59 protein-coding genes are annotated in these 56812 nt (G+C 47.0%); 37 read left to right on the top strand and 22 right to left on the bottom strand.

What is annotated here, in order from left to right:
• Positions 1-49: 49 nt before the first annotated feature.
• The 22 genes from VCHENC03_RS00190 (at position 50) to glmU (ending at position 19425) form a co-directional block, all read left to right on the top strand.
• Positions 50-721: an amino acid ABC transporter permease gene (locus VCHENC03_RS00190; protein ID WP_005440833.1), complete on the top strand. Its 672-nt coding sequence runs from the start codon at positions 50-52 to the stop codon at positions 719-721.
• Entirely contained in the window at positions 718-1455 is a 738-nt protein-coding gene (locus VCHENC03_RS00195; protein ID WP_005440831.1) for an amino acid ABC transporter ATP-binding protein, read from the top strand. Before VCHENC03_RS00190 ends, VCHENC03_RS00195 begins: the two co-directional genes overlap by 4 nt.
• 242 nt (positions 1456-1697) lie before the next feature.
• The gene (gene rpmH, locus VCHENC03_RS00200; RefSeq protein WP_005378825.1) at positions 1698-1832 is read left to right on the top strand and encodes a 50S ribosomal protein L34; all 135 of its coding nucleotides are present in this window, start codon (positions 1698-1700) and stop codon (positions 1830-1832) included.
• A 46-nt stretch (positions 1833-1878) separates the two neighbouring features.
• The gene (rnpA, locus tag VCHENC03_RS00205; protein WP_009699098.1) at positions 1879-2202 is read left to right on the top strand and encodes a ribonuclease P protein component; all 324 of its coding nucleotides are present in this window, start codon (positions 1879-1881) and stop codon (positions 2200-2202) included.
• Positions 2169-2426: a membrane protein insertion efficiency factor YidD gene (yidD, locus tag VCHENC03_RS27165; RefSeq protein ID WP_078608021.1), complete on the top strand. Its 258-nt coding sequence runs from the start codon at positions 2169-2171 to the stop codon at positions 2424-2426. The genes rnpA and yidD overlap by 34 nt, the downstream gene beginning before the upstream one ends.
• A gap of 2 nt (positions 2427-2428) precedes the next feature.
• Positions 2429-4051, top strand: coding sequence for a membrane protein insertase YidC (gene yidC / locus VCHENC03_RS00210; RefSeq protein WP_009708036.1), 1623 nt, complete (start codon positions 2429-2431; stop codon positions 4049-4051).
• 133 nt (positions 4052-4184) lie between these two features.
• A complete protein-coding gene (gene mnmE, locus VCHENC03_RS00215) occupies positions 4185-5546 on the top strand; it encodes a tRNA uridine-5-carboxymethylaminomethyl(34) synthesis GTPase MnmE (protein ID WP_005440826.1) in 1362 nt (453 codons plus the stop codon).
• A 103-nt stretch (positions 5547-5649) separates the two neighbouring features.
• Positions 5650-6090: an FMN-binding protein MioC gene (mioC, locus tag VCHENC03_RS00220; protein WP_005440825.1), complete on the top strand. Its 441-nt coding sequence runs from the start codon at positions 5650-5652 to the stop codon at positions 6088-6090.
• Between the two features lie 469 nt (positions 6091-6559).
• Complete coding sequence (gene mnmG / locus VCHENC03_RS00225; protein WP_005440822.1) at positions 6560-8455, top strand: tRNA uridine-5-carboxymethylaminomethyl(34) synthesis enzyme MnmG; 1896 nt, start codon at positions 6560-6562, stop codon at positions 8453-8455.
• The gene (rsmG, locus tag VCHENC03_RS00230; protein ID WP_005440819.1) at positions 8455-9090 is read left to right on the top strand and encodes a 16S rRNA (guanine(527)-N(7))-methyltransferase RsmG; all 636 of its coding nucleotides are present in this window, start codon (positions 8455-8457) and stop codon (positions 9088-9090) included. Before mnmG ends, rsmG begins: the two co-directional genes overlap by 1 nt.
• Positions 9091-9100: 10 nt before the next feature.
• Positions 9101-9874, top strand: coding sequence for a ParA family protein (locus VCHENC03_RS00235; protein ID WP_005440815.1), 774 nt, complete (start codon positions 9101-9103; stop codon positions 9872-9874).
• Positions 9875-9899: 25 nt separating this feature from the next.
• Positions 9900-10781, top strand: coding sequence for a ParB/RepB/Spo0J family partition protein (locus VCHENC03_RS00240; RefSeq protein WP_005440814.1), 882 nt, complete (start codon positions 9900-9902; stop codon positions 10779-10781).
• A gap of 189 nt (positions 10782-10970) precedes the next feature.
• Positions 10971-11360, top strand: coding sequence for a F0F1 ATP synthase subunit I (locus VCHENC03_RS00245; RefSeq protein WP_005440813.1), 390 nt, complete (start codon positions 10971-10973; stop codon positions 11358-11360).
• A gap of 8 nt (positions 11361-11368) precedes the next feature.
• Positions 11369-12181 (top strand): F0F1 ATP synthase subunit A, encoded by an 813-nt coding sequence (gene atpB / locus VCHENC03_RS00250; protein WP_009708035.1) that lies wholly within the window; start codon positions 11369-11371, stop codon positions 12179-12181.
• A gap of 55 nt (positions 12182-12236) precedes the next feature.
• Complete coding sequence (atpE, locus tag VCHENC03_RS00255) at positions 12237-12494, top strand: F0F1 ATP synthase subunit C (protein ID WP_005372317.1); 258 nt, start codon at positions 12237-12239, stop codon at positions 12492-12494.
• 56 nt (positions 12495-12550) lie between these two features.
• Entirely contained in the window at positions 12551-13021 is a 471-nt protein-coding gene (gene atpF, locus VCHENC03_RS00260; protein WP_005451032.1) for a F0F1 ATP synthase subunit B, read from the top strand.
• A gap of 14 nt (positions 13022-13035) precedes the next feature.
• Positions 13036-13569, top strand: coding sequence for a F0F1 ATP synthase subunit delta (gene atpH, locus VCHENC03_RS00265; RefSeq protein ID WP_005440809.1), 534 nt, complete (start codon positions 13036-13038; stop codon positions 13567-13569).
• A gap of 13 nt (positions 13570-13582) precedes the next feature.
• A complete protein-coding gene (atpA, locus tag VCHENC03_RS00270) occupies positions 13583-15124 on the top strand; it encodes a F0F1 ATP synthase subunit alpha (RefSeq protein WP_009708033.1) in 1542 nt (513 codons plus the stop codon).
• 44 nt (positions 15125-15168) lie between these two features.
• Positions 15169-16035, top strand: a complete 867-nt coding sequence (gene atpG / locus VCHENC03_RS00275; protein WP_005440806.1) for a F0F1 ATP synthase subunit gamma — start codon at positions 15169-15171, stop codon at positions 16033-16035.
• Between the two features lie 35 nt (positions 16036-16070).
• Entirely contained in the window at positions 16071-17474 is a 1404-nt protein-coding gene (atpD, locus tag VCHENC03_RS00280) for a F0F1 ATP synthase subunit beta (RefSeq protein WP_005451025.1), read from the top strand.
• A gap of 18 nt (positions 17475-17492) precedes the next feature.
• Positions 17493-17915, top strand: coding sequence for a F0F1 ATP synthase subunit epsilon (locus VCHENC03_RS00285; RefSeq protein WP_005429758.1), 423 nt, complete (start codon positions 17493-17495; stop codon positions 17913-17915).
• 148 nt (positions 17916-18063) lie between these two features.
• Complete coding sequence (gene glmU, locus VCHENC03_RS00290) at positions 18064-19425, top strand: bifunctional UDP-N-acetylglucosamine diphosphorylase/glucosamine-1-phosphate N-acetyltransferase GlmU (protein ID WP_009708032.1); 1362 nt, start codon at positions 18064-18066, stop codon at positions 19423-19425.
• Positions 19426-19512: 87 nt separating this feature from the next.
• Here glmU and VCHENC03_RS00295 read toward each other — a convergent pair whose 3' ends face one another.
• Positions 19513-20253, bottom strand: coding sequence for an amino acid ABC transporter permease (locus tag VCHENC03_RS00295; protein ID WP_032803171.1), 741 nt, complete (start codon positions 20251-20253; stop codon positions 19513-19515).
• Between the two features lie 122 nt (positions 20254-20375).
• Between VCHENC03_RS00295 and VCHENC03_RS00300 the strand changes: the two genes are divergently transcribed.
• The gene (locus VCHENC03_RS00300) at positions 20376-21152 is read left to right on the top strand and encodes a transporter substrate-binding domain-containing protein (protein WP_009708030.1); all 777 of its coding nucleotides are present in this window, start codon (positions 20376-20378) and stop codon (positions 21150-21152) included.
• A gap of 77 nt (positions 21153-21229) precedes the next feature.
• Here VCHENC03_RS00300 and punC read toward each other — a convergent pair whose 3' ends face one another.
• Positions 21230-22435 (bottom strand): purine nucleoside transporter PunC, encoded by a 1206-nt coding sequence (punC, locus tag VCHENC03_RS00305; RefSeq protein ID WP_020195192.1) that lies wholly within the window; start codon positions 22433-22435, stop codon positions 21230-21232.
• A 153-nt stretch (positions 22436-22588) separates the two neighbouring features.
• Between punC and punR the strand changes: the two genes are divergently transcribed.
• Positions 22589-23494, top strand: coding sequence for a DNA-binding transcriptional activator PunR (punR, locus tag VCHENC03_RS00310; RefSeq protein ID WP_009708028.1), 906 nt, complete (start codon positions 22589-22591; stop codon positions 23492-23494).
• 88 nt (positions 23495-23582) lie between these two features.
• Positions 23583-25262, top strand: coding sequence for a sensor domain-containing diguanylate cyclase (locus VCHENC03_RS00315; RefSeq protein ID WP_009708027.1), 1680 nt, complete (start codon positions 23583-23585; stop codon positions 25260-25262).
• A 48-nt stretch (positions 25263-25310) separates the two neighbouring features.
• On the opposite strand, the gene ilvA is transcribed toward VCHENC03_RS00315, so the two are convergent.
• The 5 genes from ilvA to ilvG are packed head-to-tail and all read right to left on the bottom strand — an operon-like array spanning position 25311 to position 31611.
• On the bottom strand, positions 25311-26858 hold the full coding sequence (gene ilvA, locus VCHENC03_RS00320; RefSeq protein ID WP_009708026.1) for a threonine ammonia-lyase, biosynthetic: 1548 nt from the start codon (positions 26856-26858) through the stop codon (positions 25311-25313).
• A 4-nt stretch (positions 26859-26862) separates the two neighbouring features.
• Entirely contained in the window at positions 26863-28704 is a 1842-nt protein-coding gene (gene ilvD / locus VCHENC03_RS00325) for a dihydroxy-acid dehydratase (RefSeq protein WP_009708025.1), read from the bottom strand.
• Positions 28705-28717: 13 nt separating this feature from the next.
• Entirely contained in the window at positions 28718-29656 is a 939-nt protein-coding gene (gene ilvE, locus VCHENC03_RS00330) for a branched-chain-amino-acid transaminase (protein WP_009708024.1), read from the bottom strand.
• Positions 29657-29668: 12 nt separating this feature from the next.
• On the bottom strand, positions 29669-29953 hold the full coding sequence (gene ilvM / locus VCHENC03_RS00335) for an acetolactate synthase 2 small subunit (protein WP_005440786.1): 285 nt from the start codon (positions 29951-29953) through the stop codon (positions 29669-29671).
• Positions 29954-29964: 11 nt separating this feature from the next.
• A complete protein-coding gene (gene ilvG, locus VCHENC03_RS00340; RefSeq protein WP_005440785.1) occupies positions 29965-31611 on the bottom strand; it encodes an acetolactate synthase 2 catalytic subunit in 1647 nt (548 codons plus the stop codon).
• A 462-nt stretch (positions 31612-32073) separates the two neighbouring features.
• Here ilvG and VCHENC03_RS00345 point away from each other — a divergent pair, with 462 nt between their 5' ends.
• A complete protein-coding gene (locus VCHENC03_RS00345) occupies positions 32074-33597 on the top strand; it encodes a YifB family Mg chelatase-like AAA ATPase (RefSeq protein ID WP_009708023.1) in 1524 nt (507 codons plus the stop codon).
• Positions 33598-33646: 49 nt separating this feature from the next.
• Here the strand turns inward: VCHENC03_RS00345 and VCHENC03_RS00350 are convergent, their stop codons facing one another.
• The gene (locus VCHENC03_RS00350) at positions 33647-34603 is read right to left on the bottom strand and encodes a DUF2860 domain-containing protein (protein ID WP_009708022.1); all 957 of its coding nucleotides are present in this window, start codon (positions 34601-34603) and stop codon (positions 33647-33649) included.
• A 164-nt stretch (positions 34604-34767) separates the two neighbouring features.
• Here VCHENC03_RS00350 and VCHENC03_RS0126355 point away from each other — a divergent pair, with 164 nt between their 5' ends.
• On the top strand, positions 34768-35646 hold the full coding sequence (locus VCHENC03_RS0126355; protein WP_005440777.1) for an acyltransferase: 879 nt from the start codon (positions 34768-34770) through the stop codon (positions 35644-35646).
• 41 nt (positions 35647-35687) lie between these two features.
• On the opposite strand, the gene VCHENC03_RS00355 is transcribed toward VCHENC03_RS0126355, so the two are convergent.
• From VCHENC03_RS00355 to VCHENC03_RS27645, 5 genes are all read right to left on the bottom strand, one after another.
• Positions 35688-36290 carry a thiol:disulfide interchange protein DsbA/DsbL gene (locus tag VCHENC03_RS00355; protein WP_005440776.1) on the bottom strand — a complete coding sequence of 201 codons (603 nt, stop codon included), beginning with the start codon at positions 36288-36290 and terminating at the stop codon, positions 35688-35690.
• A 34-nt stretch (positions 36291-36324) separates the two neighbouring features.
• Complete coding sequence (locus VCHENC03_RS00360) at positions 36325-37311, bottom strand: serine/threonine protein kinase (protein WP_009708019.1); 987 nt, start codon at positions 37309-37311, stop codon at positions 36325-36327.
• 48 nt (positions 37312-37359) lie between these two features.
• Positions 37360-38781, bottom strand: coding sequence for a cytochrome c oxidase accessory protein CcoG (gene ccoG, locus VCHENC03_RS00365; protein ID WP_009708018.1), 1422 nt, complete (start codon positions 38779-38781; stop codon positions 37360-37362).
• A 312-nt stretch (positions 38782-39093) separates the two neighbouring features.
• Positions 39094-39360: a YihD family protein gene (locus VCHENC03_RS00370; protein ID WP_005429763.1), complete on the bottom strand. Its 267-nt coding sequence runs from the start codon at positions 39358-39360 to the stop codon at positions 39094-39096.
• Between the two features lie 122 nt (positions 39361-39482).
• Positions 39483-39650 (bottom strand): hypothetical protein, encoded by a 168-nt coding sequence (locus tag VCHENC03_RS27645; RefSeq protein WP_020196731.1) that lies wholly within the window; start codon positions 39648-39650, stop codon positions 39483-39485.
• A gap of 296 nt (positions 39651-39946) precedes the next feature.
• On the opposite strand from VCHENC03_RS27645, the gene VCHENC03_RS00375 reads away from it, so the two are divergent.
• The gene (locus VCHENC03_RS00375; RefSeq protein WP_009708016.1) at positions 39947-40753 is read left to right on the top strand and encodes a sporulation protein; all 807 of its coding nucleotides are present in this window, start codon (positions 39947-39949) and stop codon (positions 40751-40753) included.
• A gap of 72 nt (positions 40754-40825) precedes the next feature.
• On the top strand, positions 40826-41479 hold the full coding sequence (gene trhA, locus VCHENC03_RS00380) for a PAQR family membrane homeostasis protein TrhA (protein WP_032803170.1): 654 nt from the start codon (positions 40826-40828) through the stop codon (positions 41477-41479).
• Between the two features lie 38 nt (positions 41480-41517).
• Here trhA and VCHENC03_RS00385 read toward each other — a convergent pair whose 3' ends face one another.
• From VCHENC03_RS00385 to def, 6 genes are all read right to left on the bottom strand, one after another.
• Positions 41518-42156 carry a DUF3157 family protein gene (locus tag VCHENC03_RS00385; protein WP_009708014.1) on the bottom strand — a complete coding sequence of 213 codons (639 nt, stop codon included), beginning with the start codon at positions 42154-42156 and terminating at the stop codon, positions 41518-41520.
• 25 nt (positions 42157-42181) lie between these two features.
• Positions 42182-43627 (bottom strand): TrkH family potassium uptake protein, encoded by a 1446-nt coding sequence (locus VCHENC03_RS00390; RefSeq protein ID WP_005440768.1) that lies wholly within the window; start codon positions 43625-43627, stop codon positions 42182-42184.
• A 9-nt stretch (positions 43628-43636) separates the two neighbouring features.
• Positions 43637-45013, bottom strand: coding sequence for a Trk system potassium transporter TrkA (trkA, locus tag VCHENC03_RS00395; RefSeq protein WP_005440765.1), 1377 nt, complete (start codon positions 45011-45013; stop codon positions 43637-43639).
• Between the two features lie 64 nt (positions 45014-45077).
• Positions 45078-46361, bottom strand: coding sequence for a 16S rRNA (cytosine(967)-C(5))-methyltransferase RsmB (gene rsmB / locus VCHENC03_RS00400; protein ID WP_009708012.1), 1284 nt, complete (start codon positions 46359-46361; stop codon positions 45078-45080).
• Positions 46362-46443: 82 nt separating this feature from the next.
• A complete protein-coding gene (gene fmt / locus VCHENC03_RS00405; protein ID WP_009708011.1) occupies positions 46444-47391 on the bottom strand; it encodes a methionyl-tRNA formyltransferase in 948 nt (315 codons plus the stop codon).
• 33 nt (positions 47392-47424) lie between these two features.
• A complete protein-coding gene (gene def, locus VCHENC03_RS00410; protein WP_009708010.1) occupies positions 47425-47943 on the bottom strand; it encodes a peptide deformylase in 519 nt (172 codons plus the stop codon).
• A 138-nt stretch (positions 47944-48081) separates the two neighbouring features.
• Between def and VCHENC03_RS00415 the strand changes: the two genes are divergently transcribed.
• Genes VCHENC03_RS00415 through VCHENC03_RS00430 form a run of 4 tightly spaced genes read left to right on the top strand, consistent with a single transcriptional unit; the run spans position 48082 to position 51343 of the window.
• Positions 48082-49176, top strand: coding sequence for a LysM peptidoglycan-binding domain-containing protein (locus VCHENC03_RS00415; RefSeq protein WP_009708009.1), 1095 nt, complete (start codon positions 48082-48084; stop codon positions 49174-49176).
• On the top strand, positions 49160-50269 hold the full coding sequence (gene dprA, locus VCHENC03_RS00420) for a DNA-processing protein DprA (protein ID WP_009708008.1): 1110 nt from the start codon (positions 49160-49162) through the stop codon (positions 50267-50269). The genes VCHENC03_RS00415 and dprA overlap by 17 nt, the downstream gene beginning before the upstream one ends.
• 2 nt (positions 50270-50271) lie before the next feature.
• Positions 50272-50751, top strand: a complete 480-nt coding sequence (locus VCHENC03_RS00425; protein ID WP_032803169.1) for a DUF494 family protein — start codon at positions 50272-50274, stop codon at positions 50749-50751.
• A 22-nt stretch (positions 50752-50773) separates the two neighbouring features.
• Entirely contained in the window at positions 50774-51343 is a 570-nt protein-coding gene (locus VCHENC03_RS00430) for a DNA topoisomerase family protein (RefSeq protein ID WP_009708006.1), read from the top strand.
• A 64-nt stretch (positions 51344-51407) separates the two neighbouring features.
• Here VCHENC03_RS00430 and VCHENC03_RS00435 read toward each other — a convergent pair whose 3' ends face one another.
• Together VCHENC03_RS00435 and purE are read right to left on the bottom strand one after the other, a co-directional pair.
• A complete protein-coding gene (locus VCHENC03_RS00435) occupies positions 51408-52541 on the bottom strand; it encodes a 5-(carboxyamino)imidazole ribonucleotide synthase (protein WP_009708005.1) in 1134 nt (377 codons plus the stop codon).
• Between the two features lie 4 nt (positions 52542-52545).
• Entirely contained in the window at positions 52546-53031 is a 486-nt protein-coding gene (gene purE / locus VCHENC03_RS00440; protein WP_005429815.1) for a 5-(carboxyamino)imidazole ribonucleotide mutase, read from the bottom strand.
• A gap of 200 nt (positions 53032-53231) precedes the next feature.
• Here purE and VCHENC03_RS00445 point away from each other — a divergent pair, with 200 nt between their 5' ends.
• The 4 genes from VCHENC03_RS00445 (at position 53232) to VCHENC03_RS00460 (ending at position 55941) form a co-directional block, all read left to right on the top strand.
• Positions 53232-53789: an L-threonylcarbamoyladenylate synthase gene (locus VCHENC03_RS00445; RefSeq protein ID WP_009708004.1), complete on the top strand. Its 558-nt coding sequence runs from the start codon at positions 53232-53234 to the stop codon at positions 53787-53789.
• Positions 53790-53823: 34 nt separating this feature from the next.
• Positions 53824-54741 (top strand): oxygen-dependent coproporphyrinogen oxidase, encoded by a 918-nt coding sequence (gene hemF / locus VCHENC03_RS00450; protein ID WP_009708003.1) that lies wholly within the window; start codon positions 53824-53826, stop codon positions 54739-54741.
• A gap of 99 nt (positions 54742-54840) precedes the next feature.
• On the top strand, positions 54841-55674 hold the full coding sequence (aroE, locus tag VCHENC03_RS00455) for a shikimate dehydrogenase (RefSeq protein ID WP_009708002.1): 834 nt from the start codon (positions 54841-54843) through the stop codon (positions 55672-55674).
• Between the two features lie 3 nt (positions 55675-55677).
• Complete coding sequence (locus tag VCHENC03_RS00460; RefSeq protein WP_009708001.1) at positions 55678-55941, top strand: DUF1488 domain-containing protein; 264 nt, start codon at positions 55678-55680, stop codon at positions 55939-55941.
• A gap of 14 nt (positions 55942-55955) precedes the next feature.
• Here VCHENC03_RS00460 and VCHENC03_RS00465 read toward each other — a convergent pair whose 3' ends face one another.
• Positions 55956-56507 (bottom strand): gamma carbonic anhydrase family protein, encoded by a 552-nt coding sequence (locus VCHENC03_RS00465; protein WP_009708000.1) that lies wholly within the window; start codon positions 56505-56507, stop codon positions 55956-55958.
• Positions 56508-56812: the final 305 nt, after the last annotated feature.

The following is a 56812-nucleotide window of genomic DNA, read 5'->3' as shown; positions in this document are numbered from 1 at the left end:
ACAAGGTGGAACTTCGTATTCCACCTTTTCTTTTCTCAAGGTAAGTCGTATGGGATTTGATTTTAATTACATGTTGGAACTGTTGCCAATACTGCTCAAGTATCTTGGCACAACCATGGAAATGGCCACATGGGGATTGGTCTTTTCACTGATTCTAGCCGTTATTTTAGCGAACATTCGCGTATTTAAGCTGCCAGTTCTCGACCAATTGAGCCAACTTTACATCAGCTTCTTCCGTGGTACTCCGCTTTTGGTACAACTGTTTTTGCTCTACTACGGCTTACCGCAAATCTTCCCATTCATGGTGGGCATTGATGCCTTTTCTGCGGCAGTGATTGGCTTAACGCTCCACTTTGCCGCTTATATGGCAGAGAGTATTCGCGCCGCCATCATTGGTATCGATCGCAGTCAGATGGAAGCGAGCTTGTCAGTGGGGATGACGACACCTCAAGCAATGCGTCGGGTGATTTTGCCACAAGCAACGCGCGTCGCACTGCCTTCTCTTATGAACTATTTCATCGATATGATTAAGTCCACTTCCCTCGCCTTCACGCTGGGTGTGGCTGAAATCATGGCTAAAGCGCAGATGGAAGCCTCTTCTAGCTTCCGCTTCTTCGAAGCTTTCCTTGCCGTCGCTCTTATCTACTGGGGTGTGGTGGTGATTCTGACTCGAGTACAAATTTGGGCAGAAGCGAAATTGAATAAGGCGTACGTACGATGATCAAATTAGAAAATATCCACAAACGCTTTGGCGAAACAGAAGTCCTCAAAGGTATTGATCTCGATATCAAGCAAGGTGAGATCATCGTTATTATTGGCTCAAGTGGTACGGGTAAATCGACACTTCTACGTACTGTTAACTTCTTAGAGCAAGCGGATGAAGGTCGCATTACCATCGATGACATCTCCGTCGATACACAAAAACATACCAAAGCCGAAGTATTGGCTCTACGCCGCCGAACTGGGTTTGTTTTTCAAAACTATGCCCTATTTGCTCATATGAACGCGCGTCAGAACATCGCAGAAGGCTTGATCACGGTACGCGGCTGGAAAAAAGAAGACGCTCTCAAGCGTGCTCAAGAAATTCTGGATGACATCGGCCTTGGCGATAAAGGAGAAAGTTATCCAGCGGCTCTGTCTGGTGGCCAGCAACAACGTGTGGGTATCGGCCGAGCAATGGCGCTACAACCGGAACTGTTGCTTTTTGATGAGCCAACATCTGCGTTGGATCCAGAATGGGTTGGAGAAGTTCTCTCATTAATGAAGAAGTTAGCTAATCAACATCAAACAATGTTAGTGGTCACGCACGAGATGCAATTTGCCAAAGAAGTGGCGGATAGAGTGATCTTTATGGCCGAAGGCAACATCGTTGAACAAGGTTCTCCACAAGATATATTCGATAATCCACAAGATCCTCGTTTGAAAAAATTCCTTAACCAAGTTGGAATAGAGTAAAGATCAAGCATCAAGATCAATCGATCCTTGAGATTTTACTCACACTACGTATAATCGCCCGGCCGGAATTTCGTACTCATGAGTCATTGACACATTATGTGAGTGTGATTACAATTCCGCCTCTTTGTTGAGAGGCGTCGGTTGTTCTTCTTTAATAAAGAGCTTCTTTATATAAAGAAAGCAAAATGCCCACGCCGGGTTTAACAAGAACCTAAAACTACTGATCAGTAAAGGTAATTATCATGAAACGCACTTTTCAACCTACAGTTCTAAAGCGCAAGCGTACTCACGGCTTCCGTGCTCGCATGGCAACTAAGAACGGTCGTAAAGTTATCAACGCACGTCGTGCAAAAGGCCGTGCGCGCCTATCAAAATAATCGCTAGTTTATTTTGAACACGTACGCGTTTAATCGGGAGTTACGCTTGTTAACTCCCGAGCATTATCAAAACGTCTTCCAGCAAGCTCATCGAGCTGGCTCGCCTCATTTCACCATCATTGCACGCAATAACAAACTTTCTCATCCTCGATTAGGTTTAGCTGTTCCGAAAAAGCAAATCAAAACTGCTGTTGGTCGTAACCGCTTTAAGCGTTTGGCTCGTGAAAGCTTTCGTAACAATCAACATCAACTTCCAAATAAAGATTTTGTTGTGATTGCAAAGAAAAGCGCGCAAGATTTAAGCAATGAGGAATTATTTAAGTTGTTTGATAAGCTATGGCATCGCCTGTCTCGCCCTTCACGTGGATAGCCATTGGGCTCATTAATCTATATCGCTGGTTTATCAGCCCTCTGATTGGTCCTCGTTGCCGGTTCACTCCAACTTGTTCCACTTACGCGCTAGAAGCTTTGAGAGCTCACGGTTTTGTAAAAGGATGTTGGTTATCAGGCAAACGTCTATTAAAATGCCACCCTTTGAATGAAGGGGGGTATGACCCCGTTCCACCAGTCCAAAAACAAGACAGAGATAACTAACGATGGATTCTCAACGTAATATCCTGCTTATCGCTCTGGCACTGGTTTCTTTCTTGCTGTTTCAACAATGGCAAGTAGCAAAGAATCCAGCACCTCAAGCGGTTGAACAGGCTCAATCAAGCAGTACTCTACCTGCACCATCTTTTGCTGATGACTTGGATCCAGTTCCTGGCCAACAGCAAGCTTCTGCAAAAACTATCACAGTAACGACTGATGTTTTAACTCTGTCGATCGACACCGTTGGTGGCGATGTGGTACATGCCGACCTGAACAAATACGCTGCTGAACTTGATTCATCAGACCCATTCGTTCTGCTAAAAGACACCAAAGGCCACCAGTTCATCGCACAAAGCGGTCTAGTGGGTCCTCAAGGTATCGATCTTAGCAGCACTAACCGTCCTCACTACAACGTGAGCGCAGACAGCTTTACTCTAGCTGACGGTCAAGACGAACTACGCGTTCCAATGACATTCACTGCAAACGGTATCGAATACATCAAAACTTACGTATTCAAACGTGGCAGCTACGCGCTGAACGTGGAATACGATGTTGTGAACAACTCTGGTAACAACGCAACATTTGGTATGTACGCTCACTTGCGTCAAAACCTAATGGACGCTGGTGGTAGCATCACAATGCCGACTTATCGTGGCGGTGCTTACTCAACAGAAGACGTTCGTTACAAGAAATACAGCTTTGAAGATATGCAGGATCGTAACCTGTCTATCAACCTAGCAGATGGCCAAGGTTGGGCAGCAATGATCCAACACTACTTCGCTGCAGCTTGGATCCCACGCAACGAACCAGGTACTAACCTGTACACTCGCGTGATTGGTAACCTAGGTGACATCGGCGTACGTATGCCAAACAAAACTATCGCAACGGGTGACCAAGCGAAGTTTGAAGCAACACTATGGGTTGGTCCTAAGCTACAAAAAGAAATGGCTGCAGTAGCACCAAACCTAGACCTAGTAGTGGACTACGGCTGGCTATGGTTCATCGCTAAACCACTTCACTCATTGCTTGCTTTCATCCAAAGCTTTGTGGGTAACTGGGGTGTAGCAATCATCTGTTTGACCTTCATCGTTCGTGGTGCAATGTACCCACTAACGAAAGCGCAATACACGTCTATGGCGAAAATGCGCATGCTACAGCCTAAGCTGCAAGCAATGCGTGAGCGCATCGGTGATGACCGTCAGCGCATGAGCCAAGAAATGATGGAACTGTACAAGAAAGAGAAAGTGAACCCACTGGGTGGCTGTCTACCTCTTATCCTACAGATGCCTATCTTCATCGCGCTTTACTGGGCACTAATGGAATCGGTTGAGCTACGTCACTCTCCATTCTTCGGTTGGATTCATGACCTTTCAGCGCAGGACCCTTACTACATCCTGCCTCTACTGATGGGTGCGTCAATGTTCCTAATCCAGAAGATGAGCCCAACAACAGTAACGGATCCAATGCAACAGAAGATCATGACCTTTATGCCGGTTATGTTTACCTTCTTCTTCTTGTTCTTCCCATCAGGTCTGGTTCTATACTGGTTGGTGTCGAACATCGTTACGCTTATCCAGCAAACGTTGATTTACAAAGCGCTGGAGAAAAAAGGCTTACACACTAAGTAACCTTGACAGAAAAGCATAAGAAAGGCGGCCAAAAGGTCGCCTTTTTGTTTTTGGCTGATTACAATTCAGCTAATTAATTGGTTCTGGCTCCCTAGGGGTGTAAACCCTATAGCCCAGCTCAAAAGGCAAGATTATGACTACAGATACGATTGTCGCTCAGGCTACCGCACCCGGTCGTGGCGGTGTCGGCATTATTCGTGTTTCTGGCCCTAAGGCCAATCAAGTGGCGCTAGAAGTCACAGGCAAGACGCTAAAGCCTCGCTACGCAGAGTATCTGCCATTTCAAGCGGAAGATGGCACCGTGCTAGACCAAGGCATTGCCCTGTACTTCCCTAACCCACATTCGTTTACAGGCGAAGATGTACTTGAACTGCAAGGCCACGGTGGCCCTGTGGTAATGGATATGCTGATTAAGCGTATCTTGGGTATCGACGGTGTACGTGCCGCTCGACCTGGTGAGTTCTCAGAACGCGCCTTCCTAAACGACAAGATGGACCTAACTCAAGCAGAAGCAATTGCCGACCTGATTGATGCCAGCTCAGAAGAAGCAGCAAAATCAGCACTGCAATCACTGCAAGGCCAGTTCTCACAACGCATCCAAACGCTGGTGGAATCTCTGATCCACTTACGTATCTACGTGGAAGCGGCCATTGACTTTCCAGAAGAAGAAATCGACTTTTTGGCCGATGGGAAAGTGTCTGGTGACCTACAAACGATCATCGATAACCTCGATGCGGTACGTAAAGAAGCCAACCAAGGCGCGATCATGCGTGAAGGCATGAAAGTCGTGATTGCAGGCCGTCCTAATGCAGGTAAATCAAGCCTATTGAACGCTCTATCTGGCAAAGAGTCTGCTATCGTAACGGATATCGCCGGTACCACGCGTGACGTATTGCGTGAACACATCCATATCGATGGGATGCCTTTACACATCATCGATACCGCTGGTCTGCGTGATGCTTCTGATGAAGTAGAGAAAATCGGTATCGAGCGTGCATGGGATGAAATCGCCCAAGCAGACCGTGTTCTGTTTATGGTTGATGGCACCACAACTGACGCAACGGATCCAAAAGACATTTGGCCAGACTTCGTTGATCGCTTGCCAAACAGTATTGGCATGACGGTGATCCGCAACAAAGCGGATCAAACGGGCGAAGATATGGGGATCTGCCATGTAAATGATCCGACACTGATTCGCCTTTCTGCAAAAACAGGTGCAGGTGTGGATGCTTTGCGTACGCACTTAAAAGAGTGCATGGGCTTCTCAGGCAATACCGAAGGCGGCTTTATGGCTCGTCGTCGTCACCTAGATGCGCTAGAACGTGCTGCTCAGCATCTTCAAATCGGCCAAGAACAGCTTGAAGGCTATATGGCGGGGGAAATCTTGGCAGAAGAGCTGCGTATTACTCAGCAGCACTTGAATGAGATTACTGGTGAGTTCAGCTCAGATGACCTCCTCGGCAGAATCTTCTCCTCATTCTGTATCGGTAAATAATCAAAACGCGCGGTGTTAAGCATAAGTTTAACGCCGCGTTTCTTTTTGTACTGACGCACTGTGGTTACCCAAGGCGTGAGTATGGCTCAATAAAGGAAGACACATGATCCACATTATTACAGGCAGTACGTTAGGTGGCGCAGAATACGTAGGTGATCACCTGAGTGATCTGCTCAATGAAAACGGTTTAGAAACGACGATCCACAACCAACCAGAGTTGTCATCGATCGAGAACCAAGGCACTTGGCTAGTGATCACTTCAACTCATGGCGCGGGCGAATACCCAGATAATATCCAACCTTTTATTGCTGCGTTACAAAACACACCACCTAAGATGGCCGATGTGAAGTTCGCAGTGATTGCGATTGGAGATTCAAGCTACGATACATTCTGCGCTGCAGGCCAGCATGCTTATGACCTGTTAGAAGACATTGGTGCAACGCCTATCACAGACTGCTTGAAGATTGATGTACTCAGCCATGATGTACCTGAAGACGCCGCAGAGGTGTGGTTGAAGGAGAATCTGGCACGCTTTACCGCTTAGTACCTCTCTTACAGAGTCGCATCGCGACTCTGTTTCTCCTCTTTGTGAATAACTTCCTACAAAACTTTTTGTTCAACCGCTCAAAAAACACCCAAACTCACTGTGGATAAGTAAGGTAAGATCCGGTGACTTTCCTTTAGTTATCCCAAGAACAACTTTGATCCGTTTTACCCCCTGTGCATAACCCCGCATTTTGATCTCAGGAAATCCTCGATCTGATCAAGTCATGATCACAAGATATGATCCAAAGAAGATCCATGATCTTGTTGATCATTTTCTAGTTATCCACAGAAACGGTCGATCCTAATAATAGATCCAATAAAAGATCATATATATAGATCTTATATATATAGTCTTAGGGACTAAAATTTGAAAAGCGAGAAAACGATTCTCTCTCACAGAGAAAAAAGGTAAAATACCGCTCTTTTTTATCTGTCCATTAAATCCTTTGAATACCTGAGGTCAGTTCATGCTTTATCACGAAAACTTTGACGTCATTGTTGTCGGTGGCGGACACGCAGGAACGGAAGCCGCGCTCGCATCTGCACGCACAGGACAAAAAACACTCCTTCTTACCCATAACATCGATACATTAGGCCAGATGTCATGTAATCCGGCGATTGGTGGTATCGGTAAAGGTCACTTAGTAAAAGAAGTGGATGCTATGGGCGGTCTGATGGCAGAAGCCATTGACCATGCGGGTATTCAATTCCGAACGCTAAATGCCTCTAAAGGTCCAGCAGTTCGTGCAACTCGCGCGCAGGCTGACCGTGCATTGTACAAAGCGTACGTACGCAACGCGCTAGAAAACGCACCAAACCTAACTCTGTTCCAACAATCGGTTGATGATCTGATTGTGGACCAAGATCGTGTGGTTGGCGTTGTGACTCAAATGGGTCTGAAATTCCATGCAAAAGCTGTGGTTTTAACCGTAGGTACATTCCTTGGCGGTAAGATCCACATTGGTATGGAAAGCTCTTCAGGTGGTCGCGCTGGGGATCCACCATCGATCGCATTGGCGGATCGATTACGTGAACTTCCATTCCGTGTGGATCGTCTGAAAACGGGTACACCACCACGTATCGATGCTCGCAGTGTCGATTTCTCTGTGTTAGAAGCACAGCACGGTGACAACCCAACACCAGTATTCTCATTCATGGGTAAACGTGAGCATCAGCCGCGTCAAATCCCATGTTTTATTACTCACACCAATGAGCAAACTCATGATGTGATCCGCAATAACCTTGATCGCAGCCCAATGTACGCAGGCGTGATCGAAGGTATTGGTCCGCGCTACTGCCCGTCTATCGAAGACAAAGTGATGCGTTTTGCGGATAAAAACAGTCACCAAATCTTCATTGAGCCAGAAGGCCTAACCACGCACGAGTTATACCCGAATGGTATTTCCACCAGCTTGCCGTTTGACGTGCAAGTACAAATCGTTCGTTCAATGAAAGGTTTTGAAAACGCACACATCGTTCGCCCAGGTTACGCGATTGAGTACGATTTCTTCGACCCACGTGATTTGAAGCAAACTTACGAGACCAAGTTCATCAGCGGTCTGTTCTTCGCGGGTCAAATCAACGGTACAACTGGCTACGAAGAAGCGGCAGCACAAGGTTTGATGGCAGGCTTGAACGCAAGTTTGCACAGTCAAGGCAAAGAAGGCTGGAGCCCACGCCGTGACCAAGCTTACATGGGTGTATTGATTGACGACTTGTCGACCATGGGTACCAAAGAACCGTATCGCATGTTCACATCTCGTGCGGAATACCGTCTGTTACTTCGTGAAGATAACGCCGATCTACGTTTGACGGAAAAAGCGCGTGAACTTGGTTTGATTGATGATGTGCGTTGGGCACGCTTCAATGAAAAAATCGAGAACATGGAAACCGAGCGTCAACGTCTGAAATCGACATGGATGAACCCAAATTCTGCAGGTATCGATGAGCTGAACAAGCTATTGAAAACACCAATGGCACGTGAAGCAAGCGGTGAAGATCTTCTTCGTCGTCCAGAGATCTCATACTCACAATTGACGCAATTGGATGCTTTTGCTCCTGCTCTAGAAGATCAACAAGCGTCAGAGCAAGTTGAGATTCAAGTCAAGTACGATGGTTACATCAAGCGTCAGCAAGAAGAGATCGAAAAATCACTGCGCCATGAGCACACTAAGCTACCAGCGGACTTGGATTACAAAGACGTGAAAGGTCTATCCAACGAAGTAGTCGCTAAGTTGACAGAAGCGAAACCAGAAAGCATTGGTATTGCATCACGTATTTCTGGTATCACGCCGGCTGCGATTTCGATTTTGCTTGTTCACCTGAAGAAGCATGGCTTGCTGAAAAAAGGTGAGGAAGAGTAATGAGCGCTTTACGCACAAGATTGGATGCTCTGATCGCCCAAACTGATTTGGAAGTGTCTGAAAAACAACGCGAGCAGTTAGTCGGTTACGTCGAACTGCTCGACAAGTGGAACAAAGCATACAACCTGACGTCGGTTCGTGACCCACTTGAGATGCTAGTGAAACATATCCTTGATAGCATCGTCGTTAGCACTCACTTACCAGGTGAGCGTTTTATCGATGTTGGCACAGGACCAGGTTTGCCAGGTATTCCATTGGCAATCATGAATCCAGAGAAGACCTTCTTCTTGCTCGATAGCCTTGGCAAACGCATCCGCTTTATCAAGCAAGTTGTGCACACGCTAGGACTGAAAAATGTGACGGCAATTCAAAGTCGCGTCGAAGAATTCCAGCCAGAAGAAAAATTTGATGGCGTTTTGAGTCGAGCTTTTGCTTCAATGACGGACATGGTGGAATGGTGTCATCATCTGCCTAAACAAGATTCTGGGGTGTTCTTGGCTTTGAAAGGTCTTCACCCTAAAGATGAAATAGATCTGCTTCCTGAATGGTGTAGTGTGACGGAGATCATATCTTTAGCTGTTCCTGAGTTGGAAGGTGATCGTCATCTAGTAATCTTATCGCGCAAGGAAAATTAGCGAGGTAATCGTGGGTAAAATTGTAGCAATCGCCAACCAGAAAGGTGGGGTCGGCAAAACAACAACGTGCATTAACTTAGCAGCTTCGATGGCGGCAACAAAGCGCAAGGTTTTGGTGATCGATCTCGACCCTCAAGGCAATGCTACGATGGCCAGTGGCGTCGACAAGTACATGGTTGATGCGACGGCGTATGATCTTCTGGTTGAAGATACCCCGTTTGATCAAGTGGTTTGTACTGAAACCACAGGGAAATACGATCTGATTGCAGCGAACGGCGACGTCACCGCTGCAGAAATCAAATTGATGGAAGTATTCGCGCGCGAGGTGCGTCTGAAAAACGCCCTTGCGTCAGTTCGCGATAACTATGATTTCATCTTTATTGATTGTCCTCCTTCTCTAAACCTTCTTACAATCAATGCTATGGCCGCAGCCGACTCTGTGCTGGTGCCGATGCAATGTGAATACTTTGCGTTAGAAGGTTTAACTGCTCTTATGGATACAATCAGCAAGTTAGCGGCCGTGGTCAATGAAAACCTCAAAATCGAAGGTTTACTGCGTACCATGTACGATCCACGTAACCGCCTGTCTAATGAAGTATCCGATCAACTTAAAAAACACTTTGGTAGTAAAGTTTACCGTACTGTGATCCCACGTAATGTGCGTTTGGCCGAAGCGCCGAGCCACGGTAAACCTGCAATGTACTATGACAAGTACTCCGCAGGCGCCAAAGCGTATCTTGCTCTAGCGGGCGAAATGCTCCGCCGCGAAGAAATCCCAGTTTAACTCTCTAACCTAAGGAATTCCTCCTATGTCTAAGCGTGGTCTAGGAAAAGGACTGGATGCGTTGTTGTCGACCAGTTCGTTGGCTCGTGAAAAACAGCACATTGCATCGCACAGCCAAGCATTGTCGGCAGACGGTGAACTGACTGATTTAGCGATTGGTCAATTGCAGCCTGGTGTTTACCAACCGCGTAAAGATATGGCGCCAGAAGCGCTAGAAGAACTCGCAGCTTCAATTCAATCGCAAGGCATCATTCAGCCGATCGTGGTTCGCCAAGTGGCGAGTGGTCAGTTTGAAATTATCGCTGGTGAACGCCGTTGGCGCGCAGCAAAGCAAGCCGGTCTAAAACGAGTACCTTGTTTGGTGAAAAAGGTCGAAGACCGCGCTGCAATTGCGATGGCGCTTATCGAGAACATTCAACGTGAAGATTTGAATGTGATTGAAGAAGCTCAAGCGCTTGAGCGTCTACAGGATGAATTCACGCTAACGCATCAGCAAGTGGCCGATGTGATTGGCAAATCAAGAACCACTGTTAGTAACCTATTACGTCTAAATCAGTTAGAAATTGATGTAAAAGGTCTGGTTGCAGACAAAAAATTAGAAATGGGTCATGCTCGAGCTCTGTTAGCCTTGGAAGGCGAGCAGCAGGTTGAAGTGGCTCAACAAGTGGCTAAGAAGCAAATGACCGTTCGCCAAACCGAACAGTTAGTAAAAAAGTGCTTAGCCCCACAAAATGAGCAAAAAGCTCAACAAGAAGATACCGAAGCGGAGCAAATGTCGCATAAATTGAGTCAACTGCTTGATGCTAAGGTTTCTTTGGTCCGTTCTGCAAACGGCAAAGCGAAAGTGACGATAAGTCTTGATGAGCCTCACAAATTGGATCAACTGATTGCCAAGCTAGAGGCCTAAATGAGATAATTGATTTAGGTCAATTAATTAAAATAATCGAATTTTGTGTGAAAGTTGTCGGATTGTAAACAAAACTGTAAGTTTTTGATGCAATATAATTGCATTCAATTGTTCGCACCGTATAATTTTCGCCAATTTCCCTGCACAGAGAGTTTAGTGCAAAGTGGATATTACTAGAGGTACGAATACATGGTAGCTGCGTTAGCTAGACCAGGACGAGAGCTCGCAAAGCAATTGTTAATGATCCAGTCTGGCGCGGTTATTTTTGTGGCTGCAGGAATGGCGATAGCCGTGAATCCTGAATGGGGAATTTCAGCGCTGGTAGGTGGAGGCATCTTTGTTGTTGCCAATGCTGTCTTTGCGCTATGTGCTTTTATGTTTAGTGGGGCTCGCGCTGCCAAGCGTATCGCGGCGTCTTTCTATACAGGCGAAGTTCTGAAAATCCTCATCACGGTTGTGTTGTTCTACGTAGCCTACATGTATATGCAGGTGGAACTTGTTCCCCTCAAACTAACCTATTTGCTGGTACTAGGTATTAATATCTGTGCACCAGTGCTATTCATTAACAACAAAAAATAGGATGAGTTATGGCTGCGCCAGGTGAAGCGCTAACATCGTCCGGTTACATTGCCCACCACTTATCAAACCTTTCTTTAGCTAAGTTAGGCTTGGTAGCGGATGAAGCAAGTTTCTGGAACGTACATATCGATAGCCTGTTTTTTTCTTGGTTTACTGGTTTAATCTTCCTCGGAATTTTTTACAAAGTAGCGAAGAGAACAACAGCGGGTGTACCGGGTAAGCTTCAGTGTGCTGTAGAAATGATCGTTGAATTTGTCGCGGAAAACGTCAAAGACACGTTCCATGGACGCAACCCACTGATCGCGCCTTTAGCACTGACTATCTTTTGTTGGGTATTTTTGATGAACGTGATGGACTTAGTCCCGATCGACTTCTTACCTTACCCAGCAGAGCATTGGCTAGGTATCCCTTATCTTAAGGTTGTACCGTCTGCTGATGTGAATATCACCATGGCTATGGCTCTAGGCGTTTTCGCATTGATGATTTACTACAGCATCAAAGTGAAAGGTCTAGGTGGATTCGCAAAAGAACTTGCACTACATCCATTCAATCACCCACTAATGATTCCGTTTAACCTACTGATCGAAGTGGTATCGCTACTAGCGAAGCCTCTTTCTCTTGGTATGCGTCTATTCGGTAACATGTTCGCGGGTGAGGTTGTATTCATTCTTTGTGCGGCAATGCTACCATGGTACTTACAATGGATGGGTTCACTACCGTGGGCAATCTTCCATATCTTGGTTATTACGATTCAAGCCTTCGTATTCATGATGTTGACAATTGTTTACCTGTCAATGGCACACGAAGACGCTGATCATTAATTTTTTAAGCTTTTTATTTGGGCACTAAGCCAACAACTATAAATTGGAGATAGTAATGGAAACTTTACTGAGCTTTTCTGCAATCGCCGTAGGTATTATCGTCGGTCTTGCTTCTCTTGGTACAGCGATTGGTTTCGCACTACTAGGTGGTAAATTCCTAGAAGGTGCAGCACGTCAACCAGAAATGGCTCCTATGCTACAAGTTAAGATGTTCATCATCGCAGGTCTACTTGATGCGGTTCCAATGATCGGTATCGTAATCGCGCTACTATTCACTTTCGCAAACCCATTTGTGGGTCAACTAGCAGGCTAATTAACAACTCTGTTAATTGTATTTTTGTAGTTGATTCTTAAAAGGGAGTAGCTGTTGTGAATATAAACGCAACTCTGCTAGGTCAAGCAATCTCGTTCGCACTATTTGTGTGGTTCTGCATGAAGTATGTATGGCCACCGTTGATGCAAGCGATCGAAGAACGTCAGAAGAAAATTGCTGACGGTCTTCAAGCAGCAGAACGTGCTGCAAAAGACTTGGATCTAGCACAAGCCAACGCTTCTGATCAGATGAAAGAAGCGAAGCGCACAGCAACTGAGATCATCGACCAAGCGAACAAGCGTAAGTCTCAAATTATTGATGAAGCTCGCGAGGAAGCTCAGGCAGAACGCCAGAAAATCCTAGCGCAAGCGGAAGCAGAACTTGAAGCTGAACGTAATCGTGCACGTGATGAGCTGCGCAAACAAGTTGCTACTCTGGCTGTAGCTGGTGCCGAGAAAATCCTTGAGCGTACTATCGATAAAGACGCTCAGAAAGATATTCTCGACAACATTACTGCAAAACTTTAAGTCTGGGGGCGCATATGTCTGATATGACTACAATCGCACGCCCCTATGCTAAAGCAGCTTTTGACTTTGCTGTAGACAAAGACCAATTGGACCAATGGGGCCAAATGTTGTCTTTCGCTACTGAAGTTGCCAAAAACGAACAAATGAATGAACTTCTAACGGGTTCTGTTTCTGCTGACAAATTGGCGGAGATTTTTGTTGCAGTTTGCGGTGAACAAGTTGATGCACACGGTCAAAACCTGATTAAGGTTATGGCTGAGAATGGTCGTCTAACGGCCCTTCCAGATGTTTGTGAGCAATTCTTCTTATTGAAGAAAGAACATGAGAAAGAAATCGATGTTGAAGTCATTTCAGCAAGCGAACTTTCTGATGAACAGCTAGCAAACATTGGCAGCAAACTTGAAGTGCGTCTTGAACGTAAAGTGAAGCTGAATTGCAGCGTAGATGAGACCCTACTTGGTGGGGTTATTATTCGAGCCGGAGACCTAGTCATCGATGACTCAGCGCGAGGTCGTTTGAACCGCCTGAGCGATGCATTGCAGTCTTAATGGGGATTGGAGCATGCAACTTAATTCCACGGAAATTAGCGATCTAATCAAACAGCGTATCGAATCTTTCGACGTTGTTAGTGAAGCTCGCAACGAGGGTACTATCGTATCGGTAAGCGATGGTATCATCCGCATCCACGGCCTAGCGGACGTGATGCAAGGTGAAATGATTGAATTACCGGGTGGCCGTTATGCACTAGCACTTAACCTTGAGCGTGACTCGGTTGGTGCGGTAGTAATGGGCCCATATGCTGACCTTAAGGAAGGCATGAAAGTTACAGGTACTGGCCGCATTCTTGAAGTGCCAGTTGGTCCAGAACTTCTAGGTCGCGTAGTGAACACACTAGGTGAGCCTATCGATGGTAAAGGTCCAATCGAAGCTAAATTGACTTCACCTGTAGAAGTAATCGCACCAGGTGTAATCGACCGTAAATCGGTAGACCAACCTGTACAAACTGGCTACAAATCAGTTGACTCAATGATCCCAATCGGTCGTGGTCAGCGTGAGCTTGTAATCGGTGACCGTCAGACTGGTAAAACAGCAATGGCGATCGACGCGATTATCAACCAGAAAGACTCTGGTATTTTCTCAATCTACGTAGCAATCGGTCAGAAAGCATCGACTATCGCTAACGTAGTTCGCAAACTAGAAGAGCACGGCGCGCTAGCTAACACTATCGTTGTTGTTGCATCTGCTTCTGAATCTGCAGCGCTACAATACCTAGCGCCATACGCAGGTTGTGCGATGGGTGAATACTTCCGCGATCGCGGTGAAGACGCACTGATTGTTTACGATGATCTATCTAAGCAAGCGGTAGCTTACCGTCAGATCTCTCTACTACTAAAACGTCCACCAGGCCGTGAGGCATTCCCAGGTGACGTATTCTACCTACACTCGCGTCTACTAGAGCGTGCAGCTCGTGTAAACGAAGAGTACGTAGAGCGTTTCACTAACGGTGAAGTGAAAGGTAAGACTGGTTCTCTAACTGCTCTTCCTATCATCGAAACTCAAGCAGGTGACGTTTCAGCATTCGTACCGACTAACGTAATCTCGATTACCGATGGTCAGATCTTCCTACAAACTGAGCTATTCAACGCAGGTGTACGTCCAGCGGTTGACCCAGGTATCTCAGTATCTCGTGTAGGTGGTTCAGCTCAGACGAAAATCATCAAGAAGCTATCTGGCGGTATCCGTACTGCACTAGCTCAGTACCGTGAACTAGCGGCATTCGCACAGTTCTCGTCTGACCTTGATGAAGCGACGAAGAAACAGCTAGACCATGGTCAAAAAGTTACAGAACTAATGAAGCAGAAGCAGTACGCTCCAATGTCTGTATTTGACCAAGCACTAGTAATCTTCGCGGCAGAGCGCGGCTATTTAGCAGATGTTGAACTAAGCAAACTGCTAGATTTCGAAGCGTCTCTACTATCGTACGCTCGCGGTCAATACGCTGAATTCGCAGCTGAGATCGACAAGACGGGTGCATACAACGATGAAGTTGAAGCTCAGTTGAAGAAACTGACTGACGACTTCGTAGCAACCCAAACTTGGTAATTAGGTCGGTGGCAGTTTCTGCCACCAACTAACGGAGAGTAACGATGGCCGGCGCAAAAGAGATACGTAATAAAATCGGTAGTGTTAAAAGCACTCAGAAAATTACGAAAGCGATGGAAATGGTAGCAGCTTCAAAAATGCGTCGTTCTCAAGACGCAATGGAAGCTTCTCGTCCATACGCTGAAACAATGCGTAAAGTGATCGGTCATGTGGCTAATGCAAATCTAGAGTACCGTCATCCGTACCTAGAAGAGCGTGAAGCTAAACGTGTTGGTTACATCATCGTTTCGACAGACCGTGGTCTGTGTGGTGGTTTGAACATTAACGTGTTCAAAAAAGCCGTTACAGACATGCAATCATGGAAAGAGAAAGGTGCTGAAGTTGAACTGGCTGTAATTGGTTCAAAAGCAACAGCTTTCTTCAAACATGGTGGCGCAAAAGTTGCGGCACAGGTTTCTGGTCTGGGTGATAGCCCAAGCCTAGAAGACCTAATCGGTTCTGTTGGCGTAATGCTTAAGAAATACGATGAAGGTGAACTGGATCGTCTATATGTGGTGTTCAACAAGTTTGTGAACACTATGATTCAGCAACCAACGATCGATCAATTGCTACCTTTGCCTAAATCGGACAGCGAAGAGATGCAGCGTGAGCACTCATGGGACTACATCTATGAGCCTGAGCCAAAACCTCTATTAGACACACTTCTAGTGCGTTACGTAGAGTCTCAGGTATACCAAGGTGTGGTTGAGAACCTTGCTTGTGAGCAAGCGGCTCGAATGATTGCGATGAAGGCTGCAACGGATAACGCAACCAACTTGATTGAAGATTTAGAACTTGTGTACAACAAAGCCCGTCAGGCTGCGATCACACAAGAACTATCGGAAATCGTTGGTGGTGCATCTGCGGTTTAAGCTTAGGTAAAACGAAATAGTTTAGAGGATTAACGATGGCTACAGGTAAGATCGTACAGATCATCGGTGCGGTAGTCGACGTAGAGTTCCCACAGAGCGAAGTACCAAGTGTATATGACGCTCTAAACGTTACAGAATCTAAAGAGCGTCTAGTTCTTGAGGTTCAACAACAGCTAGGCGGTGGCGTAGTTCGTTGTATCGTAATGGGTAGCTCTGATGGTTTACGTCGTGGCGTTGAAGTGGTTAACACTGGCGCTCCAATTTCAGTACCAGTAGGTACTAAAACTCTAGGTCGTATCATGAACGTCCTAGGTGACGCGATTGATGAGCGTGGTGAGATCGGTGCAGAAGAGGTTTACTCTATTCACCGTGAAGCACCAAGCTACGAAGAGCAATCAAACGAAACAGCACTTCTAGAAACTGGTGTTAAAGTAATCGACTTGGTTTGTCCATTCGCTAAGGGTGGTAAAATCGGTCTATTCGGTGGTGCAGGTGTAGGTAAGACCGTTAACATGATGGAGCTTATCAACAACATCGCACTTCAACACTCAGGTCTATCAGTATTTGCTGGTGTTGGTGAACGTACTCGTGAAGGTAACGATTTCTACTTCGAGATGCAGGAAGCGGGCGTTGTAAACGTTGAGAATCCTGAAGAATCTAAAGTAGCGATGGTTTACGGTCAGATGAACGAGCCACCAGGCAACCGTCTACGTGTTGCACTGACTGGTCTAACAATGGCAGAACGTTTCCGTGACGAAGGTCGTGACGTACTTCTGTTCGTTGATAACATCTACCGTTACACGCTTGCAGGTACTGAGGTATCAGCACTTCTAGGTCGTATGCCTTCTGCGGTAGGTTACCAGCCAACTCTTGCAGAAGAGATGGGTGTACTACAGGAGCGTATCACGTCAACTAAGCAAGGTTCTATCACGTCTGTACAGGCGGTATACGTACCTGCGGATGACTTGACTGACCCGTCTCCAGCAACAACGTTCGCGCACTTGGATGCAACGGTTGTACTTAACCGTAACATCGCAGCTATGGGTCTATACCCAGCGATCGACCCACTAGATTCGACTTCTCGTCAGCTAGACCCACTAGTAGTTGGTCAAGAGCACTACGACACAGCTCGTGGCGTTCAGCAGACACTTCAGCGCTACAAAGAGCTGAAAGATATCATCGCGATTCTAGGTATGGACGAGCTATCTGAAGAAGATAAGCAAGTTGTATCTCGTGCACGTAAGATTGAGCGTTTCCTAACTCAGCCTTACCACGTAGCGGAAGTATTTACAGGTGACCCAGGCGTTTACGTACCTCTTAAAGAGACACTACGTGGCTTCAAAGGTCTACTAGCTGGTGAATACGATGACATTCCAGAGCAAGCGTTCATGTACTGCGGTACGATCGACGATGCTATCGAGAATGCGAAGAAGCTATAAGGCTAACTAGGAGGCGATATGGCACCAATAACCTTTCACCTAGACGTAGTAAGCGCTGAGAAACGTATTTTCTCTGGTCGCGTAGAAACGTTTCAGGTGACCGGTAGCGAAGGTGAGCTGGGTATTTTCCACGGCCACACTCCGCTGCTGTCCGCTATTAAGCCTGGTATGGTGCGTATTGTGAAACAGCACGGCCACGAAGAGTTCATTTATGTCTCTGGTGGTATGGTCGAAGTTCAGCCTGGTACTGCTACAGTACTGGCTGATACAGCGATTCGTGGTGAAGATCTAGACGCAGCGAAGGCAGAAGAAGCCAAGCGCCGCGCTGAGGAGCAAATCCAGAATCAGCACGGTGATATGGACTTCGCACAAGCGGCCAGTGAACTGGCTAAAGCCATTGCTCAGCTACGAGTTATCGAGCTGACCAAAAAGCGTCGCTAAGCTCAATTAGCAACGTTGCATGAAAAAGGCGGCCATTTGGTCGCCTTTTTGATTAATTTTAGTTGGAAATTTACATCCCACCATTAACTATTCCTTTCAAGCTGTTTAAAATAACGGCCATTTAATATAAAACGTCAATAGGTTATCAATGAAATTCAGTGCTGTGATTCTTGCTGCGGGCAAAGGTACCCGTATGTATTCGAACATGCCTAAAGTGCTACACACTTTGGCAGGGAAGCCAATGGCAAAACATGTTATCGATACATGTACAGGTCTTGGCGCACAAAACATCCACCTAGTATATGGTCACGGTGGTGATCAAATGCAGCAAACGCTAGCAGAAGAGCCGGTTAATTGGGTTCTGCAAGCGGAGCAACTAGGTACAGGTCATGCAGTTGATCAAGCCTCTCCAAAGTTTGAAGACGACGAAAAAGTACTGGTGCTTTACGGTGATGTTCCACTGATTTCAGCTGAAACGATTGAAAACCTATTAGATGCACAGCCAACGGGCGGCATTGCATTGTTAACAGTGATGCTAGATAACCCAATGGGTTATGGTCGTATCATTCGCAAAAACGGTCCAGTAGTGGCGATCGTCGAGCAAAAAGACGCAACAGAAGAGCAGAAGCTCATCAAAGAATGTAATACCGGTGTGCTGGTGGCGACAGGTGGTGACCTGAAACGCTGGCTTGCTGGTCTAAACAACGAAAACGCACAAGGCGAATACTACTTAACAGATGTTATCGCGGCAGCGCACGATGAAGGTCGCGCGGTTGAGGCAGTGCACCCAGTAAACGCGATTGAAGTGGAAGGCGTTAACGACCGTGCTCAACTGGCTCGTCTTGAGCGTGCATTCCAATCAATGCAAGCACAGAAGCTATTAGAGCAAGGCGTAATGCTGCGTGACCCAGCACGTTTCGACCTACGTGGTGAACTGCAATGCGGTATGGATTGTGAAATCGATGCGAACGTAATCATCGAAGGTAAAGTATCACTGGGTGATAACGTTGTAATCGGCGCTGGTTGTGTACTGAAAGACTGTGAAATCGACGATAACACCATCGTTCGCCCATACAGCGTAATTGAAGGCGCAACAGTTGGTGAAGAATGTACAGTTGGTCCATTCACACGCCTACGCCCAGGCGCAGAGATGCGTAACGACTCTCACGTGGGTAACTTCGTTGAAGTGAAAAACGCGCGTATCGGTGAAGGTTCTAAAGCGAACCACCTAACTTACCTAGGTGATGCAGAAATCGGTCAACGTACTAACATCGGTGCTGGTACCATCACTTGTAACTACGACGGTGCGAACAAGTTTAAGACCATCATTGGTAACGACGTCTTCGTTGGTTCTGACAGCCAACTTATCGCGCCAGTGACAGTTGCGGATGGTGCAACCATTGGTGCTGGTACTACGTTAACCAAAGATGTCGCTGAAGGTGAGCTTGTGATCTCTCGTGCGAAAGAGCGCAAAATTACCGGTTGGCAGCGTCCAGTTAAGAAGAAGTAAGCTTAATTCGCTTACATAAAAAGAATAAAAACCAAAGCCGCTCTTGATGAGCGGCTTTGTTGTATCTGGTGCTGTGAAAGAGAGAGTTTAGTGACTTGGGATCGCTATGCGCTTCTCTAGCCAGCGCACCGCTTGAGAGACCAAAAGAATCAGCACCAAATATTCTAAGACGAGAAACGTATAGATCTCTAATGGTAAGTACTCATTCACGACCAACTCATTCGCTCGTCTCGTTAAGTCACTTAAACCTATCACGCTGACCAACGAACTCATCTTTAGGATATAAACGAATTGATTCCCCAGCGGCGGTAAGATTTGGCGAAATGCTTGGGGAAGAATCACTAAGCGCATTTTTTGCCAGTAGTTCAATCCGAGTGACTCCGCTGCTTCGTGTTGTCCACGACTGATGGCTTGGATTCCCCCTCTAAATACTTCCGCCATGAAGGCACTCTCTGCAATGGTTAGCGCAATCACACCTGCCCAAAAGTGGTTCAGGGATACATCGAGTAGTGTCGGCATTCCGTAATACACCCACAACAACAATACCAAGACAGGAATGGAGCGAATAACTTCCACGTAAACTCGGTTGATCCATTTGAGAATTGGAGAGTCAGAAAGCGCGGGTAGGGTGATGATCAAACCAATCGTCATGGCAAATAGCATGCTGAGCAGTGATACTTGGATCGTGTCATTAAAACCGGCGACCAAAAACTTGATGTTTGTCAGCCCTTGCTCAGTCGATGGATCAAGTACATACCAGCCCCATTGGTAGTCGGAGCAACCTGTGAGAAAAAGCAATGAAACGAGGCATAGATGTCGATAGTTCACATTTACTCCCTGAACTGACTAAAAAACTTCCTTTGTTGCTGCTATGTTATCAATGAAGCCGTACTAATGGTTAATAATTAAAGGGAATATCTCCTACCGTCATTCTTTTAAGGGAATAGAAAATGAAAAAAACGTTGCTTGCGTTGGGAATGTGTCTGCTTGCGATGACTCAAGTCGCTCATGCAGAAAGTCGTCTACAAGAGATCTTGGATAAAGGTGTATTGCGTGTCGGGACGACAGGGGATTGGAACCCGATGACGATGAAAGATCCTGCGACCAATAGTTATCGTGGTTTTGATATCGATGTCACCACTGAGCTTGCTAAAGATCTGGGCGTTAAGGTGGAATTCGTTGCGACCGATTGGAAAACACTGGTTAACGGTATCACGGCCAACAAATACGATATTACTGGTAGCGCGTCATTGAACATGTCACGCGCAAAAGTAGCTGGTTATAGCCAACCGTATTTCTATCTTGCGTTTGTACCTGTGGTGCAAAAGAAAGATCTAGCAAAATTCTCTGATTGGGCTGATTTCGATAAGTCAGATGTGAAAGTAGCGGCAACGCTGGGAACGGTTCAAGAGAAGTTGGTAAAAGACTTTTTTCCATCAGCGCAGCATATTGTGATTGAAGCGCCAGCGCGTGACTTCCAAGAATTGCTAGCTCGCCGTGCCGACGTGTCGGTTACATCAAACGTAGAAGCGGCCACGCTGGTGGAGAAGTTTAAACAGTTGGCGATTGTTCCAGTTAAAGAGCCGCGTAAACCAACTCCAATTGCGATGCTGCTACCTCAAGATGACCAAGTATGGATTAACTACATCAACCACTGGGTTGAGCTTAAGAAGACTCAAGGTTTCTTTAAGCAAACGGCTGAAAAATGGGGTTTGAAGAGTATGTAAGCTCTTATTCAACGCTATCCTAGAAAAACAAAGAGCCGTATAGTGCGGCTCTTTGTTTATTGTTTTTTAGACTGAGCTTAAAGCTCGTCTTCGCTCACCACTCGAGCATTGTCAGGTGTCGTGAAGTGCTGAGACAATTCACGGTTAGATAGAATGTAACCCATCCACAGACCACCCATACAAATCACAATCGCAACACCGGTCACCATTTGAGCTTGGCTCGCCATTGCTGCAACCAGTGCACTTGATAGGCTGCTCACGGTAATTTGCAGGCTGTTTTGTAGGCCTGCTGCCGTCGCAGGACTCTGTTGAGCACTTGCTAATGCGCGGTTTACTACGATTGGGTAAAGTGCACCGTTAGCCACAGCAATCAAACAGAATGGCGCTAGGATTGGCCAGATAGAGGTCAGTTGCCATTGTGACGCAGCGAAGATAAGCAGTGCAGCAACACTAAACAGGCCAATCAACTGACGCAGAATCTTTTCGTCACCATATTTACGAACGCCAACCTTACCTAAGTAGCCACCAACCATGAAAGCAATAGTTTGTGGGATAAAACTCAGACCAATGTCTTTTGCTTCATAGCCGAGTTGAGACATGATCTCTGGCATACCAGTTAGATAAGCAAAGAAAGCCGCAGACGCAGTAGCAAACATAAACACATTACCTAGGTAAGTTTTAGAACCTAGTAGTGATTTTATGTCTGAAGACATACTGGTTTGTTTCACTTCTACTTTTTCATCTTTTTGCGCCATTGTCGCAACGACAAGCAGTACGCCCATCAGCGTCAATGCAACAAAAATACTGTGCCAACCGAAGTTGTTTGCCAACAACACACCTAGCTGAGGGGCTAGTGCTGGAGACAGTGCTACAAGCGGCATGATAGTGGCAAAGATTTGTTGGCTTTGGCTAGAGTGGCGTTTGATTACCATCGCTTGCCAAATAACGGCTGGTGCACATACACCGATAGCCTGTACAAAGCGCAGTGCTAATAATTGCCATACTTGCTCACTGAATGCGAGACCGAATGAAGCAACAGTAAACAGCGCTAAACCTGCGGCTAGCGTATTACGATGACCAAATTTGTCTGAAGCCAGCCCCCACATCAACTGACCAAAAGCCATACCAACAAGAAAGACGGTCAGAGAAAGTGCGATTTGTTCTGGACCTGTAGCAAAGTCGATTTCCATCGCTTTGAAGGCAGGTAAGTACATATCTGTGGCGATAAAGCCGAGCATAGATAGGGCTGCTAGATAAACAAGCTGTAGTTTTGATATTTTCATGATTCAACCAATCAAATTATTTAATCATTTTTTGTTCAGTATCAGTTGGCGCCAACCCTGATTTATTTACCTCGCCATTCTATTTTTCGATTTTGAGAAAATAAAACGCTAAAATTGTTGGTTATTAATCAAATTTTTTGAAAGGTTGAAATCATGTTCTCCAAGTCTTCACTGGAAATGCTCGATACCGTTGCTCGTTTGGGGAGTTTTACTGCGGCAGCAGAGGTGCTGCATAAAGTGCCTTCTGCAATCAGTTATGGTGTGCGCCAAGTTGAGCAAGAGTTAGATGTGGTTTTGTTTCGTCGATTACCGAGAAAAGTCGAGCTAACGCCTGCCGGTGAGTTGTTTATCGAAGAGGCACGCTTACTGCTCAGGCAAATGGCGGAAGTGAAAGCGCAAACTCGCCGTGCGGCACATGGCTGGCAATCAACACTCAAGCTCACATTGGATAACGTGGTTAAGCTCGATAAGCTCAAGCCTCTGGTAGAGGATTTCTATCGAGAATTTGAATTTGCAGAGCTGCAAATCAACATGGAAGTGTTTAACGGCTCTTGGGAAGCGATTGCTCAAGGGCGTGCTGATATTGTTGTTGGAGCCACGTCAGCCATCCCGGTAGGTGGTGACTTTGAAGTCAAAGATATGGGGATGTTGGACTGGGCATTTGTAATGTCTCCTGCACATCCTTGTGTTCGCCAACAAACCCTAACAGAAGAGTTTGTCAGTCAATTTCCGGCGATCTGCCTCGATGATACCTCTAACGTGTTGCCAAAACGTCACACAGGGCACTACCCCAAACAGCGACGCTTGTTGCTACCTAACTGGTACAGCGCAATTGAGTGTCTGAAAAACGGAGTCGGAGTGGGGTACATGCCACGCCATATTGCGATGCCTCTTATCCATGAAGGCGTGCTGGTGGAAAAAGTGCTGCAGGATGATAAACCATTGAGCCAATGCTGCTTGGTATGGCGTAAAGACGATAATCACAAGTTGATTCAATGGATGGTGGATTATCTTGGTTCGTCAAGTCAACTACATCGAGATTGGCTACAACATTCATAAAAATGGAAATTGCTTTAAACACCTGTTGACAACATGGTCAATTTATTAACAATCAAAACAAAGTTCGGTAAATTTAGGATGAAGGATTATGTCAAAGCTAGTGGATCGAAAATGGCAAATCTTACCGATCATTGCATTGTCTGTGTTTATGTTGGTGGGGCTTTACGGTTTTTATATGACGCTTGAGCGTTCTGTGCATGATTCAGTTCAACGCACTACCGAGTCGTTGCTCACTGACGTTATTTATGAAATTAAGGAAGATAACCCTCACTTTGCTAGTGAGTCAGATATCGACGACTACATTGGCGATCTCACGCAAGCGGATGCGGACGCTCGTATTCAAGTGATAGATCAGCAAGGGACGGTGGTAGGTGATACAGCACTTTCTGATCGTGCTCTGATTGGCTTGGAGAGTCACGGCGATCGTCCGGAGTTTATTCAGGCTTGGGAAAGCGGCTCTGGCTACGATGTGCGCTTTAGTGAAGTGCTGTCGGTCGATCTATTCTACGTTTCACGCAAGATTGAATTTGATGCTCAGGAATTTGTGGTCGTGTTGTCCGTACCTATGCATCACCTTAAAACCATGACTTCGGAGTTAATGGCAATCCTAGGTGTGATGGTTGTGTTGAGTATTGGTTTTCTTATCGCGACCTCGATCTTCAGCCATCGTCAAATTATCCATAAAGTCTCTGAAGAGCAGAAAAAGCAGGACGAGCGCATTCGTCAACGTACTCTAGAAATCGAGCTAATGCATCGCCTAGCGAATATGCTGGCAGCTTGTAACAACCTAGTAGAAGCGCAAATGGTGGTGGAAGATATCGTGCCGCGTATCCTTGGCAAGGTGAATGGCAGTATTTCCCTGATGCGTTCTTCGCGCAACCAGTTGGTTACTCAACTTGATTGGGGAGAGAGTTGGCCGGGCAGCCGTTCTTTCGCTCCGGATGAATGCTGGTCATTACGCAAAGGTCGCAGTCACTTGTCGATTGAATCTTTCCATAACCTGACGTGTGAGCACATGGCATCGGTTGAGAATAACCAAACGTTGTGCATTCCTCTGACAGCGCATGGGAACACCATTGGCATTATGCATTTGTACTTTGGCCAAGGTGATATCAAGGTTGACGAGATGACCATGCAGCTTGCTTACAGTGTGGCGGAGCACCTTGGTTTGGCATTGGCTAACCTGAGCCTGCAAGAAAAACTGCGCTCGCAAGCACTGAGCGATCCGTTGACAGGTTTGTACAATCGTCGCTTCTTCGAGCAGAAGCTGACTGAACACGTGAACAACTCGGCAACCAGTACCGAAGATATGTCTCTATTGATGCTCGATCTCGACCATTTCAAGCGATTTAACGACAATTTCGGCCATGATGCCGGTGATTACGTGCTGAAAGAGATCAGTGCATTGCTGAAGCGAACTGTGTCAGAAGATGAAACGGCGTGTCGTCTTGGTGGGGAAGAGCTAGCCGTGATTCTACCGCATTGCGATATGGCTTCTGCGACCGATTATGCGCAAAACATTGTTGACCAGATTCGAGCGCTGCATCTTGAGCATAAAGGCTTGTCATTAGGGCAGTTAAGTGTGTCGATTGGTGTTGCAACGTATCCAGAACCGGCTTCTGATATTGAGGGGCTGGTGAAGATGGCGGACAAGGCGCTGTACCTTGCGAAAGACCAAGGCCGAGACCGTGTCGTCAACTATCAGCAATACAGTGAGTTCAAGGCGCCAGAGCCGGAAACGGCAGAGATTGCGTTGATTCAAAGTTGATAAAAAAATCCCTCGTCAAACGAGGGATTTTTTATTGCGTGATACTGGTTACGACAAGAAGAACTTGTAAGACGGGTTGTCTGTTTCGTCTTTGCATTGATAGCCAAGTTCGCGCAAATGCGCAGAAAACTGAGCTAAGTCGCTTTCATCTAACTCGAAACCACATAAAACGCGTCCGTAGTCAGCGCCGTGGTTACGGTAGTTGAACAAGCTGATATTCCAATGAGTACCGAGTGTGCTTAAGAACTTAAGTAGCGCTCCCGGATATTCTGGGAATTCAAAGCTGTAGAGGCGCTCTTTAAGCGGCTTAGACGGCTTACCACCAATCATGTAGCGCACGTGCAGTTTCGCCATTTCGTCATCAGACAGGTCAACCACAGGGTAGCCACCATCACGTAAATCATGAATGATGTTTTCTAGCTCTTCCTGACCGCCTTGCAAACGAACACCGACAAAGATATTCGCCATCGCGTCATCATTGTAGCGGTAGTTAAACTCCGTTACGGCGCGGCCGCCAATGAGGTTACAGAACTCAAAGAAGGCACCTTGACGCTCAGGAATGGTGACAGCAAGCAAACCTTCACGTTTCTCACCAAGCTCGCAACGCTCAGAAACATAACGCAGACCATGGAAGTTAGTATTGGCACCAGACAGTACAGTACCTAGATTCTTGCCTTGCAGTTTGTTTTGCTCAGCAAACTTTTTCAAACCCGCCAGAGCAAGTGCACCCGAAGGTTCAGCAATGGCGCGAGTGTCTTCAAAGATGTCTTTCACGGCTGCGCAGATTTCATCGCTAGAGACCGCAATATGGCCATCAATGTACTTTTGGCACAGACGGAAAGTCTCTTCGCCAATGCGTTTTACAGCGACGCCATCGGCAAACATGCTGACTTGGTCTAGTACCACTGGCTCACCAGCATCCAATGCTGCTTTGAGGCATGACGAATCTTCAGGTTCAACTGCAATCACTTTGATTTCTGGCATGAGCTGTTTCACAAGCACCGCAACACCCGCAGCCAAACCGCCACCACCAACAGGTACGAAGATGTAGTCAAGGTGACCATTTTGCTGCAGCATTTCCATGCCGATGGTGCCTTGACCTGCAATCACCAGTGGATGATCGAAGGGAGGGACAAAGGTGTACCCGTTTAACTCGGATAGGCGCTCAGCTTCGGCTTTAGCCTCATCAAAGTTACTGCCGTGCAGCACCACGTTGCCACCAAAGCCACGTACCGCATCAACTTTGATGTCAGGTGTGGTTTTTGGCATCACGATAGTGGTCTTGATGCCCAACTTAGTACCAGAAAGCGCCATGCCTTGAGCGTGGTTACCTGCGGATGCAGCAATGACACCAGCGGCTTTTTGCTCTTCAGACAGGCTTGCCACCATGTTGTATGCACCGCGCAATTTGAACGAGTGCACGGGTTGGCGATCTTCGCGTTTGATTTGCACATTGTTGCCAATACGAGCAGCAAGGCGAGGCATCTCTTGCAAAGGTGTGACAGTCGCGACTTCATACACAGGAGCACGCAAGATCTGGCGCAGATAATCTGCACCAGATTGGTTTTCCTGTTTTAAGGGAAAGGGTTGACTCATAAAGCTAGCCCTCGAGCTTAGATTTGTCTCGTACTGCACCTTTGTCAGCACTGGTCGCCATACTTGCGTAAGCTTTGAGTGCAAATGAAACTTCACGTTGGCGGTCTACCGGTTTCCAGCCTAACTCGTCTTGTTTCGCACGGCGCTCAGCAAGTTCTTGTTCAGACACTTGAAGTGAGATTGAACGGTTTGGAATATCAATCGCAATAATGTCGCCTTGCTTCACCAAGCCAATTGCACCGCCGTTTGCTGCTTCAGGAGAAGCGTGGCCGATAGACAGACCTGATGTACCACCAGAGAAACGGCCGTCAGTCAGAAGTGCACACTCTTTGCCAAGACCCATCGATTTTAGGTAAGTGGTTGGGTAGAGCATTTCTTGCATGCCCGGGCCACCTTTAGGGCCTTCGTAGCGGATAATTACTACGTCGCCTGCTTTTACTTTGCCACCCAAGATGCCTTCTACGGCGTCTTCTTGGCTTTCAAATACTACGGCTGGGCCAGTGAACTTATGAATGCTCTCATCAACACCAGCTGTCTTAACTATACAACCATCCAGTGCGATGTTGCCTGATAGAACGGCAAGGCCACCTTCTTGGCTAAAGGCATTTTCTTTGGTGCGAATACAACCTTCTGCACGGTCGTCATCAAGGCGATCCCAGCGGCAATCTTGTGAGAACGCTTGAGTGGTACGAATACCCGCAGGGCCTGCGCGGTAGAACTTAAGTACTTCTTCGTCTTCAGTTTGGATGATGTCGTATTTCGCTAGCTGCTCTTTCATCGAAAGGCCAAGTACGGTGCGCGCATCATTGTGCAGTAGACCCGCTCGGTCTAGCTCACCAAGAATCGCCATTACGCCACCAGCGCGGTGTACGTCTTCCATGTGATATTTCTGGGTAGATGGTGCCACTTTACACAAGTGCGGTACTTGGCGAGACAGGCGATCGATATCTTCCATATCGAAATCCACTTCGCCTTCTTGTGCTGCAGCCAATAGGTGCAAAATGGTGTTGGTCGAGCCACCCATTGCAATATCCAGTGCCATTGCGTTTTCGAACGCATCAAACGTAGCGATGTTGCGAGGCAGTGCTGATTCGTCATCTTGCTCGTAGTAACGACGAGTCAGTTCAACGATACGACGACCTGCATTGAGGAACAGTTGTTCACGGTCAGCGTGTGTTGCCAGCATAGAACCGTTACCCGGCTGAGAAAGGCCCAGTGCTTCCGTTAGACAGTTCATTGAGTTTGCAGTGAACATGCCTGAACACGATCCACACGTTGGACATGCACTACGTTCGATCTGCTCACTTTGCTCATCAGATACTTTTGGATCCGCGCCTTGGATCATCGCATCAACAAGGTCTAGCTTGATGATCTGACCAGAAAGCTTGGTTTTACCCGCCTCCATCGGGCCACCAGAAACAAAGATAACAGGGATGTTAAGACGCATAGATGCCATCAACATTCCCGGAGTGATTTTGTCACAGTTAGAGATACATACCATGGCATCGGCACAGTGCGCGTTGACCATGTATTCTACTGAGTCTGCGATCAGTTCGCGTGAAGGCAGTGAGTACAGCATGCCGCCGTGACCCATTGCGATACCATCATCAACCGCGATGGTGTTGAATTCTTTTGCGATGCCGCCGGCTTTTTCGATTTCACGTGCTACAAGCTGACCCATGTCTTTTAGGTGTACGTGACCCGGAACAAATTGAGTAAACGAGTTTACGACGGCGATGATTGGTTTACCGAAGTCTTCTTCTTTCACACCCGTTGCACGCCATAGTGCTCGTGCACCCGCCATGTTACGACCATGTGTTGTGGTTGCTGATCTATATTTTGGCATTTCCTAATCCTTCTTACTTCTGTTCTGGGTACACATAGTCTAACCAGCCCCACTTATCTTCCGTGGTGCCGTTAAATAGGCCAAAGTAGGCCGCTTGTAGTTCTTTAGTGATTGGGCCGCGTTTACCGGTGCCCACTTCAATTTTGTCGATAGTTGCGACTGGCACAACTTCAGCTGCGGTACCTGTCATAAAGACTTCATCGGCAAGGTAAAGCGCTTCACGTGCAATATTGGCTTCACGCACTTCATAACCTTTATCGCGTGCAATAGTCATGATCGAATCACGAGTGATGCCCGGCAGAATCGCACTGGTTGCTGGTGGTGTCGTGATCACGCCATCTTTGATAACAAAGATGTTTTCACCGGCGCCTTCCGATAGGTAACCATCTACGCTCAGTGCGATACCTTCGTCATAGCCGTGACGGCGGGCTTCACCACCAACGAGCAGTGAAGATAGGTAGTTACCGCCTGCTTTAGCTGCAGTTGGGATGGTGTTAGGCGCAGCTCGATTCCAGCTAGAGATCATGGCATCAACGCCAGCTTCTAACGCTTCTTCACCGAGGTAAGAGCCCCAAGGGAATGCGGCAATGATCAGGTCCATCTCAGTACCAACCGGTGGGCACACGCCCAAGCCAACATTACCGACAAAACCTAATGGACGAATGTAAGCGCTGTCGAGTTTGTTCTGGCGCAGTGTTTCGCGTGTTGCTTCCATGATTTCTTCCACTGTGTATGGAATCGGGAAGCGGTAAATCTTGGCAGAGTCTTTTAAACGTTGTGCATGCTCACGGTGACGGAAGACAATTGGTCCTTTTGGCGTGTTGTAGCAGCGTACGCCTTCAAATACAGAGGTGCCGTAGTGCATCGCATGAGTCAGAACGTGAACGTTCGCCTCTGCCCACGGAACCATCTCGCCATTAAACCAAATGAAATCTGCAGTTTTCGTTGCCATTTATTGCCTTCCTTATGCGCTCACGTGTTGTTGTAAGTTGTGATTTGGGAGTTCATCGTTGCGGATCTTAAGTACCTCAACGGTGCGAATGTCCCACAACTTCTCTATTTGATTGACCAAAAACGAGATAGGTCGATCGCTGTCGACGATGATCTCTACGCTGGCTACTTTGCTTTCGTGGTTTTGGGTAGCCGCGACTTGTTTGATCACAAAGCCTCGGTGACGAATCACACGAAGAACGCGCTCCAACAATACCGGTTTATCGTCGGCTTTGATGTCGAGTAAATATCTGTCCATGCGATTGTCTCCTAAGTGTTTTCCAACATATCACTGTTTGATGCACCAGGTGGTACAAGTGGCCACACGTTCTCTTCTTCGTCGATTAAAACGTGAAGCATGTAAGAAGTCTTACTTTCTAGCATCTCTTTGAGAGCCGGTTCGACTTCTTCTTTCTTGGTGATGGTTTTGCCCGGGATATCGAACGCTTTGGCAAGCATTACGAAGTCTGGGTTGTCATCAAGAATGGTCTCGCTGTGGCGGCCGTCAAAGAACAGCGACTGCCATTGGCGAACCATGCCAAGACGTTGGTTATTAAGAAGGACAATCTTCACTGGAATCTGACGACGCTTCAGCGTGCCCAATTCCTGCACGTTCATCATAAATGAACCGTCACCTGTAATAAGGATAGACTGATCATCAGGACGTGCGACTGCAGCGCCCATCGCCGCCGGTAGGCCAAAGCCCATAGTGCCAAGGCCAGCAGAAGTGATGAAATTTTGCGGGTCGCGCGGTTGGATGTGCTGTGCTGCCCACATCTGATGCTGACCTACGTCGGTCGAGACAATTGAGCTATCCGGCATCATGTCTGACAACTGTTTAAGTAGTAGCGGAGCGTAGATCAACTCGCCCGGGTGGTCGTAACGCCATTTGAATCCGCTGCGCAGGCTTTCACTGTGATGTACCCAAGGAGTGATATCTTGAGTGAGCTCTAATTGAGGAAGAATCTTGCTGATCTCACCACGAAGAGGTGCATTGGCGTGGCGAAGCTTATGGATTTCAGCCGCATCGATGTCGATATGAATGACTTTCGCGTTTGGCGCAAACGTGTCGAGCTTACCGGTCACGCGGTCATCAAAACGTGCCCCAACCACAATCAAAAGGTCACATTCTTGAACCACAAGGTTTGCGGCTTTGGTGCCATGCATGCCCAACATACCTAGGTAGTGTGGGTCGTGACGTTCAATGGTACCCAAACCTTTTAGCGTGCTTACCGCTGGCATTGGGTTTAAACGTAGGAACTCGCGTACTGAGTCTGTCGCTTTGGCAATCTGTACGCCACCACCGACGTATAAAACTGGACGAGTTGAAGCGGCAAGCACTTCTTGAGCGCGCTGGATATCAGCATCAGTGACTAAGGGTGCAGCTGGTGGAACAAAAGGAGGCAGTAATTCGGTTGGCGCTTGTGCAAGCTGAACGTCTTTGGCGATATCAACAATCACCGGACCAGGACGCCCTGTTTTTGCTACTTCGAACGCTTCGGCTAGCGTTGGGGCAAGGTCTTCAATCTCAGTCACTAGATAACTGTGTTTGGTACAGGCTAGAGACATTCCGATCACATCCATTTCTTGGAACGCGTCGGTACCGATATGAGAGCTAGCAACCTGACCTGTGATGGCTACTAGAGGAACGGAATCGAGGAAGGCGTCGGCAAGGCCAGTAACAAGGTTGGTGGCGCCCGGGCCGGAAGTGGCCATACAAACGGCAACGTCTTGCGTCGCTCGAGCCATCCCGATGGCGGCCATTGCAGCCCCTTGCTCATGACGGCATAAGATGTGTTCTACACCTCCGTCATACAACGCATCGTAGATTGGCATGATGGCTCCACCAGGATACCCAAACACCGTCTCGATGCCTTGCTGTCTTAAAGCGGCTACGACTAGTTCTGCACCGGTCATCGTAAACCTCCTTTGCTACGTTGTGGCTCGTAGCTATCGCCATGTGTTTTGCACTTCATGTGCACTCCCATTCTTCCCGTTAAGCTGTCTAAGGGTTAGACAGATGACAACTTGTAGTTGTAAAAAAACCCCCGGACTTCTCAGTGCGGGGGTTTTTTGTAATTTGTGGTTATCTTTCGCCCACAATCCCCCGCGCGGTGCCAATAATGACCACGATAATCAGGGCTAGCAGTGAGTTGATGTGAGCGAATAAGTTCATCTGTCTGTCGTTCTGTTTTCGTTAATAAGTATTGTGTAATGTTCTACGAAAATGTTTGCGTCACTAGTGGTAACACACAAATCTGCTGCATGACAAGCAAAAAGTCATTCTTTTTTCACATTAAGTACCAATCTGGACAGGCTATATAACATATCCATATAGAAAACATCTGGTTATATAACGTACAAAAATTTGAGGAAATTATGGGGCTGGCAATCATTCATAGTCGAGCAAGTGTGGGTGTGCAAGCGCCGTCGGTAAGTGTGGAAGTCCACATCAGTAATGGGATGCCGGGCTTTACGCTAGTGGGTCTACCGGAAACGACAGTAAAAGAATCGAAAGATCGCGTCCGCAGTGCGATCGTTAATTCCAACTTTCAATTCCCTGCCAAACGAATTACGGTAAATTTGGCTCCTGCTGACTTGCCCAAAGAAGGTGGACGCTTCGATCTGCCAATTGCATTAGGGATTTTGGCAGCTTCAGAACAAATCGCGACAGATAAGCTCAAAAATTACGAATTTGTTGGTGAATTAGCCCTTTCTGGTGGATTAAGAGCTGTAAAAGGCGTGCTGCCTGCGGCGTTGGCTGCGAACAAAAAACAGCGTCGTTTAGTGGTGCCTCATGCCAATGGTGATCAGGCGGCACTTGTCGGCAAAGAGCAGCACAAATCTGCTCAATCGCTATTGGAAGTTTGTGCTGAGTTGTGTGGCCAACATCAATTGAATTTGTATCAAACCCCGAAGAAAAAAGAGACTAAAACACACGGACGAGACTTACAGGATATTATCGGTCAACAGCAAGGCAAACGCGCTCTAGAGATCGCTGCAGCAGGCAATCACAATCTACTGTTTCTCGGCCCTCCTGGTACGGGAAAAACCATGCTGGCATCACGCCTGTGTGACCTGTTACCTGAGATGAACGTTGAAGAGGCAATGGAAACCGCTTCTGTGGCATCTCTGACTCAAAGTGAAATCAATGAGCACAACTGGAAGACGCGACCGTTTCGCGCGCCGCACCATTCTAGCTCAATGGCAGCGCTCGTAGGAGGCGGCTCTGTGCCTAGGCCGGGTGAGATTTCATTAGCGCACAATGGGTTACTGTTTCTCGACGAGATGCCAGAGTTTGACCGTAAGGTGCTCGACTCTTTACGTGAGCCATTGGAGTCTGGTGAAATCATTATCTCTCGAGCGCAGGGTAAAACCCGTTTTCCGGCTCGTTTCCAATTGGTTGGTGCATTGAATCCGAGCCCGACAGGGTACTACGAGGGCAATCAAGCTCGGACAAACCCGCAAGCGATACTGCGTTATCTTGGTCGGTTATCAGGCCCGCTTCTGGACCGCTTTGATATGTCGTTAGAGATTCCCGCATTGCCAAAAGGCACACTTGCTGAAGGGGGCGATCGAGGAGAGCCTACCGCTGTGGTTAAGCAAAGAGTCAATCAGGCCAGAGACAGCATGGTGCAACGCAGTGGTAAAGTGAACGCGTTATTGGGTAGTCGAGAAATTGAAGCCTTTTGCCCGCTGCAAAAAAGCGACGCTGAGTTTTTAGAAAATGCGCTGCATCGACTTGGATTATCGATTCGCGCTTACCACCGCATCATTAAAGTCGCGCGTACTATTGCTGATCTGGAAGGCTCACCGCAAATTGAGCGAACTCACTTGGCAGAAGCTTTGGGTTATCGAGCAATGGATAGGTTGCTCAAGCAGTTGACGGCTCAAGCGGTATAAGGAATACAGAAATCGCAGTGAGCGGCTTTGCTCACTGCGATTAACGTGTCTAGAAGTCGTAGTTCAAACCGACAGATAGCAGGTATTCTTTCTCATCGTAGAAGGTGATGTTGGAATCGTTGTTCCCGTAACCTGCCAGAGAGATGAGTGACCAGTTTTGCCAATCGAATACGTTCTTGTACTCGTAGGCCGCGAACAAGCTGAGTTTACCGTCATCACGCGTCTTATCGAATGTGTCACTGGCTGCTTCGTAGTTTTTCAGCGTGTAGCCTGCCGTAACCGCAAAACGATGGCGATTGACGAACTGGAACCAACTTAATTCGAATCGGTAAGAGTCGAAGGATTCCGCTTCGCCATCTGCATCTTGATAGACATAAGTAAATGCAGGTTGCAGCATCGACGTGCGGCTAAGCGGTATACGGTAGTCGCCTTTGATGTGGTAGATCTTTGCATCACGCAGCAAAGATGAATCGGTCACGGTGTCTTTTTCTACGTCTTTATCTGCGTACGCCAAATCAAGATTAAAGTTGTCGTCTAAGAAGCGATTGATTTGGAGACGAAACGCATTGCCGCCCTCATCGGTGGTTTTTCTCGACTGTCCCGTTAAGTACGGATCTTGCCAAGTTTCTCCCTCCAAGATGGTTGGTAAGTAGGAAAAGTCGAGCACAGTGCCAGAAGCCAGTTGGTATTTGTAACCAAGTTGGAAGGCGAGAGTACCGATCGCAATATCGGAACGAGTGGTACCGGCATACACTTGGTGATTGAGTTTGTTACCAAAGGTATACGCTGCGCTGCCTAGCGGTGCGACGATAAAAGATTCATCACTTTCGGCACGCTGATTCAATGATGTGATAGTGCTGTTGCTGTCTGTATTGAAGTTGGATTCTGATGAGACGAAGCCTGCGTTCAACGAAATCTCACCGCTAAAACCTGCTGTTTCTGCAAGTTGAGCTTGTGCTGAACTGACGATAAAGGCCAAAGGCAGTAAGGTTAGCCTTGGATTCATTCGCTTTCTCCTTGTTTGTCGAATGAAAGATGTTATTTGAGCGTTGGTCCAGTTTTACAGTGAAACAAATCTGACCATTCTTACAAATGTTTCAATGTGGCAACGGATTCGTATAATTACACGCTGTTTTATTACTCACGCGCTATAGTTACTGATTGGTTACCATGTTGGCATATTTGTTACTCATTTTTAACGCTTCTTTTGTGATTATAAATTCTGCGGTTTGTTCCATCGCAATTTGTATCATCGCCATTTTTAAGCTGTTGCTTCCAACTGCGAAGCTCAAAGCCAAAGGCACCGAGGCTGCCAACAAAATGATGTGGGTGTGGGCAACGGTCAACGCCGGTATTCTTGCGCTCTCTAATCGCGTTGAATGGGATGTTCAAGGCGGTGAAAACCTAAAGAAAGACGGCTGGTACTTACTGATCAGTAATCATCTTAGTTGGACTGACATTGTTGTACTGTGTTGCGTGTTTAAAGATCGCATTCCGATGCCAAAATTTTTCCTCAAGCAGCAGCTATTATATGTGCCTTTTATCGGAATGGCATGCTGGGCGTTAGATATGCCGTTCATGCGCCGTTATTCGCGAGAGTATTTGCTTCGTAATCCAGACAAACGTGGGCAAGATCTGCAAACCACGCGCCGTTCGTGCGCCAAGTTTAAACATACGCCAACCACAGTGGTGAACTATGTAGAGGGCACACGCTTTACCCAAGATAAGCAACGTAAGAGTCGAGCGGGTTATCAACATTTGTTGCAACCTAAATCTGGTGGCATTGCTTATACGTTAGCGGCCATGGGGGAGCAGTTTGAGAACATCATCGATGTGACCTTAGCGTACCCAGAAAACACCAATAAACCCTTTAAAGATATGCTGATGGGGCGTATGACTAAAATTGTGGTGCGAGTGAAGGTTCTGCCAGTCGATGAGCGAGTGTTGGGTGATTACTTCAATGACAAGCCATACAAGCGCCAGTTTCAACAATGGTTAGGCGATGTGTGGCAAGAGAAAGACCAAGTGCTGCAAGAGATTCATAAATAAAAAGGGGAGCAATGTGCTCCCCTTTTTAATGATGGTCTGAATTACTTCAGTGTCAGCAAGTAGTTCACCAGCGCAAAGTACTCGTCAGTAGACTTAATGCCTTGTGCTTGAACTAGGTATTTGTTGTTCACGATAACCGCTGGAACACCAGTTAGGCCGCTGTTTTCAAATTGCTTGTCCATACGGCGAACCATTGAATCAACCGCGAAGCCTTTGAATGCAGCATCGAATTTCTTCGCATCTACGCCTTCATCTAGGAAGATTTGACGAAGTTCTGCATCGTCACGTGGTGCTTTACGCATGTTGTGAATGCGGTTAAACATCACAGGCACCATCTTGTCTTCAATTTTAAGCGCAACCATGGTCGCGTATGCTTTGCTCATTGAAGGGCCCATGTTGCCACCCATGAATGACACATGGTTCTTTTGCAGTTTCACACCTTCAGGTAGCTGCTTCTTCAGTTGCTGAATGATCGGCTCGAAAGAATGACAGTGTGGGCAGTAGAAAGAGAAGAACTCAGTCACTACAGGCTTTTTCGATGCCTCTAGATCCAATACTTTGTAATGTTCACCTTCTTTGAATTGCGCTGCATGTGCCGACAGGCTTAGCATCAGCATAGAAAACAGTGCGAACAGCTTTTTCATTTAATTATCTCCATTTTGAATTGTTCGGCCTGACTTACCATTGAGGCATTAAAGATAGCGGTGCTTCTTCTAAGTTGGCAATCTGCTCTTTAAATGCAAGGACCTGACCTTCCCAGTATTTTGGCTCATTAAACCATGGAAAAGCGAGCGGAAATGCCGGGTCGTGCCAACGTTTTGCTAGCCATGCCATATAGTGCACCATTCGTAGACCGCGAAGTGGTTCGATTAGTTTCAATTCTGCCGAGTTAAAATCGCAAAACTCTTGGTAACCTTCTAAAACAATGTCTAATTGCATTAGCTTGTCTTGGCGCTCGCCATTGAGCAGCATCCATAAGTCTTGTACTGCTGGGCCATTACGTGAGTCATCCAAATCGACAAACATTGGGCCATCGCGCCATAAGATGTTACCCGGATGGCAATCGCCATGCAGACGAATGGTGTTGAAGCCTTCTTGCCAGTGGCTTTCAATCGACTTGATCAGCATATCCAAATCATTGAAGAAGCTGTTCTCCAAATGCATCGGAATCATGTTGGCGTTTTGCAGAATCTCTCTTGGCTGATAGAGGTATTCTTGCAAGCCTATGGTTGGTCTGTGTTGAAAGGCTTGGCGGCTACCGACTTTGTGGATGCGGCCAAGGAAACGACCCACGCCTTCGAGCTGATCTAAGTTGTCGACTTCATACTGACGGCCACCCACGCTCTCAAACAAAGCAAAACCGTAGCCTTGGTAATGATGCAAAGTATGACCATTGATGCGAACGGGTGGAGCGACAGGAATTTCGTTGTCGATCAATTCAAGCGTGAAATCATGCTCTTCTTGAATCTGTTCGTTGCTCCAACGTTCAGGGCGGTAGAACTTCACCACGTAGCGCTGATGCTCTTCGTCTGTGAATTGGTAAACGCGGTTTTCGTAGCTGTTGAGTGCTAGAAAGCCCGATTCTGCTCGAATGCCGATGCTCTCTAGCGCGTACCACATAAAGTCAGGCGTGAGGGCATCAAAGTTGAAAGTACCTTGGGACATATAAATAAAAAGGCTCATTACTGAGCCTTTTTCCATTGGTCATTGAAGTTATAGCTTCTTAATAAATCGGCTTTCCACTTCAATGGTGAATTCGTTGCTCTTATCGGTGAGTATAAACTGAATTGTCGTGATCGCAGAGTTTAGCTTGTCAGGATCTGCGCCAAGGCTCATTGGTAAGTTCAATACTTCTCCTGGTTCAACTTGAATGGTTTGTTTGCCATACCAACTGACATCACTCAAACCTTCGACGTTCAAGTCGTATTCTTGAACTTGTTGAGTCTTGTTGATCACTTTTAAGGTATAAGTGTTTTCTACTTCGCCAGAGCTGTTTACTCGGAACAATTGGTTACGGTCACGCAGTACGCTCATGCCAGCTGGATCAACCGATGCCACTTGTAGGAAGAACAGGCCAATCATGACTAAGAGCACTGCGCCATAGCCAAGCAGTTTCGGACGCATTACCTTGGTGCTCTTGCCTGAGAGACGATGTTCGGTGGTGTAGTTGATAAGACCTTTCTCGTAACCCATGCGCTCCATAGTGTTGTCACACGCATCAATACATGCGCCACAGTTGATACACTCATACTGCAAGCCATCACGAATGTCGATGCCGGTCGGACATACCTGAACACACAAGTCACAATCGATACAGTCACCTAAACCAAGCTGCTTTGGATCCGCTTTACGTGAACGAGGACCGCGTTTTTCACCACGCTTGGTGTCGTAGCCCACAATGAAAGTGTCTTTGTCGAACATCGCCGATTGGAAACGCGCGTAAGGACACATGTGAATACACATGATAGAGCGCATCCAGCCCGCATTGCCGTAGGTACAAATGGCAAAGAACATCACCCAGAAGACTGGCCAGAAGTTGGCATTAAAGGTGAAAAAGTCAATAACCAGCTGCTTCATCGGCACGAAATAACCGACAAAGGTGAATCCAGTGGCGAGCGCTATCGCAAACCACGCTATGTGCTTGAGGGTTTTGCGCATCGCTAAATTGGCTGTCAGTTTATTGGAGTCCTGCTTACGGCGTTTATTAGCACTGCCTTCGAGCTTTTCCTCAAACCAGATATAAATGAAGGTCCAAACGGTTTGCGGGCACAAGTAGCCGCACCAAACCCGCCCCAAGAAGGTGGTGATAAAGAACAGCCCAAACGCGGCGATTACAAACAGCAGTGCGAGTAGGGTAAGGTCTTGTGGATACAGCGTTGTGCCGAAAAAGTTGAACTGCTGGTTACCGATGTCCAGCAAAATGGCTTGGCGCTCGCCGTAAGGAATCCATGGAACCAATGCAAACAACAGCAACAAAAACCAACCGCCATAACGACGCAGTTTTTGAAACGTGCCTTTACTCTCACGTACATAGATTCGATTACTTGGGTTGAAACGATCCCCGTTCCCTTTGTGGGTTTTCGGGTTAAAGGTTTTTGGAGTCACATCTTTGATATCAATCTTATCCTGACTCATGCACTCATCCTTCTTTAGGCTTTCTTATAATGTACGGCGACATTTCTAATGATGTCACTCGATGACATTGCTGCTTCGCCCATATCATTATTCATGACTGGACATAATTATTTTAGTAAATACTGATGAACGGCGATTATACAATCAATAACAATTCCGTTTCTTTAACGCAGTCAACGTTTAACAACAAAAGTCAGTACAGTTAACCTGATAAATGACTGAACAGTTATAAATACCTTTTTGAACTGTTTGATTTAGTTATAAAAAAAGCGACTCAAATGAGTCGCTTATCAATGCTGGGTGTTGAGCGGTTTACTTGATGATACCGCGTGCGCGTAGGATCGCTGTTTTGAAATCATCTTCTTGGTCTTTCTTAAGACCTGGGATCATTTCATCTTTGCCGCTGTTGCGCATTTTTAGGTGGTAGATCAGCACGTCGTCGGTGAGATCTTCCAGTTTACCTTCGTAACCCGCTTCGTTTGCCAGTTTCATGATGAACTGTAGCAGGTTCATTTCTTGGTCTTTATGCCACTCAGGCTCTAGTAGCTCAAGCAGCTCTTCAATACGATGACACTTCATTTCTTTCTCCACAGAATTTATAGGTGTTATTTGCTACTAAAGGTATCAAATTGCTTGGCGAACACCAAATAGGAAAGGGCGGAGAGAAAAGAAAAAAGCGCGGTGATTGCCGCGCTTTTTAATTAAGCTGCTTTGATAACTTTGTTTGGAACACTTGGCACAATCGCTGTCTTCTCAACCAGAGTCATTGCTGGCGCAACTAGTTTTGCCTTTGGCGCAGTAGTAAAACCACTGCGACGGCGCATTGCACTACGATTTGTATGTGCGAACCTGACTGTTGTTGGGCGCATTTAGATACCTAACTGCCAGGCATATCCATTGCCGATGTAATGGCCTAACTCACTATGAGTTGAGCTTCAACTGCTTGAAGGGTGGCTCTTCTGGCTCTCGCCAATCCAAATAATGAATCAGGAATAACGATATGCATGCATATCATGTATAGGTTAGCACTCCTGTCATAATTGGTCGATAGTTGAGCAGTTGAATTGTATGGAATTTATGGTTTTTTGTGCGAATTCGAGACGAAAATTTGTTTTGATCCCATGATCAGCAGTAGTAGTATGAGATCTCTACCAAGGAGGTGCATATGTCATTTTTGAAGAAGACACTTGCGAGTTTTGGGATCGGCAGTGCCAAGGTCGATTCGATCCTAAACCAAGACGTGCTGTTTCCCGGTCAGAGTGTGGATGTCTCTATCCACGTTTATGGCGGAGCGACCGAACAAGCGATCGATAACATCGATCTCAAGCTGTGTTGCCGTTATATCGCGGAAGCGCCAGACGATCGCGGAGCAAGAGAAGGGCACAGCATGCGACGCGTACCCCAAACGCATGTTCTGGCAAAGTGGAACCTCCCATACGCATTTACTATCCATCCCGGCGAAGATCGAACCTTCGAAGTTAAACTTGATGTGCCGTGGAATACCCCAGTCACCATTGGTGATGCCAAAGTCTGGTTAGAAACGGGTTTGGACGTTGCGATGGCACTCGATCCTACCGACAAAGACATTCTCACCGTTAGACCTGACCCACTTATGGATGCCGTTTTGTCTGCTTTTGAATCGCAAGGTTTGCGCATTCGCCAAGTAGAGTGCGAAGAAGTCAATGGCTTCGATCTACCATTTGTACAAGAGTTTGAAATGGTGCCAACCGATGGCCCATATCATGGCGTATGGCGAGAGTTGGAATTTGTTGCTCACCGCGACGAGCAGAACCTCAAACTGTGGTTTGAAGTGGACCGCACCCGCAGCGGAGCAAGTGGCATGCTGGCAAGCTTACTCGGGAGTGGCAAACTAAAACGCGAACTAAGCATTCCTGTGAACACGAAACTGGATGACGTTGGCCCATTAATCCTGAATTACCTCGAACAAACCACGGCTGCACACGAGTCTTAATTTAAGCTTACACGTGTACGCTTAATGTGCCATACTAGAGTGAATATTCAAAACTCTAGTATAGGCACGTTCATGTCCTCACCTCAGAAAGCACAATACAGTCAGGGCGAAGAACTGGCCAACTCCATAACCCATAGTATCGGAATGATTTTCGGTATTGTTGGCTTGGTACTACTATTGATTAAAGCCGTCGACCATCAAGCTGACGCGTTAACCATTACCAGTATGGCGATCTATGGTTCTAGCATGATTGTCCTGTTTCTGGCCTCTACGCTCTACCATGCGATCCCATATCCAAAAGCTAAGCGTTGGCTGAAAACCTTCGACCACTGCGCCATCTATCTTTTGATTGCGGGTAGCTACACACCGTTTCTATTGGTGAGCCTGCGCACCCCATTGGCGATTGGGTTGATGATTGTGATTTGGACCATCGCGCTGATCGGCATCATCATGAAAGTCGCGTTTGTCTATCGATTCAAAAAATTGTCTTTGATGACGTATTTGGTGATGGGCTGGTTATCGTTGATCGTGATTTACCAACTGGCGATAAATCTGGATATTGGTGGTTTGACGCTTTTAGCTGCAGGTGGATTGGTGTATTCGATCGGGGTGATTTTCTACGTTGCCAAGCGAATCCCATTTAATCACGCAATTTGGCACGGCTTTGTGTTGGCGGGTTGTGTATGTCACTTCTTCGCGATTTATTACTTTGTCGAGCCTATCTAACTGATAGAGATAAACCCGACAAAGCATGTCTTATCGTATTAGCGAGTTTTCACTTCTAATACTTCTGCTGAGAACTGGTATTGCTGCGACTGTGGCACTGCCAGTTTAATCGCTTTACCTTGCTCGGCTTGTTGTGGGCGAAGGTAGGTATCTGCCATGCGTTTGATAGATTGCCAAACCGTGATGTTTTCTTTCGCCAATTGCTTGCCAGCCATATCGAATACCTGGACTTCCACTTCTACCTGAATCACCGATTGTGAGCTTTGGTTAGTGATAGAAGTAGGGAAGACCAGTTCACCATCCTCGTAGCTTGCCGAGCCAATCAATACATCCACACCTGAATCAGACAGCTGCATGGTTGGCTTCTTCGCGTTTACAACAACGGTGGTACCGACTTTTTTGTTCACAACTGGAATCGTCGCCATCTCTGTTGTTGCAGGAGCTGATGTTGCCACGGCTTCAACGGCGGTAGTTGAGGCTACGACAGCCGCCGCTTCTACTGCTTCAACTTTCTCTAGTGTGGTCTCTGTGACTTTTGGTGTGGCCTTTTTCACGACATATTCCCACGTGAAGTCGTCGTTCAGTTTTACTTCGCGTCCATCCGCCAGTTTCACAACTTCGGCTGCGTAAACCGATGAAGAGGCGAGTAGGGTCGCCAGAGTGATCCATGTTTTCATTGTTATACCTTTTATTTGAGTCTGTTTAACGGCGCCAAAACGCAGGGAAGAACAGTACAAGAATAGTCAGAATTTCCAGACGGCCCATCAACATACCAAAGCTTAGCAGCCACTTAGCTGCGTCTGGTAAAGGTGCAAAGTTACCTGTTGGGCCAATCACGCTGCCCATACCCGGACCCACGTTCGCTACTGCGGTAATGGAACCAGAAATACTGGTCACAGGGTCTAGGCCAAGTGCACTTAAGCAGCCTGCAATAAAGATGATGGTGATAAAGAACATCAAACCAAATGCCACCACAGAACGAACAATATCGTCATTCACCGGGCGTTGGTTGTAGCGTTGAACGAACACGCCGGATGGGTGAATCAGTTTCATGATTTGCTTGTTAAGCAGCGTCATCGCGATCTGGAAGCGGAAGATTTTAATCCCGCCAGAGGTCGAGCCTGAACACGCGCCCGCCATCATTAAGAAAGCAAACAGCGTGGTAGGTAGAGCGCCCCATGCGGTGAAGTCTTCTAGACCAAACCCAGTTGTCGTCACCACCGATACGATGTTGAACATTGACACGCGCAGTGCATCCAAAATGGTGTAACCATCGCGAATCACCAACCAAGCAGAAACCACTAAGCTAGAGAATAAGAACAAGTAGGCAAAACCGCGTACCTGAGCATCTCTAATTAATACTTCGACACTGCGCTTGCGTAGCGCGGCAACAAACAACAGGAATGGCAGGCCACCAAGGAACATAAAGGTGGTCGCGACCCAGTGCGCACCATTAGAGAAGTGGTTCATCGAACCGTCAGACGTTGAGTATCCGCCCGTAGATAGGGTTGTAAACGCGTGGTTGATAGCTTCAAACAGGTTCATGCCTGTCAGCAAATAACCCACAATACACAAGCCTGTCAGCATCAGATACACCAATACGATGTTCTTCGCGACGGTCTTGGCTCTCGGGCTGCTCTTATCAGACCAATCAGACGATTCGGTTTGGAACAGCTTCATACCACCAACGTTAAGCATTGGCAGGATAGCTACCGCCATTACGATAAAGCCAATACCCCCCAACCATTGCAAGATGGAACGCCACAACAAGATACTCGGCGCCATGTTGTCTAAACCACTGAGTACAGTAGACCCTGTCGTGGTGATGCCAGACATGGTTTCGAAGTAGGCGTCGGTAAAGCTAATGTGGTTGATAAACACAAACGGCAATGCAGCAAACGCACTGGCGATGGTCCATACCAAACTGGTGATGAGGAACATGTCACGCACACTGAGTTTGAACTTGGCGGTTCGACCAATCGTCAAACAGATGAATGCGGCTAGGTGGGTGATCACAACGGCTTGGGCGAAATCGAGGAATCCGCCCGTACCTGTGAAAAACGCGACCAAAGTCGGCACGTACATAAAAAGGGCCAGTTTGGATAAAACTAGCCCGATAACAAACAGTACGGGACGTAAGTTGACCATAGGAAAATCCTAGAGGAAGAATGGACTCGGCTGGAACAGCGCCTCGACGTCTGGTACGTACTTTTTGTCGACCAGGAACATCACGACGTGGTCATCTTGTTCGATGACGGTACGATCGTGTGCGATAAGAACTTCTTCGCCACGAACGATAGCACCAATGGTGGTTCCTGGTGGGAGTTTGATATCGCCAATCGCGCGACCGACCACTTTCGATGTGGTTTCGTCACCGTGCGCAACGGCTTCGATGGCTTCTGCCGCGCCACGACGCAGAGAAGATACGTTAACGATGTCAGCACGACGAACGTGCGTGAGTAGAGCAGAAATCGTCGCTTGCTGTGGTGAGATTGCCACATCAATCACGCCGCCTTGTACTAGGTCGACATAAGCGCCGCGCTGGATCAGCACCATCACTTTCTTCGCGCCCATGCGTTTTGCCAACATCGCTGACATGATGTTGGTTTCATCCTCGTTGGTTAACGCGATGAACACATCTACTTGGTCGATGTTTTCTTCAGTAAGCAGTTCTTGATCCGCAGCATCACCACAGAAGACGATGGTGTTTTCTAGCTGCTCAGACAGTTTTTCTGCACGCTGATAGTTACGTTCGATCAGCTTCACACTGTAAGCTTGCTCAAGACGTTTTGCTAAGCTGGCACCGATGTTACCACCGCCTACAATCATGATGCGGCGGTAAGGTTTCTCAAGGCGCTGAAGTTCACTCATTACCGAGCGAATGTGGTTGCTTGCTGCAACAAAGAAGACTTCATCATCGGCTTCTATGATGGTGGTGCCTTGTGGGCGAATAGGGCGACCTTGACGGAAAATTGCAGCAACACGAGTATCGATGTGTGGCATGTGTTCACGCAGAGCGGATAGAGCGTTACCAACAAGCGGGCCACCATAGTAGGCTTTTACTGCGACTAGGCTGACTTTTTGCTCGGCAAAGCTGACGACTTGCAATGCGCCAGGGTATTGGATGAGGCGTTCGATATAGCTGGTTACCAGCTCTTCTGGTGCGATAAGGTGATCGACAGGAATTGCACCAGATTTGAATAGCGCTTCTTTTTCTGCCAGATACTCTGGAGAACGAATACGTGCAACACGGTTTGGGGTATTGTACAGAGTGAAGGCAACCTGACACGCGGCCATATTGGTCTCATCGGTGTTGGTCACCGCAACTAGCATGTCGGCGTCTTGTGCACCTGCTTCACGCAACACATCTGGGTGACTCGCGTGACCATTAACAACCCGAAGATCGTACTTGTCTTGCAACTCTCGCAGTCGGTCGCCATTTTTGTCGACGATGGTGATGTCGTTATTCTCACCAACGAGGTTTTCTGCCAATGTGCCGCCAACCTGACCAGCACCAAGAATAATGATTTTCATACTCTTTACTCGTTATCTGAAAAAGGCGATTGAATTTGCTTCAATCGCCCTATTTAGCATGCTGTTACGCGTGTTTTTTTGTTAGCACTGCGTAGTAGAAACCATCCATATCTTCTTCACCTGGTAGAATTTGACGACCAGGTTGTTCGGGATCAGAGTCCACTAGTTGCGCATCCGCAGTACGTGCTAAGAATGCTTTTACTTGCTCCACGTTTTCTTGTGGTGTGATTGAGCAAGTCGCGTAAACCATGGTGCCGCCCGGTTTCAGTTGCGTCCACATTGCATCAAAAATTTCGCTCTGTAGTTCCGCAAGTGCGGCAATATCATCAGCACGACGTAGCCATTTGATGTCTGGGTGACGACGAATTACGCCCGTTGCAGAACATGGTGCGTCCAGCAAAATGCGATCAAATTGTTCGCCTTGCCACCATTTTTGAGGATTACGCGCATCGCCGCAAACCACTTTTGCCTGAAGGTTGAGACGCTTCAGGTTTTCGTGCACACGTTTAAGGCGTGTGTCGTCGCAGTCAATGGCAACCACTTCGCTGCCAGACGTACGCTCAAGAATGTGCGCCGTCTTACCGCCCGGTGCTGCACAGCAGTCTAGGATCAGCTCGCCATCTTTTGGTTCAAGATAGTTAATCGACAGCTGTGCTGCCGCATCTTGCACCGATACCCAACCTTTTTCAAAGCCCGGCAGTTTCATCACATCGCATGGCGCGGCCAATTTTAGGGCGTCCATTGCTTGTGTGTGTGGCGTGCTATCAATGTTTTCATTTTTGAGTAGCGTTAGGTATTCATCACGAGTGTGGTGCTGGTGGTTTACACGCAGCCACATTGGCGCTTTTTGGTTGTTGGCTTCAACAATGCTTTCCCACTGCTCTGGGTAAGCTTCTTGCAACAGTTTAAGTAACCAGCTTGGGTGGCCGTACTTGCCCGCATTGTTGCTGACCGCCATTTGGTCTAGTTCTTCTTGGTTGCGTTGGTAGTTACGCAATACCGCGTTGATAAGACCGCGTAGACGAGGACCTTTCAGCTCTTTAGTACCTTCAACTGTTTCACCGACTGCAGCGTGCGCAGGAATGCGCATGAAGCTTAGCTGATAAATGCCTACCAAAATAAGGTGATGGAAAACGCGTTGTTTGCCTTTTAGCGGCTTATCCATCAACTGGTTTGCAATCATTTCTAGGCGAGGGAGGTAACGTAGAGCGCCGTAACAGATCTCTTGAAGAAGAGCGTGGTCACGTGGTCGTACGTTTTGTTGAGCCGCTGGAAGAGCGCTTGAAAGTGAGTGGCCCTTGTCGACGACAAGATACAAGACGTTGGCAGCCGCAGCGCGAACATTCATGATGAGTACCTTAAAGTAAAGGAGGGCATCTCTGCCCTCTAAAAGTTCGTATTATTGGTTTTTGACACTATTGTCTGGCTTTTTAAACCAGTTGGGTGCCAACTTCAAACCAAGATGCACGTGAGTTCAGAATATCTTGAACTGACATGGCTTTTTTACCCGGAACTTGCAGTTGTTCCAGTACCAGTGTGCCATTGCCTGTCGCAACATAAATACCGGTTTTATCTGCTTGCACAATAGTGCCCGCTGGCTTGTCACTGGTTTGTTCCGCCACACGGCTTTGCCATACTTTGATGCTGTTTTCAGCCGCTTCAAAGTGGCTCATTGGCCATGGGTTGAATGCGCGAACGCAACGCTCAATGTGTGCCGCGTCGTCATTCCAATTAATGCGTGCTTCTTCTTTGCTTAGTTTCTTCGCGTAGTTTGCAAGCTCGTCATCTTGCTTCACTGGCTCAGCTTTTCCTGTTGCGATGTCTGCTAGGCAGTCAATCAGAGCATCAGGGCCTAAGCCTGCAAGTTTTTCGTACATAGATGCGCTGGTGTCACTTGCTTCAATCGGCAATGTTGCGATTTTCAGCATGTCACCTGTATCCAAGCCAATGTCCATCTGCATGATAGTCACGCCAGTTTCGGCATCACCAGCCCAAATTGAGCGTTGGATAGGAGCAGCACCACGCCAGCGAGGAAGAATCGAACCGTGCACGTTAATACAGCCCAATTTAGGCGTATCTAGCACGACTTGTGGAAGCAATAGACCGTAAGCCACAACCACCATGATGTCGGCGTTCAGATCAGCAAGCTGTTGCTTGGCTTCATCTGATTTGAAGTTTTCTGGTTGGTATACCGGAATGTCGTGCTCAAGCGCGATGGTTTTCACTGGACTGGCAGTAAGCTTCTTACCACGACCTGCTGGGCGGTCTGGTTGAGTGTATACCGCAATTACTTCGTGCTCCGAAGACAACAACGCCGCCAAGTGACGGGCGGCGAAATCCGGAGTACCTGCAAAGACAATACGTAAAGACTGACTCAAGGTAGGCTTCCTTCTAATTAAATTGTATCGAGATTAAGCGTTTTGCTGTTTCTCGTTAAAGCGTTTGATTTTCGCTAGCTTGTCTTGAATACGCTTACGCTTAAGTGGCGATAGGTAATCAACGAACAGTTTACCCATTAGGTGGTCTAGTTCGTGTTGAACGCAGATTGCTAGCAGATCGTCAGCGTCAAATGTGTATTCTTTGCCGTTGCGATCTAGGGCTTTAACCGTAACTTCAGCAGCGCGAGGCACAAGTGCGCGAGCACCTGGTACCGATAGACAGCCTTCTTCGATGCCGTCTTCGCCACGCTTTTCCAGAATCTCAGGGTTGATAAGCACCATCGGCTCATCGCGAGTCTCTGAAATATCGATAACTACGATACGTTTGTGGACATCAACCTGCGTTGCCGCAAGGCCAATACCTTCTTCGTCGTACATGGTTTCAATCATGTCATCGACGATTTTTTGAATCTCAGGTGTCACCTCTTCTACAGGTTTTGCAACGGTACGCAGGCGATCATCTGGGAATGTTAATACTTGTAATACAGACATATTCACTCGAAATATTGAACTGTGCCGTAACAGCACAAACCTTGTTGGCTCAATTCTAGACATTTTATGACCTAAATGACAGCATCCTGATACCAATTTCCATTCTGGTAACTGCCTAATAGACCAAGGACGAGGGTCATGAATCGAATTTTCCGCAACGTTTCTCGTATTACGTTGCCGTTACTTTTCTCTTTCAATGTTGTAGCAAATACGGACTCCCAACCACTTACCGTTAAAGATGATGCACCCAAAACTTACGTTGTGGTCAAAGGTGATACGCTTTGGGATATTTCAGCGATGTACCTTGATAGCCCTTGGTTGTGGCCTCGTTTGTGGCAAGTGAACCCAGAAATCGATAACCCGCACCTGATTTATCCGGGAGATAAGTTATCGCTGGTGTGGATTAACGGTCAGCCAGTCTTGAGCTTAAAACCCGTCAAAAAACTCAGCCCTAAAGCTCGCATCACCGAAAAGAAAGCGGTACCTACCGTAGCTGAAGGTTTGGTGATGCCGTACTTAAAATCCGATCGCTTAGTGGATGATGAGACATTAGAAAACGCAGCGAAGGTGATGGGCAGCAGTAAAGGCAGTAAATACCTGACTGCAGAAGACACGTTGTACATCAGTGGCAAGCAAGCATGGACAGATTGGGCAATATATCGACCAGTGGAAACCTTCTCTCGAGATGATGTATCACAACAAATCACGGCATTGCGTTTGATTGCCAAAGGTGAGTTGATCGAGGCGTCAGACGAATTTTCAGGACTGAAAATCACTACTCAACTGCAAGAGATTATCCGTAATGATATTGCTTTGCCGGTTCAAGCATTAGAAAACGGGGATTTCACGGCCACCTTCTATCCATTACCTTCGCCGCAAGGTAGCTCTGCTAAGTTATTGGGGAATATTGAAGGCATTCGCTTTAGCTCGACCAACCAAGTGGTTGTGATCGATAAAGGCACATCGGACGAACTTCGCCAAGGCAGTGTGTTCGATCTTAAAGAAGATGCGCATCCTGTTTATAAAGATGGTGATGACTTTGCCAAGGACAACGGTTTTCTCGACTCCAAGATCACTTTGCCACAGAGTAAAGTTGGTGAATTACTCGTGATTCGCCCTTATGAATATTTCAGCCTTGCTCTGATCACCAATAGCACCAAACCAATCAATAAAGAGGTATCTGTGGTTTCTCCTCTGGTAGAGGAACCGACCACCAATGAAACCACACAATGATACGGATCTCGCCGCCTGGTTAAAGCTGAGTTGCTTGCCAGGTATTGGCGGGGTCAAGCTGAGTAAGCTACTGAGCAAAGACACGCCGAGTAATATTGTCCAATATTCCACGGAGCAGCTTCAGCTTTTAGGCTTAACTGCAAAACAACTGCAAGCGTGGTTGCAGGTCGATAAAGAAGTCGATGCTTGTCTAACTTGGGCTGCAGCATCTTCTCATCATCATATTCTTACTTTGGCGGATGCTTTGTACCCGCCACTTCTCAAACAAACCGTCGCACCGCCTCCTTTATTATTCGTAAAGGGAGACGCGAGCTGCTTGTCTCAGCCACAAATGGCCATGGTTGGCAGTCGTAATGCCAGCGTGGATGGACTACAACATGCAAGAGGCTTTGCGTCAGACTTGGTGCAACACGATCTGATCGTCACCAGTGGTTTAGCATTGGGTATTGATGGTCATGCTCATGATGGCGCGCTTTTAGCTGGAGGTAAAACCATCGCAGTGCTTGGTTCTGGGTTGGAACAAGTGTATCCAGCAAGACACCGAGGTTTAGCGAAACGAGTGATGGAAAATGGTGCGCTTGTTTCTGAGTTTCGTCCTGATGCTAAGCCTCGCGCAGAAAACTTCCCACGTCGTAATCGAATTATTAGTGGTTTGTCGCTGGGTGTTTTGGTGGTGGAAGCAGCTGAAAAAAGTGGTTCCTTAATCACTGCTCGCTATGCCCTTGAGCAAGGTCGAGAAGTTTTCGCTCTGCCAGCTTCGATTAATGCTCCTAACGCCAGTGGTGGTAATCAATTGATTCGTAACGGGGCTTGCCTCGTACAAAATACTCAAGAGGTGCTGAATGAAATACAGTCTTTACTCGACTGGTCTATTAATCAGAGCTTAGATTTATTTTCTGCGCCAATTGATGAAGAAGAATTGCCATTTCCTCAGCTGTTAGCTAACGTAGGAAATGAGGCTACACCAGTTGATATTCTTGCAAGCAGGACCAATATACCTGTCCAAGAAGTCATGATGCAGCTCTTAGAGCTTGAGCTTTCAGGGCATGTTGTTGCAGTATCCGGTGGCTATATTCGAAAGGGGAGGGGCTAGCTATGATGATGGATATACTTATGTATCTATTCGAAACCTACATCCATAGCGATTCAGAGTTACAAGTCGAACAAGACGAATTGGAAGATGAATTGCTTCGTGCAGGCTTCCAGCAAAAAGACATCTACAAAGCCCTTGTCTGGTTAGAAGAGCTGGCGGCATTGCAACAAAGCGATGAACATTCAGCCATTTCAACCTGCATTGCATCGGCATCGACACGTATCTATACCGCTTCAGAGATGCAGCGACTGGACCTCGAATGTCGTGGGTTCTTGTTGTTCCTAGAGCAAATCAATGTTCTGACCACAGAAACGCGTGAGATGGTTATCGACCGTGTAATGGGGCTTGAAACCAATGAGTTTGAGCTTGAGGACCTTAAATGGATCATTCTTATGGTGCTGTTTAATGTTCCAGGCAATGAAAACGCCTACACGCTGATGGAAGAGCTGCTGTACACCAAGGAACAAGGTATTCTTCATTAATATCTTCGCTTGAGCGGTGAGTATGAGTAGTAAAATCGATCACAACCTTTTCTCGGCACACGAGCATGCGCTTGAGCGCGAACCTTGCCCTAAATGCGGTGGGGAAGTGTCGCTTAAGCACGGTAAACACGGTCCTTTTTTAGGTTGTAGCCAATACCCAAGTTGCGATTACATCAAGCCGCTACACAGCAATGACGGTCACATCGTGAAAGAGTTGGGTGTGCCTTGCCCTGAGTGTGGCAATGAATTGGTACTCCGCCAAGGGCGCTACGGTATGTTCGTTGGTTGTAGCCATTACCCAGCATGCCATCATATTGAGTCGATTAACCAACCTGAGCCAGAGCAGCAAGCGAAAGAGCAACACGCTTGCCCTGAATGTGGCAAAGGACATTTGGTTGAGCGTAAAACCCGATTTGGTAAAACATTCTACGCGTGTGATAACTATCCGAAGTGCAAGTTTGCGGTTAACTTGCCGCCTGTAAGAGGCCGCTGCGAGGAATGTGGATTTACCTTGTTGGTAGAAAAGAAACTTGCCAGCGGGGTTAAACTGCAATGCGCGAGTCGTAAGTGCCAACATACCCAATCACAATAACTTTCAGTACGAATTAAAAAGGGTCGCATCATGCGACCCTTTTGCTATTTATTCTGCTGCTTTTCTAGGCTTGCCACTGCTTGGCAAATTCATGCACAGCAGGGAAAGTCTGTTCATCCAATACGTCTGCTAATGCACAAAGTTTGCGATTAAGTTCGCCAGTGTAGTCACCACATACGTTGATGTGACCCATCTTGCGACCCGCACGTTTTTCTTTGCCATACCAATGAATGTGACAACCATCCATCGCTAGCAATGCTTCTGGCAGTGTGTCTTCACCAAGAATATTAATCATCGAGGTCTCACGAACCAGCTTCGTGCTACCTAAAGGCATGCCGCACACGGCGCGTAGGTGGTTCTCAAACTGACAGGTTTCTGCACCCTGCTGAGTCCAGTGACCAGAGTTGTGTACGCGTGGTGCGATTTCATTAACTAGCAAAGTACCATCAACATCGAAGAACTCCAGCGCTAGCACACCAACGTAATTCAAGTTGTTGGCAACGGCCGTGAACATCTGTTTTGCTTGCTCTTGCAACTCTGGTGCATCAATCGCAGTAGAAAGGCTCAATACTCCATTGGTATGGACGTTCTCTGCCAGAGGGTACACTTCAACGCTGCCATCTTTACCGCGAGCACCAACCAGTGAAACTTCGCGGTTAAAAGGGACAAATTCCTCAGCAACAATCGCTTGAGTTGGTGTTGCGGCAATGCACTCTGCCATCTCAGTCCAAATGTCTTCGACTTGAGAAGTTTCTTTTAAGCGCCACTGGCCTTTACCATCGTAACCACCTAATGCACTTTTCAGAACCATTGGCATACCAACGTGTTCAATTGCGCGGTCAAAGTCTTCACGAGTTTCGATGACGTAGTATTTCGCGTTACGCACGCCAGCATCATCAAGTAATGCCTTTTCAACACGGCGATCACCACCTGCTTTGATGGCTTGCGTACTTGGTAAGAACTTACCGCTCGCTTCGCAAACATCGAGCACATCATGTGGGATATGCTCGAACTCAGCAGTAATGACGTCGACTTGTTCAATTGCATTCTCTAAGCCGTTGCCTAGTACGTGCTGAGTCAGTGGATGAACGATGTTACCGCTGCCCACATCGTAAGCTGAGATTTGAATATTCAGTGGGGCACCAGCCAGAGACATCATACGAGCTAGTTGACCCGCACCAAGAACCAGTACATGCATCTGATTAATCCTCAGCAGGGTTTGGGTTCGCCAATACGGTTTCCGTTTGTTCGTTACGGAACGCTTCGACTTTTGCCATGATCGTTTCATCATGTGTACCAAGGATTTGAGCTGCTAGGATGCCAGCGTTTGCTGCGCCTGCTTCGCCAATCGCCAATGTACCAACCGCAATCCCCTTTGGCATTTGTACGATAGAAAGCAGTGAATCCATGCCTTTCAGCGCACGAGACTGAACTGGAACACCAAGTACAGGTACGCTGGTAAATGCTGCTGCCATGCCTGGTAGATGGGCGGCACCGCCGGCACCTGCGATGATGACTTTAATGCCGCGTTCTTTCGCACTGCTTGCGTAATCAGCCAATAATTGAGGAGTACGGTGAGCTGACACCACCTTTGTTTCGTAAGACACGCCAAATTGATCCAGCATGTCTGCTGCTAGTTTCATGGTTGGCCAATCTGATTTAGAACCCATGATGATACCGACTTTCATCTCAAACTCCTTCAAGCTGCAAAATTAGGTGAGCTGATAAATTTGTGCGCATTATACGGGGATTTTTACCTCAAGCAAACGTTTGCGTGTGTTTGTAAATGGTATTGATACATTTTATAAACAAATTGATTTAGTCTCTGAGAATGAATATTTGTACACTTAGTGCAAACACAACAGATAAGACTATCAGGAAGTAATTGGTGGATAACTTTGAACAGGTGCTTGAAGCACTACAAAAAGGCGAAGTGATTGCCTATCCAACAGAAGGCGTATTTGGTGTCGGCTGTGATCCAGATAACCCAGAAGCGATTCAAAAGTTGCTAGAGCTAAAGCAGCGCCCAGTAGAGAAGGGGCTCATACTTATTGCGGCTAGTTACGAGCAGCTTTTGCCTTATGTTGATGAATCTCATTTGACTCAAGAGCAGTTAGATAAAGTCCATGCGACGTGGCCAGGGCCATACACTTGGATCATGCCAGCGAGTGACAAAGTCTCTCACTGGGTATCGGGTCAATTTGATTCGATTGCAGTACGTGTGACTGATCATCCTTTAGTACAAAAGATGTGTAATGCATTCGGAAAGCCGCTAACCTCTACCAGCGCGAATCTTACTGGTCTGCCTCCTTGTATGACGACGGAAGAAGTTGAAGAACAGTTAGGTGACCGACTTGTGGCGATCTTACGTGGTGAAACCAGTGGTCGTGACAAGCCTAGTGAAATCCGTGATGCTAAAACCTCGCAAATATTAAGACAGGGCTAACCCTGCTAGTCAGCAATCAATAGGTACTACACGTATGTCAGCAATCGATAAGCACGCCGTAAAGCAGTTCTTGATGTCACTTCAGGATTCCATTTGTCAGCAACTAGAACAAGAAGATGGAAAGGCCGTCTTTGTCGAAGATGCATGGCAACGTGAAAAAGGAGAGCGTCTTGGTGGCGGTGGCCGCACTCGCGTATTGCGTGATGGTCATATCTTCGAGCAAGGAGGAGTTAACTTCTCTCATGTAGAGGGTAATGAAATGCCAGCATCAGCGACGGCACATCGTCCAGAGTTAGCGGGGCGTCGTTTTGAAGCGATGGGTGTTTCTTTGGTTATTCACCCTAAAAACCCTTATGTACCGACTTCACATGCCAATGTCCGCTTCTTTATTGCAGAGAAAGACGGTGAAGACCCAATTTGGTGGTTTGGTGGTGGTTTTGACCTCACGCCTTTCTACCCATTTGAAGAAGATTGCCAATCATGGCACGACACAGCAAAACAGCTTTGTGCGCCATTTGGTGACGACGTTTATGCAGAGCACAAAGCATGGTGTGACAAATACTTCTTCCTACCACATCGAAATGAAACTCGCGGTGTCGGCGGTCTGTTCTTTGATGACCTAAACCAATGGGAATTTGATAAGTGCTTTGACTACATCAAAGCGGTTGGTGAGGGATACTGCCAAGCTTACCTTCCGATCGTTTCTCGTCGTAAAGACATTGAATTTGGTGAGCGTGAGCGCGAGTTCCAACTGTACCGACGTGGTCGTTACGTAGAGTTCAACCTAGTGTATGACCGTGGCACTCTGTTTGGTTTGCAAAGTGGTGGTCGTACCGAGTCGATTCTAATGTCGATGCCACCACTTGCGCGTTGGGAATACAGCTATGAGCCGCAAGCTGGTTCACCAGAGGCTGAGCTTTACGAGCAATACCTAACGCCCCGAGAATGGTAAGCGCTGAATCTCCTTTTCTATATAGATAGATAGTGATAGGGTCATCTGTAATCAGGTGGCCCTGTTTTTTCTATATAAGTAAGGAATAAAGGTAAGGAAATGACTCAGCAAATTGATCGCTATGCCGTGTTTGGTAACCCTATCGGACACAGTAAGTCGCCATTCATTCACACCTTGTTTGCCCGTCAAACCAATCAGTCTTTGGTGTACACCGCAGAAAGTGCACCTGTTGATGGCTTTATTGATGCAGCGAAGGTGTTTTTTGCTGAAGGTGGCAAGGGGTGCAACATTACCATGCCATTTAAAGAAGACGCTTATCAATTTGCTAGCCGTCTGACTGAACGTGCTCAGTTGGCGGGCGCAGTGAACACTCTCAAGAAGTTAGATGATGGTGAAATCATTGGTGACAACACCGATGGTGCAGGTCTAGTGCAAGATCTGCTTCAGCACCAAGTTGTGTTGGAAGGTGCGCGAATCCTAATTATTGGTGCTGGTGGTGCAGCTCGAGGTGTTATTCAGCCACTGCTCGATCAAAAGCCGACGTCTTTAACCATTACCAACCGTACCTTTAGTAAGGCACAGGAGCTTGCAGAGTTGTTTGTCTCTCACGGCCCTATCGTCGCCAAAGAGATGGAAAGTATTGATGAAGAGTATGATGTCATCATTAACTCTACTTCCGCTTCTCTTAGTGGTGAACTGCCTGTTATCTCTTCCTCTATCTTTGCCGCCAACAGTACAAGCTATGACATGATTTATGGCAAAGGGGTGACGAGCTTTAACTTATGGGCAAGAGAAAATGGTGCCGCTCATGCGTATGACGGTCTTGGAATGCTAGTTGGGCAGGCTGCAGAAAGCTTCATGCTCTGGCGCGGTTTGCGCCCAGGTGCCAAACAAATTCTCAGAGAACTAAGAAAGAACCTTGAAGGTCAATAATCAATGAATCAATCTATCCTATTCCCTGACATGCAGTCTTGGGATGAAGCCTCGCAATCGGTAAATTTTGCTGCGCAGCAATCTGGAGCGTTGATTGAGTGCTATGTAACAAAACAAAAGTTAGAAAAGCTTAGTGGTTCACTGATTGAAACTGAGCAAGCGGCAATTAAAGTGTTTACTGATTACCGATTCGATCTAGAAGAAATCGCTGAAGAGCTAATAGAAGATGAAGCCTTCGATGAGGAAGGCCATATCATTATCGATTAGCCGACTATACCTGACTACTCATTGATGTCTTCTACTTCATTAATGTAGTCGTTTTTGTTCTGCACATAGTTGTTGGCAGATTTTTGCAAGAAAGCTCGTTCTTTATCTGATAGAGGGCGAGCTTGTTTTACAGGGCTTCCAACATATAAGTAGCCACTTTCTAATACTTTCCCCGGTGGCACCAAACTTCCTGCCCCAATCATCACATCTGATTCGACCACCACGTTGTCTAAGACAATAGCGCCCATACCTACTAGGACGCGGTCGTGGATCTCACAGCCATGCAGCATCACTTTGTGACCTATGGTGACATCATTACCAATGATGAGTGGGTAGCCTTTGGGGTTTTCTGCGTTTTTATGAGTTACATGAAGTACGCTGCCATCTTGAATGTTGGTTCGCTCTCCAATATGGATATGGTTTACATCGCCCCGAGCTGCGACCAATGGCCAGATACTAGAATCATCGCCAATTCGGATATCACCGACTAAAACAGAGGTTGAGTCGACATATACACGTTCGCCCAACTGAGGACGTATACCTTTATAACTTCTCATTGAACTCATCTTTACTCCTTATAAAGCGTTAATAACGGTGATATCTGGTGAGAAGAGTAGCAAAAACTCGCCTTTTAGAATAAAAAACATTCAAACGATAAAAAAATCAAAAAAAACGAGAAAAAGGGCTTGCCAATGTGATCGCAATCTCTATAATGCCACCTCGCTGACACGGCAACGCTTCGAAGCTTAGGTTTCGAAAGTAAGAAACCAAGTTAGCAAGCCAATTAGCCAAGCGGAAACGCTTGAAAAAAGTTTGAAAAAAGTGATTGACACTAAACTTTAACTCGCTAAAATGGCCGTCCGATTTGAGC

It is taken from the genome of Vibrio sp. HENC-03 (assembly GCF_000305755.2).
GTDB lineage: Bacteria > Pseudomonadota > Gammaproteobacteria > Enterobacterales > Vibrionaceae > Vibrio > Vibrio owensii.
This window is presented reverse-complemented; position numbering and strand designations above follow the sequence as displayed.

What these genes read in the sequence shown, in the direction of transcription:
- VCHENC03_RS00190 (WP_005440833.1), top strand. Translation starts at nt 50, where the DNA reads ATGGGATTTGATTTTAATTACATGTTGGAACTGTTGCCAATACTGCTC.
- VCHENC03_RS00195 (WP_005440831.1), top strand. Translation starts at nt 718, where the DNA reads ATGATCAAATTAGAAAATATCCACAAACGCTTTGGCGAAACAGAAGTC.
- rpmH (WP_005378825.1), top strand. Translation starts at nt 1,698, where the DNA reads ATGAAACGCACTTTTCAACCTACAGTTCTAAAGCGCAAGCGTACTCAC.
- yidD (WP_078608021.1), top strand. Translation starts at nt 2,169, where the DNA reads ATGGCATCGCCTGTCTCGCCCTTCACGTGGATAGCCATTGGGCTCATT.
- yidC (WP_009708036.1), top strand. Translation starts at nt 2,429, where the DNA reads ATGGATTCTCAACGTAATATCCTGCTTATCGCTCTGGCACTGGTTTCT.
- mnmE (WP_005440826.1), top strand. Translation starts at nt 4,185, where the DNA reads ATGACTACAGATACGATTGTCGCTCAGGCTACCGCACCCGGTCGTGGC.
- mioC (WP_005440825.1), top strand. Translation starts at nt 5,650, where the DNA reads ATGATCCACATTATTACAGGCAGTACGTTAGGTGGCGCAGAATACGTA.
- mnmG (WP_005440822.1), top strand. Translation starts at nt 6,560, where the DNA reads ATGCTTTATCACGAAAACTTTGACGTCATTGTTGTCGGTGGCGGACAC.
- rsmG (WP_005440819.1), top strand. Translation starts at nt 8,455, where the DNA reads ATGAGCGCTTTACGCACAAGATTGGATGCTCTGATCGCCCAAACTGAT.
- VCHENC03_RS00240 (WP_005440814.1), top strand. Translation starts at nt 9,900, where the DNA reads ATGTCTAAGCGTGGTCTAGGAAAAGGACTGGATGCGTTGTTGTCGACC.
- VCHENC03_RS00245 (WP_005440813.1), top strand. Translation starts at nt 10,971, where the DNA reads ATGGTAGCTGCGTTAGCTAGACCAGGACGAGAGCTCGCAAAGCAATTG.
- atpB (WP_009708035.1), top strand. Translation starts at nt 11,369, where the DNA reads ATGGCTGCGCCAGGTGAAGCGCTAACATCGTCCGGTTACATTGCCCAC.
- atpE (WP_005372317.1), top strand. Translation starts at nt 12,237, where the DNA reads ATGGAAACTTTACTGAGCTTTTCTGCAATCGCCGTAGGTATTATCGTC.
- atpH (WP_005440809.1), top strand. Translation starts at nt 13,036, where the DNA reads ATGTCTGATATGACTACAATCGCACGCCCCTATGCTAAAGCAGCTTTT.
- atpA (WP_009708033.1), top strand. Translation starts at nt 13,583, where the DNA reads ATGCAACTTAATTCCACGGAAATTAGCGATCTAATCAAACAGCGTATC.
- atpG (WP_005440806.1), top strand. Translation starts at nt 15,169, where the DNA reads ATGGCCGGCGCAAAAGAGATACGTAATAAAATCGGTAGTGTTAAAAGC.
- atpD (WP_005451025.1), top strand. Translation starts at nt 16,071, where the DNA reads ATGGCTACAGGTAAGATCGTACAGATCATCGGTGCGGTAGTCGACGTA.
- VCHENC03_RS00285 (WP_005429758.1), top strand. Translation starts at nt 17,493, where the DNA reads ATGGCACCAATAACCTTTCACCTAGACGTAGTAAGCGCTGAGAAACGT.
- glmU (WP_009708032.1), top strand. Translation starts at nt 18,064, where the DNA reads ATGAAATTCAGTGCTGTGATTCTTGCTGCGGGCAAAGGTACCCGTATG.
- VCHENC03_RS00300 (WP_009708030.1), top strand. Translation starts at nt 20,376, where the DNA reads ATGAAAAAAACGTTGCTTGCGTTGGGAATGTGTCTGCTTGCGATGACT.
- punC (WP_020195192.1), bottom strand. Translation starts at nt 22,435, where the DNA reads ATGAAAATATCAAAACTACAGCTTGTTTATCTAGCAGCCCTATCTATG.
- punR (WP_009708028.1), top strand. Translation starts at nt 22,589, where the DNA reads ATGTTCTCCAAGTCTTCACTGGAAATGCTCGATACCGTTGCTCGTTTG.
- VCHENC03_RS00315 (WP_009708027.1), top strand. Translation starts at nt 23,583, where the DNA reads ATGTCAAAGCTAGTGGATCGAAAATGGCAAATCTTACCGATCATTGCA.
- ilvA (WP_009708026.1), bottom strand. Translation starts at nt 26,858, where the DNA reads ATGAGTCAACCCTTTCCCTTAAAACAGGAAAACCAATCTGGTGCAGAT.
- ilvD (WP_009708025.1), bottom strand. Translation starts at nt 28,704, where the DNA reads ATGCCAAAATATAGATCAGCAACCACAACACATGGTCGTAACATGGCG.
- ilvE (WP_009708024.1), bottom strand. Translation starts at nt 29,656, where the DNA reads ATGGCAACGAAAACTGCAGATTTCATTTGGTTTAATGGCGAGATGGTT.
- ilvM (WP_005440786.1), bottom strand. Translation starts at nt 29,953, where the DNA reads ATGGACAGATATTTACTCGACATCAAAGCCGACGATAAACCGGTATTG.
- ilvG (WP_005440785.1), bottom strand. Translation starts at nt 31,611, where the DNA reads ATGACCGGTGCAGAACTAGTCGTAGCCGCTTTAAGACAGCAAGGCATC.
- VCHENC03_RS00345 (WP_009708023.1), top strand. Translation starts at nt 32,074, where the DNA reads ATGGGGCTGGCAATCATTCATAGTCGAGCAAGTGTGGGTGTGCAAGCG.
- VCHENC03_RS00350 (WP_009708022.1), bottom strand. Translation starts at nt 34,603, where the DNA reads ATGAATCCAAGGCTAACCTTACTGCCTTTGGCCTTTATCGTCAGTTCA.
- VCHENC03_RS0126355 (WP_005440777.1), top strand. Translation starts at nt 34,768, where the DNA reads ATGTTGGCATATTTGTTACTCATTTTTAACGCTTCTTTTGTGATTATA.
- VCHENC03_RS00355 (WP_005440776.1), bottom strand. Translation starts at nt 36,290, where the DNA reads ATGAAAAAGCTGTTCGCACTGTTTTCTATGCTGATGCTAAGCCTGTCG.
- VCHENC03_RS00360 (WP_009708019.1), bottom strand. Translation starts at nt 37,311, where the DNA reads ATGTCCCAAGGTACTTTCAACTTTGATGCCCTCACGCCTGACTTTATG.
- ccoG (WP_009708018.1), bottom strand. Translation starts at nt 38,781, where the DNA reads ATGAGTCAGGATAAGATTGATATCAAAGATGTGACTCCAAAAACCTTT.
- VCHENC03_RS00370 (WP_005429763.1), bottom strand. Translation starts at nt 39,360, where the DNA reads ATGAAGTGTCATCGTATTGAAGAGCTGCTTGAGCTACTAGAGCCTGAG.
- VCHENC03_RS27645 (WP_020196731.1), bottom strand. Translation starts at nt 39,650, where the DNA reads ATGCGCCCAACAACAGTCAGGTTCGCACATACAAATCGTAGTGCAATG.
- VCHENC03_RS00375 (WP_009708016.1), top strand. Translation starts at nt 39,947, where the DNA reads ATGTCATTTTTGAAGAAGACACTTGCGAGTTTTGGGATCGGCAGTGCC.
- trhA (WP_032803170.1), top strand. Translation starts at nt 40,826, where the DNA reads ATGTCCTCACCTCAGAAAGCACAATACAGTCAGGGCGAAGAACTGGCC.
- VCHENC03_RS00385 (WP_009708014.1), bottom strand. Translation starts at nt 42,156, where the DNA reads ATGAAAACATGGATCACTCTGGCGACCCTACTCGCCTCTTCATCGGTT.
- VCHENC03_RS00390 (WP_005440768.1), bottom strand. Translation starts at nt 43,627, where the DNA reads ATGGTCAACTTACGTCCCGTACTGTTTGTTATCGGGCTAGTTTTATCC.
- trkA (WP_005440765.1), bottom strand. Translation starts at nt 45,013, where the DNA reads ATGAAAATCATTATTCTTGGTGCTGGTCAGGTTGGCGGCACATTGGCA.
- rsmB (WP_009708012.1), bottom strand. Translation starts at nt 46,361, where the DNA reads ATGAATGTTCGCGCTGCGGCTGCCAACGTCTTGTATCTTGTCGTCGAC.
- def (WP_009708010.1), bottom strand. Translation starts at nt 47,943, where the DNA reads ATGTCTGTATTACAAGTATTAACATTCCCAGATGATCGCCTGCGTACC.
- VCHENC03_RS00415 (WP_009708009.1), top strand. Translation starts at nt 48,082, where the DNA reads ATGAATCGAATTTTCCGCAACGTTTCTCGTATTACGTTGCCGTTACTT.
- dprA (WP_009708008.1), top strand. Translation starts at nt 49,160, where the DNA reads ATGAAACCACACAATGATACGGATCTCGCCGCCTGGTTAAAGCTGAGT.
- VCHENC03_RS00425 (WP_032803169.1), top strand. Translation starts at nt 50,272, where the DNA reads ATGATGATGGATATACTTATGTATCTATTCGAAACCTACATCCATAGC.
- VCHENC03_RS00430 (WP_009708006.1), top strand. Translation starts at nt 50,774, where the DNA reads ATGAGTAGTAAAATCGATCACAACCTTTTCTCGGCACACGAGCATGCG.
- VCHENC03_RS00435 (WP_009708005.1), bottom strand. Translation starts at nt 52,541, where the DNA reads ATGCATGTACTGGTTCTTGGTGCGGGTCAACTAGCTCGTATGATGTCT.
- purE (WP_005429815.1), bottom strand. Translation starts at nt 53,031, where the DNA reads ATGAAAGTCGGTATCATCATGGGTTCTAAATCAGATTGGCCAACCATG.
- hemF (WP_009708003.1), top strand. Translation starts at nt 53,824, where the DNA reads ATGTCAGCAATCGATAAGCACGCCGTAAAGCAGTTCTTGATGTCACTT.
- aroE (WP_009708002.1), top strand. Translation starts at nt 54,841, where the DNA reads ATGACTCAGCAAATTGATCGCTATGCCGTGTTTGGTAACCCTATCGGA.
- VCHENC03_RS00460 (WP_009708001.1), top strand. Translation starts at nt 55,678, where the DNA reads ATGAATCAATCTATCCTATTCCCTGACATGCAGTCTTGGGATGAAGCC.
- VCHENC03_RS00465 (WP_009708000.1), bottom strand. Translation starts at nt 56,507, where the DNA reads ATGAGTTCAATGAGAAGTTATAAAGGTATACGTCCTCAGTTGGGCGAA.